This is a genomic window from bacterium (assembly GCA_024224155.1).
Taxonomy (GTDB): Bacteria; Acidobacteriota; Thermoanaerobaculia; order Multivoradales; family JAHEKO01; genus CALZIK01.
Genome location: JAAENP010000095.1, coordinates 1 through 57,671, shown reverse-complemented (window position 1 = coordinate 57,671; position 57,671 = coordinate 1). Strand labels below are relative to the sequence as shown.

At 63.9% G+C, this 57,671-nt stretch carries 45 protein-coding genes (1 of these 45 running past the window's edge); 29 read left to right on the top strand and 16 right to left on the bottom strand.

What is annotated here, in order from left to right; all coding sequences use genetic code 11:
• Together GY769_05280 and GY769_05275 are read left to right on the top strand one after the other, a co-directional pair.
• Positions 1 to 871 carry the final stretch of a VWA domain-containing protein gene (locus GY769_05280; GenBank protein MCP4201331.1) on the top strand. The gene continues 890 nt to the left of window position 1, outside the view, so 871 of the gene's 1,761 nt are visible here — the last part of the coding sequence; its start codon lies off the left edge, out of view; the stop codon is at positions 869 to 871.
• Between the two features lie 86 nt (positions 872 to 957).
• Entirely contained in the window at positions 958 to 2,631 is a 1,674-nt protein-coding gene (locus GY769_05275) for a VWA domain-containing protein (GenBank protein ID MCP4201330.1), read from the top strand.
• 36 nt (positions 2,632 to 2,667) lie between these two features.
• Here the strand turns inward: GY769_05275 and GY769_05270 are convergent, their stop codons facing one another.
• A complete protein-coding gene (locus GY769_05270) occupies positions 2,668 to 5,589 on the bottom strand; it encodes an insulinase family protein (protein ID MCP4201329.1) in 2,922 nt (973 codons plus the stop codon).
• Positions 5,590 to 5,821: 232 nt separating this feature from the next.
• Here GY769_05270 and GY769_05265 point away from each other — a divergent pair, with 232 nt between their 5' ends.
• Complete coding sequence (locus GY769_05265; protein ID MCP4201328.1) at positions 5,822 to 6,517, top strand: tetratricopeptide repeat protein; 696 nt, start codon at positions 5,822 to 5,824, stop codon at positions 6,515 to 6,517.
• 73 nt (positions 6,518 to 6,590) lie between these two features.
• On the opposite strand, the gene GY769_05260 is transcribed toward GY769_05265, so the two are convergent.
• The 3 genes from GY769_05260 to GY769_05250 all read right to left on the bottom strand — a co-directional run bounded on the left by GY769_05260 (position 6,591) and on the right by GY769_05250 (position 9,849).
• On the bottom strand, positions 6,591 to 7,895 hold the full coding sequence (locus GY769_05260; GenBank protein ID MCP4201327.1) for an erythromycin esterase family protein: 1,305 nt from the start codon (positions 7,893 to 7,895) through the stop codon (positions 6,591 to 6,593).
• Between the two features lie 22 nt (positions 7,896 to 7,917).
• Positions 7,918 to 9,294 (bottom strand): DUF4038 domain-containing protein, encoded by a 1,377-nt coding sequence (locus GY769_05255; protein ID MCP4201326.1) that lies wholly within the window; start codon positions 9,292 to 9,294, stop codon positions 7,918 to 7,920.
• 129 nt (positions 9,295 to 9,423) lie between these two features.
• Positions 9,424 to 9,849 carry a hypothetical protein gene (locus tag GY769_05250; protein MCP4201325.1) on the bottom strand — a complete coding sequence of 142 codons (426 nt, stop codon included), beginning with the start codon at positions 9,847 to 9,849 and terminating at the stop codon, positions 9,424 to 9,426.
• Between the two features lie 96 nt (positions 9,850 to 9,945).
• Between GY769_05250 and GY769_05245 the strand changes: the two genes are divergently transcribed.
• On the top strand, positions 9,946 to 11,088 hold the full coding sequence (locus GY769_05245; protein ID MCP4201324.1) for a pyruvate flavodoxin/ferredoxin oxidoreductase: 1,143 nt from the start codon (positions 9,946 to 9,948) through the stop codon (positions 11,086 to 11,088).
• On the top strand, positions 11,085 to 12,425 hold the full coding sequence (locus GY769_05240; GenBank protein MCP4201323.1) for a 2-oxoglutarate synthase: 1,341 nt from the start codon (positions 11,085 to 11,087) through the stop codon (positions 12,423 to 12,425). Before GY769_05245 ends, GY769_05240 begins: the two co-directional genes overlap by 4 nt.
• Here the strand turns inward: GY769_05240 and apaG are convergent.
• Complete coding sequence (apaG, locus tag GY769_05235) at positions 12,419 to 12,832, bottom strand: Co2+/Mg2+ efflux protein ApaG (GenBank protein ID MCP4201322.1); 414 nt, start codon at positions 12,830 to 12,832, stop codon at positions 12,419 to 12,421. The two genes, GY769_05240 and apaG, sit on opposite strands and share 7 nt — an antisense overlap.
• Positions 12,833 to 12,897: 65 nt before the next feature.
• On the opposite strand from apaG, the gene GY769_05230 reads away from it, so the two are divergent.
• Positions 12,898 to 13,080 (top strand): hypothetical protein, encoded by a 183-nt coding sequence (locus tag GY769_05230; GenBank protein ID MCP4201321.1) that lies wholly within the window; start codon positions 12,898 to 12,900, stop codon positions 13,078 to 13,080.
• A gap of 135 nt (positions 13,081 to 13,215) precedes the next feature.
• Here the strand turns inward: GY769_05230 and GY769_05225 are convergent, their stop codons facing one another.
• Positions 13,216 to 13,920, bottom strand: a complete 705-nt coding sequence (locus tag GY769_05225) for a CPBP family intramembrane metalloprotease (protein MCP4201320.1) — start codon at positions 13,918 to 13,920, stop codon at positions 13,216 to 13,218.
• Positions 13,921 to 14,012: 92 nt separating this feature from the next.
• On the opposite strand from GY769_05225, the gene GY769_05220 reads away from it, so the two are divergent.
• Positions 14,013 to 15,119, top strand: a complete 1,107-nt coding sequence (locus GY769_05220) for a carboxylate-amine ligase (GenBank protein MCP4201319.1) — start codon at positions 14,013 to 14,015, stop codon at positions 15,117 to 15,119.
• A 127-nt stretch (positions 15,120 to 15,246) separates the two neighbouring features.
• Entirely contained in the window at positions 15,247 to 15,720 is a 474-nt protein-coding gene (locus tag GY769_05215) for a cytochrome c (protein ID MCP4201318.1), read from the top strand.
• Positions 15,721 to 15,727: 7 nt separating this feature from the next.
• Here the strand turns inward: GY769_05215 and GY769_05210 are convergent, their stop codons facing one another.
• Entirely contained in the window at positions 15,728 to 16,330 is a 603-nt protein-coding gene (locus GY769_05210) for an isochorismatase family protein (protein MCP4201317.1), read from the bottom strand.
• A gap of 42 nt (positions 16,331 to 16,372) precedes the next feature.
• Between GY769_05210 and GY769_05205 the strand changes: the two genes are divergently transcribed.
• Positions 16,373 to 17,920 carry a nicotinate phosphoribosyltransferase gene (locus tag GY769_05205; protein MCP4201316.1) on the top strand — a complete coding sequence of 516 codons (1,548 nt, stop codon included), beginning with the start codon at positions 16,373 to 16,375 and terminating at the stop codon, positions 17,918 to 17,920.
• A 52-nt stretch (positions 17,921 to 17,972) separates the two neighbouring features.
• Here GY769_05205 and GY769_05200 read toward each other — a convergent pair whose 3' ends face one another.
• On the bottom strand, positions 17,973 to 19,382 hold the full coding sequence (locus tag GY769_05200; GenBank protein MCP4201315.1) for a YfcC family protein: 1,410 nt from the start codon (positions 19,380 to 19,382) through the stop codon (positions 17,973 to 17,975).
• A 266-nt stretch (positions 19,383 to 19,648) separates the two neighbouring features.
• On the opposite strand from GY769_05200, the gene GY769_05195 reads away from it, so the two are divergent.
• The gene (locus GY769_05195) at positions 19,649 to 20,443 is read left to right on the top strand and encodes a cyclic nucleotide-binding domain-containing protein (GenBank protein MCP4201314.1); all 795 of its coding nucleotides are present in this window, start codon (positions 19,649 to 19,651) and stop codon (positions 20,441 to 20,443) included.
• Here the strand turns inward: GY769_05195 and GY769_05190 are convergent.
• Positions 20,378 to 21,610, bottom strand: a complete 1,233-nt coding sequence (locus GY769_05190) for a PQQ-binding-like beta-propeller repeat protein (GenBank protein ID MCP4201313.1) — start codon at positions 21,608 to 21,610, stop codon at positions 20,378 to 20,380. The genes GY769_05195 and GY769_05190 overlap by 66 nt on opposite strands.
• 194 nt (positions 21,611 to 21,804) lie before the next feature.
• Between GY769_05190 and GY769_05185 the strand changes: the two genes are divergently transcribed.
• The 3 genes from GY769_05185 (at position 21,805) to GY769_05175 (ending at position 26,540) form a co-directional block, all read left to right on the top strand.
• Positions 21,805 to 22,230, top strand: a complete 426-nt coding sequence (locus GY769_05185) for a CBS domain-containing protein (protein ID MCP4201312.1) — start codon at positions 21,805 to 21,807, stop codon at positions 22,228 to 22,230.
• 102 nt (positions 22,231 to 22,332) lie between these two features.
• Complete coding sequence (locus tag GY769_05180) at positions 22,333 to 24,264, top strand: malate synthase (GenBank protein MCP4201311.1); 1,932 nt, start codon at positions 22,333 to 22,335, stop codon at positions 24,262 to 24,264.
• Positions 24,264 to 26,540: an isocitrate lyase family protein gene (locus tag GY769_05175; protein ID MCP4201310.1), complete on the top strand. Its 2,277-nt coding sequence runs from the start codon at positions 24,264 to 24,266 to the stop codon at positions 26,538 to 26,540. Before GY769_05180 ends, GY769_05175 begins: the two co-directional genes overlap by 1 nt.
• A gap of 32 nt (positions 26,541 to 26,572) precedes the next feature.
• Here GY769_05175 and aceK read toward each other — a convergent pair whose 3' ends face one another.
• Positions 26,573 to 28,315, bottom strand: a complete 1,743-nt coding sequence (gene aceK / locus GY769_05170) for a bifunctional isocitrate dehydrogenase kinase/phosphatase (GenBank protein ID MCP4201309.1) — start codon at positions 28,313 to 28,315, stop codon at positions 26,573 to 26,575.
• A 150-nt stretch (positions 28,316 to 28,465) separates the two neighbouring features.
• Here aceK and GY769_05165 point away from each other — a divergent pair, with 150 nt between their 5' ends.
• Positions 28,466 to 29,050, top strand: coding sequence for a hypothetical protein (locus GY769_05165; GenBank protein ID MCP4201308.1), 585 nt, complete (start codon positions 28,466 to 28,468; stop codon positions 29,048 to 29,050).
• A 13-nt stretch (positions 29,051 to 29,063) separates the two neighbouring features.
• Here GY769_05165 and GY769_05160 read toward each other — a convergent pair whose 3' ends face one another.
• The 3 genes from GY769_05160 to GY769_05150 are packed head-to-tail and all read right to left on the bottom strand — an operon-like array spanning position 29,064 to position 33,086.
• Entirely contained in the window at positions 29,064 to 30,539 is a 1,476-nt protein-coding gene (locus GY769_05160; GenBank protein ID MCP4201307.1) for a hypothetical protein, read from the bottom strand.
• Positions 30,536 to 31,543: a DUF1566 domain-containing protein gene (locus GY769_05155; protein MCP4201306.1), complete on the bottom strand. Its 1,008-nt coding sequence runs from the start codon at positions 31,541 to 31,543 to the stop codon at positions 30,536 to 30,538. Before GY769_05155 ends, GY769_05160 begins: the two co-directional genes overlap by 4 nt.
• The gene (locus tag GY769_05150; protein MCP4201305.1) at positions 31,515 to 33,086 is read right to left on the bottom strand and encodes a VWA domain-containing protein; all 1,572 of its coding nucleotides are present in this window, start codon (positions 33,084 to 33,086) and stop codon (positions 31,515 to 31,517) included. Before GY769_05150 ends, GY769_05155 begins: the two co-directional genes overlap by 29 nt.
• Positions 33,087 to 33,264: 178 nt before the next feature.
• On the opposite strand from GY769_05150, the gene mgtE reads away from it, so the two are divergent.
• From mgtE to rnc, 9 genes are read left to right on the top strand one after another with little or no spacing between them, the layout of a single operon-like run.
• Positions 33,265 to 34,683, top strand: coding sequence for a magnesium transporter (gene mgtE / locus GY769_05145; GenBank protein ID MCP4201304.1), 1,419 nt, complete (start codon positions 33,265 to 33,267; stop codon positions 34,681 to 34,683).
• Between the two features lie 26 nt (positions 34,684 to 34,709).
• Positions 34,710 to 35,504, top strand: coding sequence for a DNA repair protein RecO (recO, locus tag GY769_05140; protein ID MCP4201303.1), 795 nt, complete (start codon positions 34,710 to 34,712; stop codon positions 35,502 to 35,504).
• 11 nt (positions 35,505 to 35,515) lie between these two features.
• The gene (locus tag GY769_05135) at positions 35,516 to 36,457 is read left to right on the top strand and encodes a glycine--tRNA ligase subunit alpha (protein MCP4201302.1); all 942 of its coding nucleotides are present in this window, start codon (positions 35,516 to 35,518) and stop codon (positions 36,455 to 36,457) included.
• Positions 36,458 to 38,566 carry a glycine--tRNA ligase subunit beta gene (locus GY769_05130; protein MCP4201301.1) on the top strand — a complete coding sequence of 703 codons (2,109 nt, stop codon included), beginning with the start codon at positions 36,458 to 36,460 and terminating at the stop codon, positions 38,564 to 38,566. It abuts the gene before it with no gap.
• A complete protein-coding gene (locus GY769_05125) occupies positions 38,559 to 41,276 on the top strand; it encodes a pyruvate, phosphate dikinase (protein ID MCP4201300.1) in 2,718 nt (905 codons plus the stop codon). The genes GY769_05130 and GY769_05125 overlap by 8 nt, the downstream gene beginning before the upstream one ends.
• 10 nt (positions 41,277 to 41,286) lie before the next feature.
• Positions 41,287 to 41,907 (top strand): pyridoxamine 5'-phosphate oxidase, encoded by a 621-nt coding sequence (gene pdxH, locus GY769_05120; GenBank protein MCP4201299.1) that lies wholly within the window; start codon positions 41,287 to 41,289, stop codon positions 41,905 to 41,907.
• A 19-nt stretch (positions 41,908 to 41,926) separates the two neighbouring features.
• Positions 41,927 to 42,970, top strand: coding sequence for a 23S rRNA (adenine(2503)-C(2))-methyltransferase RlmN (rlmN, locus tag GY769_05115; GenBank protein MCP4201298.1), 1,044 nt, complete (start codon positions 41,927 to 41,929; stop codon positions 42,968 to 42,970).
• A 48-nt stretch (positions 42,971 to 43,018) separates the two neighbouring features.
• Entirely contained in the window at positions 43,019 to 44,812 is a 1,794-nt protein-coding gene (mutL, locus tag GY769_05110) for a DNA mismatch repair endonuclease MutL (protein MCP4201297.1), read from the top strand.
• An 11-nt stretch (positions 44,813 to 44,823) separates the two neighbouring features.
• Entirely contained in the window at positions 44,824 to 45,522 is a 699-nt protein-coding gene (rnc, locus tag GY769_05105) for a ribonuclease III (GenBank protein MCP4201296.1), read from the top strand.
• A 10-nt stretch (positions 45,523 to 45,532) separates the two neighbouring features.
• Here the strand turns inward: rnc and GY769_05100 are convergent, their stop codons facing one another.
• The gene (locus tag GY769_05100) at positions 45,533 to 46,978 is read right to left on the bottom strand and encodes a hypothetical protein (GenBank protein ID MCP4201295.1); all 1,446 of its coding nucleotides are present in this window, start codon (positions 46,976 to 46,978) and stop codon (positions 45,533 to 45,535) included.
• Positions 46,979 to 47,212: 234 nt separating this feature from the next.
• Positions 47,213 to 48,109: a hypothetical protein gene (locus GY769_05095; GenBank protein MCP4201294.1), complete on the bottom strand. Its 897-nt coding sequence runs from the start codon at positions 48,107 to 48,109 to the stop codon at positions 47,213 to 47,215.
• A 421-nt stretch (positions 48,110 to 48,530) separates the two neighbouring features.
• On the opposite strand from GY769_05095, the gene GY769_05090 reads away from it, so the two are divergent.
• The 3 genes from GY769_05090 to asnS all read left to right on the top strand — a co-directional run bounded on the left by GY769_05090 (position 48,531) and on the right by asnS (position 51,863).
• On the top strand, positions 48,531 to 49,850 hold the full coding sequence (locus GY769_05090; protein ID MCP4201293.1) for a DUF4407 domain-containing protein: 1,320 nt from the start codon (positions 48,531 to 48,533) through the stop codon (positions 49,848 to 49,850).
• Between the two features lie 112 nt (positions 49,851 to 49,962).
• Positions 49,963 to 50,265: a hypothetical protein gene (locus GY769_05085; protein ID MCP4201292.1), complete on the top strand. Its 303-nt coding sequence runs from the start codon at positions 49,963 to 49,965 to the stop codon at positions 50,263 to 50,265.
• A gap of 311 nt (positions 50,266 to 50,576) precedes the next feature.
• Positions 50,577 to 51,863, top strand: coding sequence for an asparagine--tRNA ligase (gene asnS, locus GY769_05080; GenBank protein ID MCP4201291.1), 1,287 nt, complete (start codon positions 50,577 to 50,579; stop codon positions 51,861 to 51,863).
• A gap of 197 nt (positions 51,864 to 52,060) precedes the next feature.
• On the opposite strand, the gene GY769_05075 is transcribed toward asnS, so the two are convergent.
• Entirely contained in the window at positions 52,061 to 52,738 is a 678-nt protein-coding gene (locus tag GY769_05075) for a hypothetical protein (protein ID MCP4201290.1), read from the bottom strand.
• A 1,655-nt stretch (positions 52,739 to 54,393) separates the two neighbouring features.
• Here GY769_05075 and GY769_05070 point away from each other — a divergent pair.
• The 3 genes from GY769_05070 to GY769_05060 all read left to right on the top strand — a co-directional run.
• Positions 54,394 to 55,371, top strand: a complete 978-nt coding sequence (locus GY769_05070; protein ID MCP4201289.1) for a hypothetical protein — start codon at positions 54,394 to 54,396, stop codon at positions 55,369 to 55,371.
• 46 nt (positions 55,372 to 55,417) lie between these two features.
• Positions 55,418 to 56,965, top strand: coding sequence for a hypothetical protein (locus GY769_05065; protein ID MCP4201288.1), 1,548 nt, complete (start codon positions 55,418 to 55,420; stop codon positions 56,963 to 56,965).
• Positions 56,966 to 56,968: 3 nt separating this feature from the next.
• Positions 56,969 to 57,671, top strand: a 703-nt coding sequence (locus GY769_05060; GenBank protein ID MCP4201287.1) for a sigma-54-dependent Fis family transcriptional regulator, incomplete at its 3' end; no start/stop codon positions are given.

Sequence of the window (57,671 nt, the reverse complement as noted above, 5' to 3'; positions counted from 1 at the left end):
GACACAGCCGTTGCTCGAGACCGGAGAGTGTGGGGCTGCGTCCGAGCGGATCGTAAAGCCCATGTACGACATCGCCAACCTGCTGGGCTACACGCTCTATCCGATCGATCTCCCAGACGAGTCTCGACTGAGCGTACATGCCGACGAAGCCGACGACTTGGCTCTGGCGGCGACAGGGCCGGGGATTACCGGCAGCTCACTCTCCCGAATTCCGACTGCGGCCTTTCGGGAATCCGAGATCCACGCAACGCTGGCGGAGCTGGCCGTCGAGACCGGCGGACGTGCGATGTTGGATGGCGCCCGCTTGAGCGCGTTCGAGACCGTCGTTGACAACACCCGCTCGTACTACTGGTTGGGCTTCGTTCCCGCTTGGCGCGGCGACGACCGCGATCACGACATCAAGCTGGACGTCCGAGAGCCCGGATTGCGGGTACGCTATCGGGAGGGCTTTCAGGATCTGTCCCGATCCAAGGAGCTCGGGTTCATGGTCGAGAGCGCCCTGTTCTTCGGAGAACTGCCGGGCTCGAAGCCTCTGCAGGTTCGGCTTGGTGCCGTGCCCAGGAAAGGCCGCAGGGTTGAGGTGCCGCTCGAGCTCAGGATTCCGATGGACGAGCTCACTATGTTGCTTGATCGAGGCCGCTACGTGGCGAGGCTCGAGCTACGCATTGGCTCACTGAACGAGAATGGCGAGCGAAACGAGATCTCGGTGGTGCCGGTGGCGTTGAGTGACGACGAGCCGCCGCCGCCCGGGGCATACGCCGCCTACGAGCTCGAGATCAAGGTCAAGCGCCAGGCGCAGGATCTCGTCTTCGTTCTTCACGATCCGCTCGGCGATACGATTCTAGCCGCGGCGACCAAGCTCGCGCTCTAGGGGCGGAGCGCCGACTTCGGCCGTTCGTGGGCAAGTCAAGCGCGAAACTCGTAAATCTAGGTTAGCCTCGGGGAAGGAGGGAGCCGATGAATCGCAAGATAGCCATGGCGTGTTTCGGAATGTGGGCGCCTTGTCTCCTCGCCTCCGGAGCGATCGCTCAGGAACGGCCGGCGGGCGTTTTCGGAGAGCGCCTCGAGGTGCGTGTGGTCAACGTCGAGGTGGTTGTGGAAGATAAGCAGGGCAACCGGGTCTCGGACCTCGCCGAGGATGACTTCCGGCTTCGGGTGGACGGCAAGGAGGTGCCTATCGGCTTCTTCTCCGAGATCTCGGAGGGTCGGCTGCTCGAGAAGAAAGTGCTGGCATCCAAGGAGAAGATGCCAGCCGCCCCGAATGTAGGTGTCGAGGCCGGGCAGCGCGTCGGCACCAGCTACTTGGTATTCATCGACGACTATTTCACCAAGATCGCGCGAGACCGCAACCAGGTGATCCAGGGCATCGTCGAAAGTCTCGATCGACTGGGTCCGGAGGATCGAATGGCTATCGTCGCCTTCGACGGCAAGCGGATCGAGATGCTGACCTCCTGGACCCAGTCCGAGCTGCGCTTGAGGTCGACCCTCGAGCAGGCGATACGGCGTAGGGCGCGCGGCTTTACCTCAGCGTCCCTTGTGAATGCGACCGACGCGACAGGGAGCTTCGAGGTGACGGAAGCGGGCTCGGTCCAGGACACCAGGGACGATCCGCCAGCTCCCACCTTTGAGGGCATTCGTGCAGCGAGTCGTGAGGCCGACGCCTGCGCGACGATCAACTTCCTGGAGCGGCAGCTGAAGCGAGTGACCTCCGGGGTCACCGCGACCCTGCGCAGTTTCGGGTCGCCGCCGGGACGCAAGGTGATGTTGCTTCTCTCCGGCGGCTGGCCAAGCTCCGCATACGAATACGTTATGGGCGCCACTCCGGCGATTCACCGCACCGGTGAGTGCGGCCACCAGGGGCCGAAGCTCCTCCGCCCCATGTACGAAGTGGCCAACCTGCTCGGCTATACGCTCTATCCGGTAGACGTTCCGGGCAATACGGGGCTGGATGACAGTGTCGGTGTGACCATCTTCAGGGCTCCTTTTCGGGAGTCCGAAGTACAGGCCACACTCGCGGTCCTTGCGGTCGAGACCGGTGGGCAGGCGATGCTTGGTGAGTCGCGCCTGAAGGCCTTCGATACCGTGATCGAAGACACCCGTTCCTACTACTGGCTCGGTTTCACGCCCGATTGGCAGGGCGACGACAAGAATCACAAGATCAGGCTCGAGGTGACGCGCCCCGGGCTCAAGGTCCGCTACCGCGAGGGGTTCCAGGATCTGTCACGGTCGAAGGAGCTCGGCTTCATGGTCGAGAGCGCGCTCTATTTCGGCGACTTACCAGGAGCCAATCCGCTCGAGGTGCGGCTAGGGCCGGTGCCCAAGAAGGGGCGCAGGGTCGAGGTGCCGGTCGAGATCCGAATTCCGATGGACGAGGTCACTATGCTGCCCTATGAGGGTCGTTTCGTCGCCGAGCTCGAGCTGAGAATCGGCGCGCTCAACGATGCCGGGGAGCGCAACGAGATCTCGGTGGTGCCGGTGGTCTTGAGTGGCGACGAGCCGCCCCCGGCCGGGGCCTATGCCACCTACGAGCTCGAGATCAAGGTCAAGCGTGAGCCTCAGGACCTGGTGTTCGCCCTGCACGATCCGCTGGGCGACACGATTCTGGCGACCTCGACCAAGCTGGGGATCTAGCGGCCCCTCGTTACGAACGCTGGTGAGAAGGGCAGGCTAGTCCGTAGCGGCCTCTTCCGAATTGAGTACGCCCAGGATATAGCTCGTGCTGTCGAAGTAGCGCCGAGCTGCTTCACGAACCGAGTCGCGGGTTACGGCCTCGATCTTCCGGTCGTATTCGAGGATCTCGGTAAGCGGCAGGTCGTTGATCTGCTGGAGGTGGAGAGCCCCGAGCCAGAAGCCGTTGCGCTCGAGCGCAGTCTCGCGCGACCGCCGCTGGATCTCTCGCACCTTATCGACGGTCGCCTGCGTCGGTCCCTCGGTCCTCAGGCTGTCGAGCTCGGCAAACGCCGCCGACAGGAGCTCTTCGGTTCGATCGGGATCGCAGGTAAAGCTGATGCCCGAGTTGTATCGACCTTTTGGATAGCGGCGGAGGCTGGAGTAGACGCGCACTCCGTAGACGCCGCCCAGATCTTCCCGCATGACTTCACGCAGCCGGATGCGAAGCGCATCGGCCATGGAAGACGCGATGTGAGCCTGGAGCGGGCTCCAGTCGGCGAAGCCGTGGAAGACAATTCGCACGTTGCTTTTGGGCTCGATGCCTTTGCGCACCTCGAACTCGCTGACGCCAGGCTCGGCGTAGGCCTCGACGTCGCGAAATGTCTCATTGCGGTGGATTGCGGGCAGGGAAGCCAGCCAGGTCTCGACCAGCGGGCGGACCACGTCCAGCTCGAAGCTCCCGACCATCGTAAAGACGAAATCGGAGGCGTCGGCAAAGCGATCGTTGTAGATCTCGAGGGCGCGATCGAGATTGACCTCGTCGTAGGTTTCGATCGTGAACAGCCGGCGCCGGGGATGCCCCTTGAAGGTCACCTCGTTCCACTTCTTGTTGAACCAGAAGCTCGGCGACGCCTCCTGGTTCTCGAGATTGCCGCGGGCGGTGCTGAGGTAGGACTTGAAGGCCCGCTCGTCTCGCCGAGCTCCGGTGAACTTCAGGTAGATGAGTTGAAACAGCGTCTCGAGATCGCGTGGCGAAGCGCGGCCGCTGATTCCCTCGCTGATCTCACCGACGAACGCGTTGACGCCGGCGACCTTGCCGGTCAGAGCCTTGCCGAGCTCAATGGAGTCGAAGTTGCCGAGCCCCATCTCTGCCGCCACGGCGGTGGCCTGGATGGCCGAAATGTAATCCTGTTCGGGGACCAGAGAATGGCCGCCGGGGCTGTACCCTCGAATCAGAACCTCGTCGTTCTTGAAGTCGGTCGGTTTGAGCAAGAGCTGCGCACCGTTCGAGAGCTGCCATAGAGTGGCTCCGATCTCGGCGATGGCCTCTTCCGACACGATGCTGCCGGGCTCGGGCTGCCTTTCGACCAGCGGCTCGTCGCGGGTCCTATCCACCCAGGGGGTGACGTCCAGCTTCTCGGCGGCGGCGAACAAGCCCAGCAGCTCGGCCTCTCGAGGGATTCCGGCTTCGTCGGTGTCGGGGCCGCTCAGGAGGATGATCCGGTTGGTGTCGGTGATCCACTGACCGGCCCGCGCGTTGACCTCGGCCAGCTCGATACCCGGCATCAGCCGAGTGTAGAGGTCGCGAACGAAGTCGATGCTCGGGATCGGTGCCTGATCCAGGAAATGGCGAGAGTAGCCGCCGACGTAACGGGCGGACTCCTGCTTGTCGCGCTCTTCCCAAAGGCGCTCGATGCCGCGCAGCATGTTGGTCTTTGCTCGCTCCAGCTCGCTTGCCGAAAAGCCGTGCTCCGCGACGCGCTTGGCCTCGGTGAGAAGCGTCGTCAGGCCTCGGTCGACGCCTCCGTCACGAACACCCGCCGAGATGCTGTACATCGCCTTGGTTCTGCCCAGGGGCCCCGAGCCGGCGAAGCCATACTGGTAGGGGGGGTCGGCTTCCTTGGCGAGCTCGCTCAGGCGTGCGTTCATCATGGCGTCGTAGAGATTGTCGATGAGGTCTCTGCGCGCATCGCCGACGGATCGGGTCTTCTGCAAGGGTCGCTTGTAGCCCACAGTGACTCTCACGGCGGTGGCCTCCTCATCGGTGACGATCGAGGTCAGCGTTTCGTCGTGGCCGGGGACCGGGGACTCGGTGCGTGGACGGGGTTCCTCCGGCATCGGAATGCGACCGAAGTGCTCTTCGATGCGCCCGATGGTGTCGGTCTCATCGAAGTCACCCACGGCTACGACGGCCATGAGATCTGGGCGGTACCAGTCGCGGTAGAAGCTCCGGAAGGAGTCATGGGGAGCTTTCTCGAGGATCTCTCGCTCACCAATCGGCAGGCGCTCGGCGTAGAGAGAGCCGTGGAAGATCACCGGAAACTGCCGGTCGCGAATCCGGCTGTTGGCGCCCCGTCCGAGGCGCCACTCCTCGACCACCACGCCCCGCTCCTTGTCGATCTCCTCGCCGTCGAAGCTGACCCGATGCGCCCAATCCTCCAGGATTTGAAACGCGGTCGCGAAGATCTCGTCATCGTCCGTGGGCACCTCGAGCATGTACACGGTCTCGTCGAAGCTGGTGAAGGCATTGACGTCGGCGCCGAAGCGCATCCCGATCTTCTCCAGGTAGTCCACCAGTTCCTGCTTGGCAAAGTTGTGCGTGCCGTTAAAGGCCATGTGCTCGACGAAATGAGCCAGACCGCGCTGGTCCTCGTCTTCGACGATGGATCCGGCGTTGACCACCAAGCGGAGGGAGGCTCGGTTTTCGGGCTTGCCGTTGGCGCGGACGTAGTAGGTGAGGCCGTTGTCGAGTTTGCCGATGGTGACGTCCGGGTCGACGGGGATCACCGCGTCTGAAGCGAACCGGTCGACATCGGTGGCAGCCGCGGCCTCGCCTCCGGCGGTGGCAGAGGGTGGCGGAAGTGTCGGCGAATCGGGGGCTGGAGCCTGGGGATCCGGCAGCGCCGCGCTGCAGCCGAGGAGGACGCCGAGTGCAAGGAGAGCTAACGCGGCCGGGACCGCCAGGGCTGGGTGCTTCATGGTTGTGTACCTTTTTTCATCGGTGCTGGAGAACGGTCGTTTCGAGGGTTCGCCGATCAGCTTCGGCCGGCGGTGGGGGGAATACTAGCCCGGCCGGTCCGGAAAGACGGAATCAGCCCAGGGACACAAGCCCACGAATAAGGGGTCTGAAAAATCGCGGTTGCGGCAACGGCGAAGAGGCCTGATAGGTTCTCTCCAGAGATTATCTATGGGCGAGACGAGGGGGACCGGCATGAAAGAGAGATTGACGTTCTTGTTCCTCCTCTTGGCCATGATGGCGCCGGACAGGGCTCTGGCTCAGGGGGTCCGCTTCAAGGGAGTCGTCACCGACGAGGACGGCAATCCCGTAGTGGGAGCGTTGGTCAAGGCGGAGGCGATCGCGCTGAATACCTCGATATCCGGCTCCGGCACGAGCAAGAAGGATGGGCGCTATGGATTGTTCGTGATGCATCCGGCCCGTCGGTACCGGATCACGGTGACCAAGGACGGGTACAAGGTATTCGCCGAGCTGTTCGATGCTGGGAGCACGTGGACCAAAGAACACTTGCGGATCGAGCGAGACTTCACGCTCGAAAAGGGCTCGGGCGGTGGTGGGGTTCAGATTCCAGAAGACGTTCGCGGCATTTACAACAAGGGGATCACCGCCTACAACGAGCGCGACTGGGATACCGCTCGCGCCAAGTTCGAGAGGGTACTGAAGATCCGGCCGAGGCTGGCCGCGGCCCACCATGTGCTCGCGCAAACCTGCGTGTTTCAGGGCGACAACGACCAGGCCCTGGCCTCGGCGAAGAAGGCGGTCGAGCTCGAGCCCGAGAATCGCCAGGCGCTCGAGCTTCTGATGAAGATTCATCGGGGACTCGGCAACGACACCGAGGCCGCGGAGATGGAGCGAGCGCTCGAGGCGCTCTCCGCCGAGTCCGAGGATTAGGCGGAGCCTGCGAGCGGAGTCACTCTGAACGCGCCGCGTCCGGTATGGCCGAACGGCAGGTTTCCTGCCGCCGCTACTCGGAGCAGGGCTCCCAGGCCAGCGGGATCATCTTCTCGGCGGTCTCCAGGTAGATGAGCGCTCGGAATTCCTCGCGCGGCACCATGAAGTTTCCGTTCAAGCTGTAGAACTGGTTGGGCACGAGAAATGGATCTTCGGCATCCGGAAAGTCGAGGTCGATGAAGAGAAAGAGCTCGTCGAATTGCCGCAGGCTCGCTTCGACCGATGGGAACCGTGAGACGCCGGTCGAGCCGCAGCCGACTCCGGGCCAATCGATCTTGCTCTCGTAGGCAACGAGTCCGAGCGCTTCGTACTTGTCGCCCAGGCTCTCCTTGAGGAAGACGCCCATCGTGTCGGGGCCGGTCAGGAATTTCCCGCCCGCAGCTATGTGGCCGTTGTGGGCCCAAAGGGCGGTCTTGGCTGCCGGGAACCGGAGCTCGCGGATCATTCGGGCAATGTAGGCCATGCCCAGATCGCGCGCCTCGTAGGACCGGCTGAAGCTGGTGTCGCGATGGAAGGTCTGCTCCTGCCACGACCGGAGGCCGACGATGTGAATCCTGGCCCACTCGATGTCTTCGGCGGTCGCTCGTCCCTTCCTGATCAGTCTGCGGGCGCGGCGGTCGAGGAATTCCCAATCGCGGTCCAGAGCGTCGAGGCAGCGCTCGTGCCGCAGCTCCGGGATTGGAGTCTGTCGGTTGGCGAAGTAGTCGCCCGCCGAGGTGGAGCTACCGCCTTCGCAGTTGTCCAGCCATCTGATCTTCCGGCTGTTCGCGTCGACGCCGAACTGTCTGAGAAGGCTCCTGAGACGCGGGGCGTCGTCCCAACCTTGCTGATGGTCGAAGCCGTAGAAGTAGACCGGGTCGCCGGCGTGCTTGCGGTTGTATTCGCACATCCACTGGACGAGATCGCGCACGCTCTCGTTCTGCCAGACCCCGAAGAGACCCTGCAGGGCCGACTCCGGGGAGCCCTGACAGTCCTCCACGTACCGCGCCACTAGCTCCGCCTCCACCCACGGGCTCTCGAATCCGAACGCGCGGAAGCCGCGTTTCTCGACCAGGTACTTGAACAGCCGGAACTTGGCCCGGGAGAATCCGCGCGTCGTGTGCACGTCCTCACCGAGTCCGAGCACGTCGATGTCGCGGACTATCTTCTTGAGCGGCTTGAGGTCGCCGATGGGAAGGGTCTCCTCGATGCCATTGAGCCGGTGAATACCGGGCTGAATCTCTTGGCCGGCCGCCGGGGCCGGCATCGAGGCCCGGGCGACCAGACTGATCAAGCCGAGCCAGAGCGGCGCCGAGCAGAGGAATCTTGTCGAGGGCATCAGGCGTTGGCTGTCCGCTCGTCTACTTGAGCTTGAGCTCGAGAATGCCGCCTGCCGGGGAACCGGCAAAGGACTCGCAGTGGCGTGAGGAGGTACGGCGGTCGGTCCAGAACACCCTGCCGTCGTCGAGACGGCGCCAGGTGACACCATAGGTCCGGCCGTTGCGAAGTCCGCAGACGTTGACCGGTTTGCGGCCACCCATGGCGGCGGGTTGATAGACCAGGAACCGGCGGCCGTCGGGGAGGCTGGAGGTGCCGGGATCCGCGGTCGTGAAGAGGGAGTAACCCGCCGATGAAACGGAGCCCGGATGCCCCGGCTGGGTGTTTGCCTGCGGAATGCTGCCTGCGAGGTCCACCCTTCGAGCGACGCGAGCGATGATCTTGAGAGTCCGCACGAGTTTCTCCGCCCGCTCACGGCCGCGATCGAGATCGCAACGGCCTCGCCACCAGGGCAGGCTATCCTCGCCTCGGGGGGCGGTCAGAGCGATTGGGTGCAGGCCTCTGAAGAAGCTCTTCCAGGCCCAGTCGGGGTTGGCGGCAAGCGGCGCCAAGTGGTCGGAGTCGGCGATGACGACTCGAGAACCTTCGGCCGCCGGAGGTTGGGCGTTGCGCACCGGGTTGAAGCAGTGCCCGGCTGTCTCGACTCCGTAGCGGTCGGTATTGCAGGGCGAAACCAGATCGGCGCCGAAGGCGGGCCTCGGCATCGAGCGACCGCCGATGCAGCTGGCCCAGATCAAGTGCCGCCGGTTCCGGTCCTCGGGATCCAATGCCACCTTTTGCGTCTCGAGCTCTCGCAGACGGTCGATGACCAGGCGCGTCCAGGGGCCCGAGCCGCCTCCGAGCTCGTTGCCGACCTCCCAGACGAAGTTGTCGAGGTCGTAGAGAGCCTCGACCATCCGACGCAGGTACTCGTCGTGAATGGGCGCCAGCCTGGAGCCCGAGTGGTTTCTGACCTGGGTTCGTTGAACGTTGTTGCCTCTTCTCAGTGGGTGGTTGAGCCATGGGTCCGGGCGGCGGGTGCCGTCCCGATCGTCCACGCTCCAGCTTTGAAACAGCATGACGCTGGTGTAGAGGCCGTGTTTCCGGGCGGCCTCGAGGCGCGAACGGAGCCGCTCGAAGTAGCGTTCGTTCCACCTGGTCAGGTCGTAGACCCTTCGACCCTGAACGATGACCTTCTCGAATGGCAGGGGAGAGTAATAGCCGTCCGACCAGCTCCAGCCTCGGAAGAAGTTGAAACCGGCAGCTTCGAGCTCATCAAGCCAGGCCGCATAGTCGAAATCCGTGTGCCGCTGACCGTCGTCGTAGTCTTGAAAAGCGTGCCAGGTGTGCGGACCGACCAGGAGAATCGCCTCGCCCGAGTCATTGGTCAGATAGCGAGGGTTGACCGGATGGACCTTCAACAGCCCATCGACGCTGGCAGAGACAGCGGAGGGCAGGAATACAAGCAGAAGTAAGAGCCCACAGCTGGTCAATGTGCTCGATGGGGGTCGCATTGCGATTCCTAGGTGCAAGAGCTTGACCATGTGAACCTATTCTGTCGGAGTGAACGCCAGGCGACCGATCGAGGCCCCCTCCCCACAGTACCGCCCTCGACAGGAGTCGTCGATGTCCTCGATGTGGACCTCCTCGCCCAGCTTGCTGATCTGGAGCGTGCAGCCGCCGCCCTGGGCCCGATCTCGATACTCAAAGGCGTCCCCTCTGGCCCGCGCGATGCCCGACATGGCACACCGCTGTCGAGCGTCGGCGGTAATCTCAAACATGAAGCCAAGGTCACCTTCTTCGAGCGCGCGCAGGGTCAGGCGATCCTCGGCCTCGGTTTCGATGGGCTCGTTGCCGTGGAAGACAAATACGCGATGCCGCCGGCTGTAGTCGCCGGCCAGGGCCCGGGAGTCAGGGCCGGAACAGGCCGCTGACGTCAAGGCGATTGCCGACAGCAAGGTGATCCACGGCCTCACGGCTGCACTCTAACGCCGAGCCGCCCTTGGAGGTGGGGGCCGGCCCTCTGGGAGGGTGTTTGAGAGCGTCGTCCGGCCTGCCAAAATTGACCGGTAGTGCGCGAGTTCACCGACGGCTCGACCGCGATCGTGCGCGGCGCGCTGGACGCCGGTTGTGATTTCTTCGCCGGTTATCCGATCACTCCGGCATCACCGATCCTCATGATGATGATGCGCGAGCTGCCTCCGAGGGGAGGCATCGCGATCCAGGGCGAAGACGAGATCGCCTCGATCGGGATGTGCATCGGCGCCGTGATGGGGGGCGCTCGCGCCATGACCGCGACCAGTGGCCCGGGGATCAGCCTCTACAGCGAGAACATCGGGCTGGCGATCATGGGCGAGGTGCCGCTGGTGATCGTCGACGTGCAGCGGCTGGGTCCCGCGACCGGTGGCGCTACCACAGTCGGCCAGGGAGATGTCCAGTTCGTGCGCTGGGCGACGGGAGGTGGCTACCCGATCATCGCGCTGGCGCCGTCGTCCGTCCCGGAGTGCTACCAGCTGACCCTGGAGGCGTTCCGACTGGCCGAGCGATTCCGATGCCCCGTTTTTCTGATGACCGATAAAGAGCTCAACATGACCGCGACCACGGTCGATCTCGAAGACTACGAGAGGGCCCGCCTCGGAGCCGGCGTCGGCCGGGAAAAAGAGCCCGAGCGGAGCGCCGAAGAGCCCTTTGAGCCCTACCGGTATGATCCGCCCGAAGCCGTCCCGCCTCTGGTTCCCTACGGCGACGAGCACATCGTTCGTTTCACCGGCTCGACTCACGACCAGAGGGCGTTCATCACCAAGGATCCGGAAACCGTGGGTCGCCTCAACCGTCATCTGAGGGCCAAGATCGACGACAACCTGGAAGAGATCGAGAGCGTTACGGCCGATCTGGAGCCCGGGGCCGAGACGCTCTGGTTGAGCTTCGGGTCGACCGCCGGTGCGATGCGCGAGGCGGTGGGGGAGGCTCGCGCCAAGGGTCGGAAGGTCTCGGCGCTAACGGTGCAGAGTCTGTGGCCGGTGCCCGAGAACTCGATCCGGGCGGCGCTGGAAACGGTGAGCCGAATCGTGGTCGCCGAGCTCAACCACGGCCAGTACCGGCGCGAGATCGAGCGCCTGGTGGCGAGCCGTGAATGGGGATGCACAGTGGAAGGCTTGCACCGGGTGGATGGCGAGCTGATTGCGCCCGAGCAGTTTCTGGAGCGACTGTCGTGAGCGGTAGCGCCACCATCACTCCGCTTGCGACTTTCCGCAACGACAGTCCCTATCCGTTTTGTCCGGGCTGCGGACACGGGGTGATCCTCAACCGCCTGAACGAGGCGCTTGTCCAACTGGACCTGGATCCTCACGAGGTCGTGCTGGTCAGTGACATCGGCTGCTCGGGGCTTTCGGACCAGTATTTTGCGACCAACGCGTTCCACGGCCTCCACGGGCGCAGCGTGACCTACGCCTGCGGCATCAAGCTGGCCCGTCCGGAGCTGACCGTGGTCGTGATCATGGGGGACGGAGGCACCGGTATCGGCGGCACCCATCTCCTCAACGCGGCCCGTCGCAACATCGGGGTGACCGTGCTCGTGTTCAATAACTTCAACTTCGGCATGACCGGCGGACAGCACTCGACGACGACTCCGCTGGCCGCGGTGACCTCGACGACCTTGGCCGGCAACCTCGAGCGCCCGCTCGACATCTGCGGCACCCTGGCGGTGAACGGCGCCGGCTTCGCCTACCGTGGGACCAGTTTCGACAAGCACCTCTCCGAACGGATAGCCGAGGGGATTCGGAGCCCCGGCTTTGCGATTCTGGACATCTGGGAGCTCTGCACGGCGTACTACGCGCCCAGCAATCAGCTCACCGGCAAGGCACTCTTCGGAATGCTCGAGGAACTCGGGCTGCCCGTCGGCGTGGTGGGACGCAACGACGTCGAAGACTACGGTGACGCGTTTCGGCGGGCACATCCGGTCGTTGGGAAGAGGGCCGTTCCGGGTCTCGAGCCCCTGGAACCGGGGTTCGAGGCGTCACTCGACAAGCGCTTCGAGCTCGCGGTGGCCGGATCGGCCGGCGAGAAGGTGCGCTCGGCGGTGCGGCTGGCCGCCCGGGCTGGGATTCTCTCCGGCCTCCGGGCGACCCAGCGCGACGACTATCCAATCACCGTTCAGAGCGGACACAGTCTGTCCGAGCTCATTCTGTCGCCCGTGCCCTTTGCCTACAGCGGGATGCGCAAGCCCGACGCTCTGCTGGTGCTGTCCGAGGATGGCCTCAAGAAGGCTCAGGGGTATCTCGACGCGATGGGAGCGGAGGATCGTGTGTTTGCCATACCGGGACTGAGGCCCCAGACTCGGGCCTCGCTGACGATCGTGGATCCTCGGCAGGCGGCAGTCCGCGTCACGCGCCACAATCGATCGTTGGTCGCTCTTGCCGCGATGCTGTCCGAGCTCGATCTGTTTCAGTTCGCGGCCTTGGAAGCGGCCGCCGGTCTCCTTGCGCCCGCCTACCGGGCCGCCTGCCTCGAAGCGATCCTGGCGGGGCGGGCGCTGGGCGCGATCGATCAGTGAACCGTGCCGGCCTCGCAGAGCGTGAACGCCGCGATAGCCGCATCGAAGACCTCGCCCCCGGCAGTCACCATCTGGTAGCTGCCCTCCATCTTGCCTACGTCGGTGGTGAGCGGACACCCCGAGGTGTACTCGAATGACTCACCGGGCGCGAGTACCGGCTGCTCGCCGACGACGCCCGGTCCGCGCACTTCCTCGACGCGTCCCTCGCCATCCGTGATGATCCAATGGCGGGTCAGCAGTTGAACGGTCTCCGAGCCCCGATTCTGGATCGTGACCGTGTAGAGGAAAAACCACTGCGACAGCTCGGGCTGGGAGCGATGTGGGTCGAATCTGGGCTCCACGTGGACGCTGATCCCCCGGGTTACGGCGTCCGATGCGAAGCCGGCCGTTGTTCTCGAAGACGGCATCGGGTCATCTTCTATCACGTTCAGCCGGGGTGTCGAGCAGTTGCCGGTAGTCTTGGAGGATGAGCATGAGAGGATTCGTTCTGGCCGCCGGTGTCGTCGGCCTGCTGCCGGTTGCCGGGCACTGCGAGCCCCATCTGATGCCCGTGCCTGAAGGCAAGGCGCCGAGGATCTATCTGTTGATCGGGGGGGGGATCCCTCGGCCGCCAGCTTCCGCCAGGCCGAGTCGAGCTTTCGGGAAGGCGGTCTAGAGGTGGAGCTGCGAGTCGTGCCGGGCCTGGGCCACGCGTTCCCGAGACGCTCCACGGCCGAGCTGCGCAAGGCATTGCAGTTTCTGCTGACGACGCCCCGGGTCGAGGCGCCGGAGCCATCCTGAAGCTCCCTTCCTAGACCCTGTCCCCCGTCTTGGTGGCCTCGTAGGTGGTTCGGCCACTGTTGAGGTCGATGGCGGCGTGCAGGATCATCGGAGCCCAGAGCGCCCCGGTGAGCACGAACAGACCGGCCATCACCAGCCCCACGAGAGAGACGCTCGCGAGCGACCTCGGTCCCTGGTAGAGGTGCCCGAGGGAGAAGAGAACCGTGGAGCCGATCAGGGCCCACCAGATGCCGCCGAAAGCCGCGACCGCCCAGATCGCGTAGCCTCGATAGACGATCTCCTCGCAGATCCCCGCGGTGACGGACAGCACCCGGAAGGTCTTCAGCTCCCGTTCGGTATGGGGGACCAGCTGCTCGAGGTGCCCCATTCTTCGCCGCACGGATTCGAGCGATTCGGGGTTGCTGGTGACGGTTGCAGCCTGGATGAACAGTAAGATCGTGGCCACCAGAGCCAGGCCCGTTCCTAGCCAGAAGCGCCAGCCATTGTCGAAGCCGAAGCCCAGCTCCGGGAGCCCGCGTCCGGCCCCAAGCCATACTGCCAACAAAATCACCACCGTGACCCACTCGAGCACGATGGTCTGGCTGTAGGTGCGCAGTCGGACGGCTTCGTCTCCCGCCGCCAGCCTGCGAACCATTCTCCGATAGCCGACAACCGCAATCAAAGGCAGCAGGATGGCGAGGTAGGACAAGACGGCGATATCAAACCAGCGGAGCACGCAGCGAAGCCTCCCTTGGGTTCCGGGTAAGTCTGACACACGACCTCCTGCTAGACTCGCGCGAGTTCTGGTTCAATCAAGAGAGGGTTCGGATGAGCTTGCCTGAATTCACGATCGGTATCGAGGAGGAGTACCAGATCGTTGATCCGGAGACGCGCGAGCTGACCTCGTTCGTTCAGGAGTTCTTGGAGCAAGGCAAGCATGTCCTCAAGGACCAGATCAAACCCGAGTTCCTGCAATCGCAGGTCGAAGTAGGAAGCAAGATCTGCCGCACGATAGCCGAGGCGCGAGAGGAGTTGGTGCGGCTGCGCTCGGCGGTGGTGGGGGTCGCGGAGAGGAACAACCTCCAGGTGCTCGCGGCGAGCACGCATCCTTTTTCTAGCTGGGCGGACCAGGAGATCACGCCCAAGGAGCGCTACTACAAGCATCGTGAGCACTTGGCTTACATCGCGCAGCGTCTTCTCATCTTCGGCATGCACATCCACATCGGAATCGAGGATCCCGACCTGCGCATCGACCTGATGGATCAAGCTCGCTATTTCTTACCGCACCTGCTGGCTCTCTCGGCCAGCTCGCCCTTCTGGCTCGGGCGCGATACGGGCCTGAAGTCCTACCGATCGATAGTCTTCGAGAACCTACCGCGGACGGGGCCGCCACCGGCCTTCCAATCCTGGTCCGAGTACCAGCGCTTCATCGACACCCTCATCAAGACCAATTGCATCGAGGACGCGACTCGCATCTGGTGGGACATCCGGCCGCATCCCAGCTTCCCGACGCTCGAGTTTCGTGTCACCGACATCTGCACCAAGGTCGACGAAGCGATCTGTATCGCCGCCTTGACCGTGGCGATCGTGGCCAAGCTCTACCAACTGCGCCAGAAGAACCAATCCTGGCGTCGCTATCGGCACCACCTCATCGCGGAGAACAAATGGCGGGCGGTACGCTGGGGCACCGACGGCAAGCTTCTGGACTTCGGAAAGGGCGAAGAAGTGCCGTTCGAAGTTCTCGCCCGTGAGGTCGTGGACCTGGTCGAAGATGTCGCGGACGAGCTCGGGATCTCGGAGGAGATTGCCTACGTCGAGACCATTCTCGCCGAGGGTACGAGCGCCGACCGCCAGCGCAAGGTGTATGCCGAGACCGGTGACTTCAAGGCAGTCGTCGACCAGCTGGTCGCGGAAACCCGCGCAGGCTGCCGGTAGGGACGGGGCCGTGCCCTGAGGTTGCCTGGCGGGCCGATACCACCCAGTTGGGTGTGGCGCCTGGTTTCGGTGAGCCGTAGCCTGGATTCGCGCCGATCGGACGGCGCCCAGGACTGAGGAGGACGAAATGAAACATGCGGTATCCGGATACCAGATCTGGCTCTTGATCCTCGCCGTCGTCGGGCTGTTTTGCGCAACCGCCACGCAGGCCTCCGCTCAAGAGGAAGATGTAGCGAAACTGATCGAGCGAGGTCGGAAGAGCTACCTGACGCATTGCGGCTCCTGCCATGGCATGGAAGCGAAGGGGGACGGCGTCATCGCGCCCTACATGAAATCGATGCCATCGGACCTCACCCAGATCAACGAGCACAATCAGGGAGAGTTTCCCTTTGATGCCATCTACGACATTGTCGACGGTCGGGACGTGCCGGGACACGGCACCCGTGTCATGCCGGTTTGGGGGCCAGCCTTCATGGGCATGGACGAGACCGCGAGCAAGAAGGTGGTAAAGGAGAAGGTCATCGAGCTGGTCTATTACCTGAAGTCGATTCAGCCTCCGATTTCCGGCCTGTCTCCGATGATGGGAGGCGACCCGAACTAGGTCGGCTTCAACTCCGAGCCGGGGAACCTGAAACCCGGATTCCCGCGGCCAGCAGCTCTTCCACCGCCCGCTTGCCGTCACCCGGATTGAGATCGACCGAGCGCGTGGCCTCGAGTATCACGGTCGTCGACAGACCCGCGTCAGCGGCGTCCAGAGCCGTGGCTTTGACGCAGTAGTCGAGAGCCAGACCGAGCACGACCGCGCGTTCGATCGAGTGGCTCTCGAGCAGTCCCGCCAGTCCGGTTTCCGATCTTTTGCCGGTCTGGGGATCGCGGGTGGAGAAACCGGAGTACCCATCTTCGCCGCCGGTGCCCTTTCGGATCGACGGTCCGTCGACGTCAAGCTCCGGGTGAATCTCCGCGCCCCATTCGCCACCGACGCAGTGGACCGGCCAGATACCGCCGTCCTTCTCGAAATGGGGCGTCGATCGGGGATGCCAATCCTGGGTGTAGACGACCAGGGCACCCGCTCTTCTGGCACGGGCGATCTCCTGGTTGATGGGTTGGATGACCTGCTCGCCGCCGGAGACGTAGAGGCTTCCCTCGGGATCGGCGAAGTCGTTTTGAACGTCGACGACGATGAGCGCGGTCCGCTGGTCGTAGTGAGGCACTTCCGGGGTCCCTTCGGTTCGAGTCTAGGATATCGTCAACTCGTGAAGCGAGCGGATCGCAGGGTCGCCGAGGGACTTCTTCTCACCGATCAGTATCACCTGACCTCGGCCCAGATCTACTATCGACTGGGGCTCACCGAGCAGCGGGTGCAGTTCGACTATTTCTTCCGGAGATATCCGAACTACGGTGACCACCAAGCTGGATTCTGCGTCTTTGCCGGCTTCGAATGGCTACTTGACTGGATGGAGGAGGCCCGAGCGGGCGAGCGCGAGCTGGAGTTCTTGCGCGGCCAAAAAACGAGCGCCGGCGAGAGGCTTTTCGAAGACGGTTTCCTGGATTGGCTGCGCAACGAGGGTGACTTTTCCTCGATATCCATCGAGGCCGTGCCCGAGGGCCGGGTGGTCCACGCCAACGTGCCGTTGGTCGTGGTGCGTGGGCCGATGGCGATGGCCCAGGTTCTCGAAACGCCGCTTCTGAACCATCTGAACTACCAGACGCTCATCGCCACCAAGGCGGCTCGCGTCCGGGCCGCCGGCCGGGGACGCCCGCTTCTGGAGTTCGGTCTGAGGCGCGCCCCCGAGCGCGGGGCGAGTGCCGGCACCCGCGCGGCCCTCATCGGAGGGGCCGACTTCTCCTCGAACGTGGGCGTCTCGCACCTGCTCGGTTTCCAACCCAAGGGTACGCACGCCCATGGTCTGGTGCAGCTGTTCATGGCTCTCGGTGAGGGCGAGCTCGGTGCGTTTCGCGCCTTCGCCGAGAGCTACCCGGACGATTGCCTGCTGCTGGTGGACACGGTCGATACGCTGGAGAGCGGCGTGCCGAACGCGATTCGGGTCTTCGAAGAACTGCGGCGCAAGGGGCACCGACCGGTCGGGATCCGGCTCGACTCGGGTGACTTGGCCTACCTCGCCATTCGCTCCGCGGTGATGCTCGACACCGCCGGCTTCGAGGACGCCGTAATCACGCTCTCGAGCGGGCTGGACGAGCTCGCTATCTGGCAGATCTTGACCCAGATCGAAGAGGAGGCGCCTCGCTACGGCGTCGACGCCGACGCGTTGATCAACCGCCTGGTCTACGGCGTCGGAACCCGGCTGGTCACCTCCGGCTCGGACAATATCGACGGTGTCTACAAGGCGGCAGCCGTCGAGCTCGATGGCTCCTGGCAGCCGCTGTTGAAAGTGTCGGAGAGCCCGGCGAAGACGGTCAACCCAGGAGACAAGCGCCTGTGGCGAGTGTACGATCGGCGCGACACCGCGACAGTCGACGTGCTCGCCCTGGCTTCGGAGAACGTGGTCGAGGCGGGGAGGCTCGAGCTTCACCATCCGATTCGCGAGGATCTGACGCGGACTCTAATGGCCTGTGAGATCTCGTCGGTCGAGCCGCTTCTTGCCGACGCCGTGCGTGACGGCGAGCCGGTTGGACCGCCTCCCTCGATCGAGGAGATGCGAGCGCGCCGGCAGCGGGACCTGTCGCGGCTCGACCCGGGCGTGCGCCGGTTGGTCAATCCTCACGTCTACCATGTCTCGTTGACCCGAGAGCTCTGGGAGCTGAAGCAGAATCTGGTCACCGAAGCGACACGAGGCGCCTAGCCCCGACCGGATACCGACGGTCCAGGCGCGCCCGGTCCGGTCGGTTGCCCGTCTACGCGCCGAGGCCAGCCGCTTCGCCGAGGTAGACGGCGAAAATCAGGATCGCGATGGCGACCAGCAGAAGCTTTCCCAGCAGCGGGGCGGCGAAACGAAGCCAGCGCCCGTATGGAATCCGGCCGAGGGCGAGCGTCCCCATCACCAGAGCGCTTGTCGGCACCAGCATGTTGCTGAAGCCGTCGCCGAACTGGTAGGCGAGCACGGCGACTTGCTGGGGAACTCCGGTGAGAGTCGCCAGAGGCGACATGATCGGCATGGTAACGAACGCCTGGCCGCTGCCGGATGGGATGAAGAAGTTGCAGACGCTTTGAACGGCGAGCATCCCCACGGCCGAGACGGCCGGGCCGGTCCCCTCGAGAAGCGACGCGATCGAGTGGATGACGGTGTCGATGATCTGGCCGTCATTCAATACCACCTCGATGGCGCGGGCGAAGCCGATAATCAGCGCGGCGGCGGTCATCTCGCCGGCGCCGTGGATGAAGGTCTGACTGGTCTTGACGGGAGAGAGCCTACCGATGGCAGCGGCCAGAACACCGATCGCGAGGAAGATCGTCAGGAGCTCGCGGATGTACCAGCCCGCGGTCGAAGCCCCGATGACGAAACCAACGATGCCGAGCACGAACACGAGTAGGATCGCCAGTCTCGTGCCGGTGAGCCGTATGTCGTCAGGGGCCTCGAAGCCGTCGCTGTAGTCGACATCCGCGACCAGGCTGGTCGAGGGGTCGCGGCGGACCTTGAGTGCGTAGGTGTAGACATGCTGAAACCCGACCGCGAGGAAGATCACCAGGAGCCCGAGGCGAAACGGCCAGCCCGAGGTGGGCGCGAGCCCGGCGATGTCCTGAGCAATCAACACGCCAAAAGGGTTGGTGCCGGCGCAGGCCCAGCCAATGCCGTAGGGCACCCAGATCATCCCCATGGCGACGATGGCGTCCATCTTCATCGCCAGGCTCATGGTGATGAGAATTGGGATCAGCGGTACATACTCCTCGCCCATTCCGATGGTCCACGAGCCCATGCCGAACAGCACCAGACAACCGCCGATCAATACCCAGGGGCTTCTGCCGAGCTTGGCCACCGCCGTGTGCAGGAAGGCGTCGATGGCTCCGGTGGCGCGCAGGACGGCGATGACTCCACCGACCAGAAAGACCAGGAAGACGATCTCCTGGGCCGCTTCGAGGCCCTTGGGAACCGCGGTCAGAAAATGCCACGGCTTGAGAGCTACCTCGTCTTGGGCGCCGACCGCAGCGTAGCTGCCGGGGACCACCATCTCGCGCGAGGGGTTCTTCGGATACGGCTCACGCTCGAACTTGCCCTGGGGCACGGCATAGGTCAGCAGCTGAGCGATGATGACGATCGAGAAGATCAGGACGAGAGAGTCGATAACCCAGCGCTTTTTCTTGGTCATGGGGTTCTCCTTGGCGGACAGCCTGCGCGACTGTCGGCGATGTGTCGCAGCTCGAGGTGCGTCTCGGTCGTGGCGTCGGCATTCTAGCCCGGATTGTTTCTGGGAATTGGAGCGTCGAGGCGAAAAGAGGCTCGGAGCCGGTTGGTGCAGGAGGCCGTTCGCTTCGGCATTGTCGAGCCCTCCATAGACAGAACGTCCAGCGATCTCCTAGTCTGACTCCGGCGAGTTCTCGCCGATGTCCGAGTCGCACTTTGGAGACCCACCTGATGAACAACGCCGACTTTCTTGCTGAGATCGATCTGTTCCAAGAACTGCCACTGGACCTGTGCCGGCTGGTCGCCGAGTTCTTCGAGACGATCGACTTCGAGGACGACGAAGTCGTGTTCCGGGTGGGGGATCCGTCCAGGCACATCTTCGTCGTGAAGACCGGTGCCGTGGTGCTGTTTTCCGACCGGAAGGGGGAGGTGGTCGGACTCAAGGCACGGGTCGAGCCGGGGGGCGTGTTCGGGGAAGTAGGTGTTCTGCAGGGCTCCGGTCGGACTCTATCGGCCAGGTCCTCGGGCTCAACGACGCTCTTGAGACTGAGTGGAGCGAGTCTGCTGGAGCTGGCTCATGGGTACGATTCCCTCGCTCTCAAACTGTCGAAAACAGCGCTCACCTATTCCTTCGAGAACCGGTCCTCCCAAGCCGAGCTGGCTCGGCGCAGAGAAGCGCGGGTTCGAATCGGCTGCCCTGCCGAGCTCCGGATGGAGAGTCATGAGCCACTACCGATACAGGTCGAGAACCTCTCGATGGGAGGCGTCTGCTTGAGTGGGTTGCCCGAAGGTTGGGATATCGAGAAGGGCGCTGCTCTGTCGATTGGGATCGATCCCGCAACCGCGCTCTTTAGCGCGCATGGCCGAGTCGCCTGGCGCAAGAACGACCGGCTCGGGATCGCGTTCACGGAAACTCCCCCCGATCACGAGCTGAGAATCGCCGGGGCCCTGCACCGGCTTCTAGGGCGACTTGACATCGTAGGCGAACAGACTGTCCTGCTCCCGCAGGTAGAGCCTCCCGCCTGAGATCACTGGATGAGACCAGCTCGGATGGCTCACACCCGGGATCTCGAAGCTGCCTCGCTCTCTGTAGCCCTCCGGACTCGCATCGACGAGAATCATCCGGCCGTTCTCATAGCGAAAGTAGATGCGCCCGTTGGCGTAGGTGACGGCCGCCGAGCGGTTGCCCTGATTGCGCTCAGGACCCCAGGCAACTTCGCCGTTTGCGAGCTTGACGGCGAGCGGGAAGCCGTTGTTGTGGCCGGTTCCCGTAAAGATGTAGCCGTCGTCGAGAATCATGCCGCCGTGGTGATTCTGGAAGGTGTTCGCCTCGAGGAAGTAGATCTCCTCGGCTTCGATGCCGCCCTCACCGTCGGGTTTCAGCCGAAGCAGGGCCGCGCCGGTGCCATAGCCGCTGGAGGCGAAGACGTGATCACCGTCCACGAGCGGAGTGGCGATATTGGCGATATCGTTGGCGACTCTGTTGTAGCCCCAGAGGAACTTGCCGGTTTCGGCCTCGATTCCGATCAGGCCGCGGCCGATGAACTGGACGTAGTGCTTGATGCCGGCGCCGTGCGAGATCACGGCCGAGGAGTAGCCCGCGCCGTAGGCTCCTTGCGAGCCCAGGCGGCCGATTCGCGCCCGCCAGATCTCCTCCCCGGTGGTCTTGTCGAGGGCGACCAGCGCGGCGCCGGTGACCCCAGGGGTCACGATGACACGATCGCCATCGACCAACGGTGATTCGGCGTATTTCCAGTCGGTAGTGCCCATTGCCTGCATCAAATGGCTGCCGAAATCCTCGGGCAGGCTTCGGCGCCAGACCTCGTCACCGGTCGCGGACTCGAGGCAGATCACATCGCCCTCGGTGTTGGTGACGTAGATATGCGCTCCGTCTACGGTCGGTGTCGAGCGCGGACCCAGATATCGATCGTTCCAGGTCGGACCGATCTTGCTGCTCCACAGCGGGCTGCCGTCTGCTTCCTTGAGGGCTTGCGCGTACTGTCCGTCTTCGTGGTCGCCGAGGGTGTAGATGCGGCCGTTGGAAACGGAGAGGCTGGAAAAGCCGGAGCCCAGGCCCGTGGCCTGCCATGCCAGGGGTGGACCGCCTTCGGGCCATTCCTGAAGAAGGCCCATCTCGGGCGAACGTCCATCTCGGGCGAGGCCCCGCCACTGGGGCCAATCGGCGGCGCCCAAGGCCGCCCCTTGGGCGATCGTTAGTGCTATCAGCAGGGCTGGGACGTGGGGTGGGCTCACGAGCGTATCCTTTAAGGTAATGGGTCAGGTAATGGCGGCGTTCTAGCTATTGTACGGAGACCGGGCGTGAGAGTTAACCCGAGCGCCTGTCGAATAGAGTTACAATCGCCCGAACTCCGGAAGGGGCGAGGCCAATGAAGATTCAGCAGATTCTTGCGGATAAGGGCAGCGACATCTGGTCGATTGGGCCCGAGGCGACGGTTTTCGAGGCCTTGGAGCTTCTGGCCGAGAAGAAGATCGGTGCGGTCGTGGTCGTGGAGGAGGGACGGCTGATCGGGATCCTGAGCGAGCGTGACTACGCTCGTAAGGTCGTACTGCTTGGCCGCGGCTCGCGCAAGACCCCGGTACGCGAGATCATGAGCCCGGATCCGTGCTGCGTTCGGCCGGATCAGACCATCGACGACGCCATGGCGCTGATGACGGCCAAACGAATCCGGCACCTGCCGGTGGTCGAGGGCGCCGAGTTGCTCGGAATCGTGACCATCGGAGATGTGGTCAAGGCCAAGATCGCGGACCAGGAGTTCGTGATCCAGCAGCTCGAGAACTACATCACCAGCTAACCCGTCGCGGCTCATGCTCGACGGCTCTCGGCCGATCACTACCCGAAAGGGTGTACCGGCAGCAGGCTCGGTTTGGTTAGCTAGCCACGAAGGAGGCAGGACATGGATGCCTTTGCTGTGAAGAAGAGCACCCTGGAGATTCGCGACAACCTCGCCAGCTCCTACGACGACATCTTCACGCCGCAAGCCCTGAAGGCCATGGCCTTTCTGGCGCCGTTCAACGAGGACCGGCGCACGGTGATGGCGGCCAGGATTGAACGGCGGGCCGAGCGCTTTCGAGACCGCAGGCGCATTGGTTTCCTGGATCCCAACGCGGTCATCCCGAGGACCCAGATCCGGGTCGAGGACGCCAGGGCCGGTCGGTTCGTCGGCAGCGAGATTCCCACCGACCTCGAGCGTCAGTGGATTCAGGGCACGGGGCCGGCGGCCAAGCCTCGTTCCCCGGTGGAGAGCAGCATTCGGAATGTCGCCTACGCTCTGCTCTCGGGGGCCGATGGTTGGATGTTCGATGGTGAGGACGCCCTCGGCCAGGTCGAGTCGATGTCACTCGACAACCAGCGCAACCTGATGTTGGCGATCGCGAGGGACGCCGTGTTCCTGCGTGCCGCGGAACAGGTGGCGGCCGAAATGAACCAATGGGCCGAAGGTTTCTTCGGCCGGCCGATCATCGACGACTGGCTCGAGCAACTCGACTTCACAACCAAGATCTTCAGGGCTCGGGGACTTCACCTGGACGATCGCCACGTTCGCAGCGCCGACGGCACCGGCTTCTCGGCTTCGATCGTCGACATGACGCTTTACGTCGTCAACAACTACCGGCTGCTGCAAGAGGCCGGCTCGTCGATCGTCCTCTATCTGCCCAAAATCCAGACCGCCGAAGAGGCCGCGCTCTGGAATCACATGCTCTCGGCTCTCGAGATGCATCTCGGCCTCGAAGAGGGCATGGTCAAGACCTACGTTCTGGTGGAACAGCTCGAAGCCAGCTTCCAACTCATGGAGATACGAGCCGTGCTCGGGAGCCGCTTCGTCGGTTACAACACCGGTCGCTGGGACTACATCAACAGCGTTTCGGACGCCATGGCGTGGGATCCGGACTTCGTCAACCCGAACATCGATGCCATCACCATGACCTACGGCTACATGCGCACCTACGAAGACCGCGTTCGCAGAGCCGTGAACACTCCCGATCTGAACGGTCGATGCGCCCTCTGGCAGGGGGGGATGGAGCCGAACATCCCCGTGGGGTCGAGCGGGGGTGTCGCGGCAGGCATGAAGCGCGCGGTCGCCGGCGGCCGTCGGGAAGAGGAGGCCGGCGCGAGCGGCAAGTGGGTGGCGCATTGGAAGATGGTCCACATCGTGCGCCCGATCTGGGAAGAGGTGGGGCAGGCAAACCAACTCGGCAGGGACTTCCCGGCGCTGACCTACACCGATGAGGACGCGGATGCCCTGGTGCGGCTCGAGCCGGCTCCGAGGTCGGTTCGCGGGGCCCGGGATCTGTTGAGCGTCGCCTTGCAGTACGGCAACGCCTTTTGCCAGGGTTTTCAGGCGGCTGCTCTCAAGCCAGCCGATTTCTTTGGTAACGACGACGTGCTCTACCTGATGGAAGACATGGCCACCGGCGAGATCCGGCTGAGCATTCTCTGGGAGTGGCTTCACAAGGCAGCGGCCATGACCGAGGCCGATCCGGAAGCCGGTGTCGCGGCCGGCGAGCGCTTCACCGCCGATCTCCTGGCGAGGCTTCTCGTCGAGGAGTACGAGAAGCTTCTTGCGGCGGACAACCGGGACGTGCACGACAATTCCAAGAAGACGACGCTGCCGATCGCCCGCGAGATCGTCCGGACCTACGTCACCGACGAGGTCAAGGCGCCCTGGTACATCGACCTTCTCAACCTCAACCTGGGCATTGACGACCTCGCCACCGCGGCGCAGCGGATCGAGAGCTACATGGACGCCTTTCGCCGCGACGGCACCCGGACGACCGAGAACCTGGACTTTGTCCGCAATCAGGCGGACGCCAACAACCAGGAGACGTGATGAGCTCATTGACGAACAGGATCGACCGAATCGAGAAGTGGTTCTCGAGCCCCCGCTTTGATGGGGTCTTGCGCTTGTACTCTCCGCGCGAAGTGGCCGAGCAGCAGGGCACCATCGGCAACGATTACCCGATCGCGCGCCAGGCCGCGGAAGCCTTCTTCGAGCGTTTGCGGGAGCTGTTCGGAGAGCGCAAGCAGATCACCACGTTCGGACCCTATTCTCCGGGGCAGGCCGTGACCATGAAGCGGCAGGGTATCGAGGGCATCTACCTGGGGGGTTGGGCCACTTCGGCCAAGGGGTCGGTTTGGGAAGACCCGGGTGCCGATCTGGCGAGCTATCCGCTGAGTGGAGTTCCAGAGGAGGCGGCGCCGATCGTTCGGGCCCTTTTGACGGCGGACAAGAACGACCACTTCGCCCGCGCTCGGATGAGTGAAGAGGAGCGGAAAGCAGCGCCCAGGGTCGACTATCGGCCGTTCATCATCGCCGACGCCGACACCGGCCACGGCGGCGACGCCCACGTCCGGAACCTGGTCCGGAGGTTCGTGGAGGTCGGGGTGCCGGGGTACCACATCGAAGACCAGAAGCCCGGCGTCAAGAAATGCGGCCATCAGGGCGGCAAGGTTCTGGTTGCCGTCGACGAGCAGATCAAGAGGCTCAACGCGGCTCGTCTTCAGCTCGACATCATGGGAGTTCCGGGCCTGATCGTTGCACGCACCGACGCGGAATCGGCCACCTTCCTGGAGAGTCGCTCCGACGAGCGCGATCATCCCTTCATCCTGGGGGCGACCAACGTCGAGCTGCCCAGCTACAAGGCCGGCTTCATCGCGATCTCGAAGAAGTTCTTCGACCATGGAGTCGAGGAGATAAGAGGTCATCTTCTGTTTGCCATGTCCGAGGCCGAGTGCGCGGCCGCGGATGCCTGGCTGGATCGAACCGGCTTGTCGGCAATGATCACGGAGAGCGCGGAGTCGTTCCTGAGCACCCGGGAAGGGAGCGTGAACGCGCTGCTCGACGGCATCGTCACCAGTTACCTCGAGCGCTGGCAGGCCGAAGCGGGGTTGAAGACCTACCGCCAGGCGGTTGCCGACGTGGTCGAGTTTCGCACCGGCGAGGGAGAGCAGCTCGACATGAGTGTCGAGCAGTGGCTGGAGTTTGCCGATACCGCCTCTTTTTACGCGGCCCGGGAGCGGGCGAGCGCGCTCGGCATCAACATCATCTGGGACTGCGAGCTCTCCAAGACTCCTGAGGGCTACTACCAGATTCTGGGAGGCATCGACTACGCGATCGCCAAGTCACTGGCAGTGGCGCCGTTCGCGGATCTCCTGTGGATGGAGACCAAGACCGCCGATCTGGACGACGCCGAGAAGTTCGCGACCGCCATCCACGCGAGGTTTCCCGAGAAAATGCTCGCCTACAACCTATCGCCTTCCTTCAACTGGGATACGACCGGTATGAGCGAAGACGAGATGAGGAGCTTCCCCGAGGAGCTGGGCAAGCTCGGCTTCGTGTTCAATTTCATCACCTACGGCGGGCACCAGATCGACGGGTTGGCAGGTGAAGAGTTCGCGACCGCGCTGCGGGAGGATGGCATGCTCGCTCTGGCCCGTCTCCAGCGCAAGTTCAGATTGGTGCAGTCGCCCTACAAGACACCCCAGAGCCTGGTCGGCGGCCCGAGGCTCGACGGCGCACTCATGGCCTCCTCGGGGCGGAGCGCGACCACGAAAGCCATGGGTAAGGGCTCGACCCAATTCCAGCATCTGGTTCAGACCGAGGTGCCGCGAGCTCTGCTCGAGGAGTGGATCGACATGTGGACCGCGTACTACGAGCTGGGGCGGCTGCGGGTGGAGATGCGACCTCACACCGCGGGGTCCGAGCTTCTGGAGCTCAGCGTGTTGGACGAGCCGGGAGAGAAGGTGGCCAACGTCGTGTTTGCGGTGATCAAGGACCGGCGGGGCCGGAACATCCTCTCGGTGCGAGACCAGAACACCTTCGACACGGCATTGCGCAAGAAGCGCCTGATGACCCTGGTTCACCTGTTCTTGATCCATCGCTACAGGATCGACTCGGTGCACTACGTGAGTCCGACCGAGGACAACAAGTACCAGACCGAGAAGATGAAGACCCACGGTCTGTTCGCGGATGTTCACAGCGAGGTCGGACACATCATCGTGGCCGATGTGGATTTCCAAGGTGTGGAGGAGCTGCTCAATCCCGATCGCGTCGAGCTGACCCGGCTGATCGACAAGACACGGGCGCCGGTGCCGGTGTCGGTGTAGATCGGGGACACCAAAGAATGGTGTCCCCGGTACTAGGCCGGCACTTCGGCCGGCTCGGTGCGCACCAGGCGGTGGCACTCCCGGTAGGGGTGGAACTCGATCACCTCGCCGGCTCGGATCCGCTCTTGCACGGCCTTCCAGAACCCGACTCCGGCGAGGTCGCCATGGCTTCGCTCGAAGGCTTGCCGTAGCGCGCCCGAGAAACCCAGGAAGGAGTTGAGCTCCTCGGGGAAAACGTCCTCCTCGGCGACCGAGAACCAGGGCTCGGAGGCCATCTCCTCGAACTCGTTGCGAGGTTTCGGGAGGCGGCGAAAGTTCCGTGTGCTCACGTGGCTGACCTCGTCGTAGTCGTAGAAGACGACTCGTCCGTGCCGCGTCAGGCCGAAGTTCTTGAGCAGTATGTCGCCCGTGAAAATGTCGGCCGCTGCGAGGTCCTTGAGGGTCTGTCCCCAATCGAGAACCGCGGCCTCGGCCTCCTCCGGGCTGGCGGACAGGAGGAACACATCGAGCGGCGTCACGCGGCGGCCGACGTACATGTGCTGGATCACGACCTCGTCGCCGTCGAGCACCACGGTTCTGCCGGCTACCTCCAGCAGTTCGTCTAGAAGCTCCTTGCTGAAGCGCCTCTTCGAGAACTTGACATGCTCGAAGACCTGGTAATCGACGAGTCGTCCAACGCGGTCATGGAGCAGGACCTGGCGGTACTTGCCGCGGATCTCGTCTCGGGTCGTCGACTTCGAGGACGGGAAGACATCCTTGATCACCTTGAAGACGAACTCGAACGATGGCAGGGTAAAGACCGACATCACCAGGCCGGGCTGACCCGGTGCCACCACGAACTGCTCGTCCAGGCTCTCGATGTTCGAGACGAGGTCGGCGAAGAACTCGCTCTTGCCATGCTTGTTGTAGCCCAGCGAGATGTATAGCTCAGAGACTCGTTTGCGAGGCAGGATCGAGTGGAGAAAGCCGATGACCTCGCGCGGGCTGGCTAGATCCGCGTGGAGGTACCAGCGGGCGAAACTGAACAGAATGCTGGTGTCCTCCTCGGACAGCAGCACGGCGTCGACTTCGAGCCCCTGGTCATGGTTGAGGATGGCGAGCACCAGCGGCAACACGGTATCGCCTCGGCGCATTCTGCCAACCACGTAGGCCGCCTTGTTGCGAATGAAGATCGGCTCGAGCACGTCAACCGCCTCGATCTCGTGATGCCCGAAGGTCTCGGTGACGGTCTGCTCGACCCGATTCGCGACCAGCCGGGCGTCGCCCGTGAGATCCTTGAACGGGACTCGGAAGTCGGCGTCCTCGAGTATCTTCCTTATCAGCATCTCGTCGATGCGCCGGACGCCGTACATGCGGGCACTCGCCATCTCCCATCCCCTAAAGGGCAGCGGAAAGTCACGCGAAACATAGTCGATCCGTGGGTCTACACCGACATGCGGAAAGACCTTGCGGGTCAACGAGTTGAAGTAGGTCTCGGCAAGCTCGAAATCGTTCCTGCCCAAGATGGCGTGCGTATACGCTTGTTTGATCGGAGCCCACGCGTCGCGGTTCTCGAAGCTCTCTTGCAGCTGTTCTCGGAGAGCCTCGATCGTCTCCTCGATGCACTGATCGTAGAGCTCGAGCCGTTTGACCGTGTCCCACCGGATGCCGTCCCAGTCGCGCCGCTCGAAGCGCTTTCTGGCACGGCGAGTCATGGCGCGGAAGCGATCGTGGTGGTCGTCGAACCCTCGGAGGATCGTGTCGGCGGCGCGCTCTGGTGGGACAATAAAGGTCATGGCATCGCTACCGTGAGCCGGCTCGGGTCCGTTGACGACTATACGGGGCTTCGGCCTCGGTCTGTCAAGGTTCTAAACCTCGACCGCGCCGGTGCCGTATGTAAGGGGGGTATCCCCGCCGGCAACCGTGGACTGACTCTGGAGACGAACATGCCGATAGCTCGATCCCTTACCGCACTCCTGGCCGTCGTGCCCCTGGTGTCCGCCGCAGCCTATGGCGAGGCCGTCCCGGCCAGGAGTGACTTCGGAAGCCTGAACTCCGCGGCGCCGCCCGAGACCGCCCAGTTCTCGTTCGCGATCGGCGAGTGGGAATGCAAAACACGCGGAATGCAGGCGGATGGCTCGATCCAGCCGACTGCGCCGGCCACCTGGACCTTTTACTACATTCTCGACGGGTGGGCCATCCAGGACGATTGGGTTTCAAAGCAGCCCGACGGTGCGCGGTTCTACGGTACGAATATCCGCTCGTTCAATCCCCAGACCCGGACGTGGGACAACCGCTGGCTGTCCGCGGGCAGCCTGCAATGGAAATACTTCGAATCCGAACAAGTCGGGACGACGATGGTGATGACCGGTGGTGAGGGTCGAGACCGACAGGACCGACCGTTCATCGATCGCAATACCTTTCACGACATCACCGAAAACTCCTGGAAATGGCGCAAGGACCGCTCGTTCGACGGCGGCGAGACCTGGGTGGAAGGGGTGTTCTTTATCGACGCTCGGAGAGTCCGATAGTAGATCGGCGAGCCTAAGGCGCCGTGCAGACGTCGGTATTGGCGTCGAACCCGAAGCCCGCGCCTACGTCCTTGGCGCAGACCAGGCTGCCGAAGCAGTCGCTGTCGTTACGGCAGTTCCCCTGGCCTTCGCCGCAGGGACCGCACTTGCTGCAGAAGCTCTTGGCCCCGGGGACCCTTTTTTCGCAGGCCGCCGCCCAGAAATCCTCGTCGTAGAGCTGGCGTGCGGCCAGAACGTCATCGTCGTGGAGCTCGGCACCGAAAATCCAGTCGAGGCTGGCGACCATGAGCGCGTCGGCAAGGAATTCGCTCTTGGAGCACTTGGGGCTGGACGAATCGCCGCAAGAATGGCCCAGCCCGAGCGTGTGTCCGAGCTCGTGCGCGTAGATCTGGGCTACGGCCTTCTTGTCTCCCTCCAGGAAGCAGTCGATTGCGTCGTTCATGACGATCTCGGCTTCTCTCGCGGCCACCGTCGCCAGGCCTTTCCAGATCACCGGTATCAGGTCGGTGGCGGAAAGCCCGCCGATGGCGAGCACTCCTCCCTCCTCGCAATCGAAGTCTTCGCCGATCGAGTCGTTGAAGTCTCTGTGGAGCAGAGTGTTGCGGGCGTCCGAGACCGTGAAGCCGGTTGTCGAGGAGGTCGCGCCGCGGTTCGAGAGCTTGATCGGCACACCGGAGTGCCTTTTCTTCCAGGCGTTGCGGGCTTTCTTGAACTCCTTGGATCCGCCTTTCGAGAACCCCTCCTGTCCATCCTGGTGACGATGCCAGCCGACCTTGTCGCCGTCGTCGAAATCGAACCAGCGAATCAACAGATCATCGCCGATCAGGTAGGTGAACTCCGACACTAGCGGCTGCAATCGTGACTCCGAAGCGGGCAACTCGGGCATCAGATAGTCGCCCGCGCGATGGGCACCGGCAAGGCGATCCGCGATCCAGCGCTCGAAGAGAGCGCCATCGCGCGGCACTCGTTCCGCCGGTCGGATTCGAAGCGGCGCTCTCTCGGTGCGACTTCGAGTCAGCGGGGCGACTCGCTCGACCGCGAAGGCTTCGACGCCGGGTCGCTCGAAGACGCGTCGCCCGGCGGCGATGCGCTCGAGAAAAGCACCCTGAAACACGTGCAGAACCCGGTAGCCGTGATCCGGACGAGCCGCGAGAAAGAGCAGAGCCGTCTGTCCGGTCGAGAACTCCGGTGTCCCGAAGACCTTCACCGCGAGGCCGTCGTCGAGGTCGATTCCGCCGGGCACATGAACGGTCAGCTCCGCGCCCGGATCCGGCCCCTTGAAGGACTCGAGAACCGCGAAGCGGTAGGCCGTCGTCACTCCGCCGGTCTCGTCGGTGACCCGAACGGAGGCGACCTCGGCCCGAACGATCACGTCCGAGCGGTCCACGAGGTCGCCATCGGAGACCGGTACATAAGTCAGCGCCCGCGCTTCGACCGCTGCTACGAGCAAGCACGTGAAACAGATGAAGGCTAGGCTTCGATGACTCATGGCTCTTTCTCCGGTTCTTCGGTCGGGGCTTGTCGTTGGGCTTTCGCCTCTTCGCGGCGTTTTTTTTCGTCCTGGCGGCGGCGCTTTTCCTTCAGGCGGCGTTTCTGTTCCTTTGGATCCGCAGCCAGTCGGGCCTCCGCGAGCTCTTCGGCGGTCATGTCTCTCCGGCAGAGCGCCCTGAGCCCGAAAGACAGACTGCGGTTGAGCTCGAACTCTCGACGGAACCGAAAGTCCAGGCTCCAGACCGAATTGTCGGTACCTTCGGTCGAGCTCCAGAGGCAACAGGCCGACAGCAGAATCTGGTCGGCCACCTTGAGAGGCCTGATCGACCACATCGCCTCGAGGGTTTCGAGCTCTTCGATCGAAGGCAGGCGCCAGTTCTCGAAACCGCCCAGCTCGAGAGCTTCACAGTACGCTGCGGCGCCGGTCCAGGCGACATCCCTGGCGTTGTCGCGCCGCGTCCACATCAGGCCACTATCGATGTTGCGGAACACCAATTCGCGGCGCTCCTTCTTCCTCTGCTCTTCGATCGCCTCCAGCATCGGAATCGCGACCTCTCGGGTTTCGTCCAGCTCGAGCTCGAGGTCCTCGTCCCAGCGCGCGAAGGCGACCTCGGAGGAGAGCGCCGAGACCCGGAGCTCCAGGAACTCGACTTCGACTTCCAACGGTTCATCCGGTTCGACCGATCCCTTCGAAACGCCGCCGACGATCAGGCTGCATGGCGCATCGGTCGTGAACACCAGCGTAGCCACCTTGACCGGCTCTTCGCCGACGGTCGTTTCGGTGTCTGTAGAATCGCCGGGAGATTCCTCACCGGCCTCGGCTTCGATGGGCCCATCGGGCTTCTGGACCGGGGCGGCCGGCTTCCACGGCTCTTGCGAAGTAGCATAGATCGGCGGCGCGGGTAGTGCCGAAGCCAGGAGTACGCCCAGCAACCACGCGGCGATTCGCGCCGCGATCAGGCGCGGGTGCCTGTCAGACTCGGGCCGTCGCACGCCCTTCACCGAAAATCACTCGCACGATGAAATCGCGCGTGCCCACGAGCGCTTCGCTTTGAATCCTGTGCTGGCTTTCGGTCGGCAAGCCATCGACTAGCGTGGGGTTGTCCTTCGAGAGGTTTCGCAGGAAGACGTGTCCGTCCATTTGATAGAGCTCGAACTGCTCGGGCGAGACACCGGGCTCGTCGAACAATACGCAGTCACAGGTCGACCGGGCTCCCACGACGGCCTTCTCCAGGAGAGTCACGCTGTACTGCTTGCCCGGGTTCTTCCCACGGACGACGATCAGCCGAACGACTCGAAGCTTGATCGGACGAGGCGGTCTGCTGGTCACGAGGCCGTTGTCCGTGGTGTAGCTCGGGGTTTCCACAGGCGCCACCGGGGGCAGGCTGTCGAGATCGGCCTCGGGCGTGATCGCGCCAGGAGTTCGGCGATTCCAAACCAACCAGCCGGCTGCCAGAGCCGCGAGAACCGGCAGTGCCAGCCAGAGCCAGCTCCATCCGGATGCCCCGCTCGGGCTCGGTGCCCTGGCGAGCGACTCGCTCTCCGCTTCCGGCTCGGCTTTCGGCTCGAGGGGCTGGGCCTCGGCGCCCTCCGCCTCCACCGGGCTGGCGGGCGGCAGGAGCCGAATCGCCTGGCCATCGGACAGGACGCGTTCGCCGTCCGAGAGGTTGGCCTGCAGCCTGTAGCTCTCGCCATCACGCTTGCAGCCGGCACAGGAAAAATCAAGCACCCAGACGTTGTGAATGGCTTCCCGGATCGCGCCGTAGGAGTCGTTCAAGGTCTCGGTGCTCCCTTCGAAGAAGGCGCCGCCCGAGTTGGTTGCCAGTCGTCTCAAGAGCTGCAGGTAACTGCTCCTCTCGGCCTGGTCTCGGATTCGGCTGAGACCGATCGCGTAGATCGGCGCTGGATCCTGGCGAAGAATCGAGAGCGTGTCGTCGAGGGACCAACCGCTGCCCTCGTCGCGACCGTCGGTCAGCACGATGAGGACGCGCCGGCCAGGCAGATCGGTATCGCGTCGGCGAGCCAACTCGAAACCGTCGTGGAGGGCCTCGAACAGAACCGTGGAGCCGTCGGTCGGGCCCAACGCGTTGACGCTCTCTCTTAGCCGAGCGGCTTCATTGGTGAAATCCACGACCAGCCGACTCTCGTCGCCGAACGCCAAGATGGCGGCCCGGTCTTGCGGCCGCAGGCCGATCATCCAGTTCTCGAGCGATCTCTGAATCAGAGCGAACTCGCGATCGCTGAGTGACCGGGAAATGTCCACCAGGAAGATGTAAGCAACACCCTCGCCACTCTGGTGAAAGGACTCGACGCCGCGCAGGTCCAGCTCTCGGTCACCGAGAGAGGCGGTGATCGTGGTGCCTTCGAGATGGAAGATGGGCTCGTTGCGTTCGTCCAGGACCCTGGCGTAGGAGCGAATCGCGGTAGGGCTCGCCTCGAGGAGCGCCGTTTGGCTGAGCTCGAAGGAGCGTACGGCCGCCCCGGCGGGTGCGTTGCCCAAGCCGGGAATGGCGCCGAGCGGTCCCGACAGGAGTGAGACGAGCATCAAGCTCAGGGTCCGCGTCCGCGCAGCCACCGCCGATGCCCGCGCCGCTCTCGAAGCGCTCGTCCGGCCGGCCGCGAACACCGACCGGCAGCTCTGCGATAAGTGGCGATGGTTCAAGGGTTTTCCCACCTCTAGAAGCGTCTCAACGAGAGCCGCCTATGCTACCATTCCCGGCCTTATGGAACCGATCGTTTCGCCCCGAAAAGCGGAGCTGCTGGGCTCTACCTTTCGCCGCCTCGTGCGGCGCGGGGCGCGAGCTCATGTCTCGAAGTTGCTGGCCAAGACTCGGCCCGAGGATGTCGCCCTGCAACTGCGGGGCTTGATGCCTTCAGAGCAAGCCGGCGTCTTTCGCATTCTGCTCGCGGACTACCGCGACAGCGCCGGCGATGTCCTGACCGAGCTCGAACCCTCGCTGCGCACCCGGGTATTCGAGGAGCTCGAGCCGGAAGAGATCGCGGACCTGCTGGGGGAGATGCCGGTCGACGACGCGGTTGCGGTGGTCGAAGACCTTCCGGACGATCTGAGGGCCTCGGTGATGGAGCTGACCGAGCAGCCCGATCTGGAAGAGGTCCAGGAGCACCTGACCTACGAGGACGATTCCGCCGGTCGGATCATGGACTCGCACTTTCTCGCCCTGCCCGAGAAGACCACGGTCGGCGAAGCAATCGGTGCCATTCAGGAAGGCGAGGATGTAGACAACATCTTCTACCTCTACGTCGTCGACGCGGAGGGGCACCTGGTTGGAGTTACCTCGCTGAGGCAGCTGTTGCTCAATCCGCCGGGCACGCCCCTGGCGAGCCTGATGTCGCGCTCGATCATCCGGGCCAACATCGACACGGACCAGGAGGAGGTGGCGAGCCTGGCGAGCCGGTACGACCTGCTGGCGATTCCGGTTACCGACCTCGACAACAAACTCGTTGGGATCGTCACGGTAGACGACATCATCGATGTGGTTCGAGAGGAGGCCACCGAGGACTTCTTCAAGATGGTGGGTACCTCGGACGACGAGATCGTCTATCAGGATCATTCGTTCAAGGTCTTCAGGATCCGTTTTCCCTGGCTGGTGGTGAATCTGGTCGGCCTGGCCGTGGCCGGTCTCCTGATTCATTGGTTCGAGATCCAACTGAGTCAGGCCCTGTTTCTGTTGCCGTTCGTGCCCGTGGTGATGGGCATGGGCGGCAACATCGGCAGCCAGACGTCGACGATCGCGGTTCGCGGTCTCGCGACCGGAAGGATCACTCTCCAGCGGGGGACCTCGCGCCAGTTCCTCTGGCAGCAGTTCAAGGTCGGAGCGCTCATCGGCCTTGCGTGTGCGGCGCTGGCAGCGGTCGGAGCTTACGTCATGCCCAATCTCCCCCTGCTCGATCTGGAAGGCGATGTCGCGTTGCTGCCCTATGCGGCCGTGGTAGGTGTCTCCCTGTTTCTCGCGATAGTGGTGGCATCGGTCAACGGTGCTTTCATTCCCTTGGTATTCGAGAGGCTGGGCATCGACCCGGCGGTCGCGGCGGGCCCCCTGGTGACCACTTCGAACGACATCACCGGGATCATCATCTACTTCGGCCTGGCCTCGCTCTTGATCAGTTACCTGGTCCCGTAGCAAGGCGGTCGGCAAACGAGCTGCCCATGGGACTTCAATCCGGAGAGGCCATCGTGCTCGACGTCCTGGACCTCCAGGAGTACGACCGGATCGTGGTCTTCCTGACCCGGGACAGAGGCAAGAAGCGGGGCGTTGCCAACGGCGCACGGCGCAAGTACAGTCGCTTCGCCGGGCAGCTCCAGCCCCTGGCCAAAGTGGAGGCCACATGGTTCGAAAAGGAGGGGCGGGATCTGGTGAGGGTCTCGAGCCTCGAGCTCATCCGCTCCCCGGAGAAGCTGCATGGCACGCTGGAGGGGATTCTCCTCGGAGCCTACCTGGCCGATCAGATGAACGCATTTGCTCAAGACAACGACGACAGCGACCTCATGTACCGGCTTCTGGACTCGACGGTGGAGTCGCTGGTCGGAGGTGGCGACCAAGATCTCGCGGCTCGCTACTACGAAGCCTGGCTCCTGAGGCTGAGCGGAGTTCTGGGCGTGTCGGAGGAATGTCCCGCTTGTGGCCGCGTGTTTAGCGAGCGATCGGAGAGCGGTAAGGCCCTGGGCGCCGCCTTGCCCCCGACCGACGAGACGCTCCTATGCGGGGAATGCGCGGGGCCGGGCGGCCGCGCGGTGTCGTCGCAAGCGCTGGCATTCCTGCGCGACATCAGTGGTAGCAGCCTCGAAAAAATGGGCCGCCGTCTGCCGCCGCCCGAGACCCTGCGTGAGATGGAGGAGATCAGCGCTAGGATTCGCCGGACCTTTCTCCAGCACGAGTTGAACAGCTATCGCATTATGCGGGAAACTCTGTCCGGCCTTTCCCGCGACCGGCCTCCCGCCTAGCCACCGATCCCATGAATAGTTTCCAAGACCTGATTCTGAAGCTGTCTCGATACTGGGCGGCGCAGGGCTGTGTGCTCCAGCAACCGTACGACCTCGAGGTCGGCGCCGGGACCATGCACCCCGAGACTTTTCTACGTGTGTTGGGGCCGGAGCCGTGGAACGTCGTCTACGTTCAGCCCTCACGGCGGCCGGCGGATGCTCGCTACGGCGAGAACCCATTCCGGCTCGGCAAGCACTACCAGTTGCAGGTCATTCTCAAACCGTCGCCGGCCGATGTCCAGGCGCTCTACGTCAAGAGTCTGGGAGCAATGGGGATCGACCTGTCTCTGCATGATCTGCGCTTCGAGGAAGACAACTGGGAGGCGCCCACTCTGGGAGCCTGGGGGGTCGGATGGCAGGTCATGCTCGACGGCATGGAGATTACCCAGTTCACCTATTTCCAGCAGGCCGGCGGTCTGGAGCTCGATCCGGTCAGCGCCGAGATCACCTACGGCCTAGAGAGAATCACGATGTTTCTCGGCCGCAAGCGAAGTCTCTATGACATCGATTGGGTGCCGGGAGGAGTCACCTATGGTCAGGTGCGCCATCAGGACGAGGTCGAGTTCTCTCGCTATTACTTCGAGCTTGCGGACGTCGATTTTCTGCGCGGCCAGTTCGACGGCAACGAGCGCGAGGCGAGCCGTTGCCTGGAGGCTGAGCTGGTGCTGCCGGCCTACGAATGCGCGCTCAAGTGCTCGCACTTGTTCAACGTGCTCGACGCGCGCGGCGCGGTATCGGTCACCGAGCGGGTCGGCCTGATCAAGCGAGTGCGCCGGCTGGCGGTGGCCTGTGCCAAGGCCTATGCTGTGCGCCGAGAGGAGCTTGGCTATCCGCTGCTCACACCTCGGCCCGCCGAGCTCTCCGAGCCAGGCGAGCCAGGCGAGCCAGGCGAGCCTTCCGAGGAGGACGCGTAAGTGCCCAAGGGCGAGTTTCTGCTCGAGGTGCGGTGCGAGGAGATTCCCGCGCGGATGGTGCGCAGGGCGACCCAGAATCTGGGCAGCCGGATCTTCCAGGAGCTGCTGAATCGCAAGCTCACGCCGCGCGCGATCGAGACCGGCTTCACGCCGCGCCGCCTCACGGTGGCGCTCATGGGTGTTCCGGCTCGGGAACAGGACCGAACGGAGAAGGTCACGGGTCCGCCGGCAAGCGTTGCTTTTGACGAGAGCGGCCAACCGACCCAGGCCGCCGAGGGCTTCGCTCGCCGATGCGGCATCGAGCCCGGAGATCTGACGCGCGTCGAGACGCCCAAGGGCGAGTACGCGGCCGCCGTGGTGACGACCGAAGGCCGGCCGACTGCCGAGGTCCTCAGCGAGATCGCGCCCAAGGCCATCGCCGAGCTCAATTGGGCGAAGATCATGCTCTGGGGCAACCGGGTCGGACCCTGGGCTCGACCCGTCCACGGGATTCTGGCTCTGTTCGAAGGAGAGGTCGTGCCATTCGATCTCTTCGGGGTCGAGTCCGGCAAGACAACGTGTGGTCACCCGGTGTTGTCACCGAAGCAGTTTTCGGTCGTGGGCTTTGCCAGCTACCGGAAGAAGCTCTCCAAGCTGGGCATCGAGGTGAACTTCAAAGAGCGTCTGGCGAAGCTCGAAACCGGCCTGGCGGAAGCAGCCGCGGAGCTAGGTGGTGGGGTAGTCGAAGACCGAGCTCTCCTCGAGCGCCTGACGGCGATGTGCGGCACGCCCGGGGTGGTCGCCGGAAGAATCGACGACAAGCACCTGGAGCTGCCGCGTGAAGTGCTGATCGCGAGTCTTCGGGATCATCAGAGCGCGTTCACCGTCGAGACGGGAGGTCGGTTGTTGCCCGCCTTTCTGACGCTGATGGATCGAGCGGACGATCCCGAGGGTTTCGTCCGGCGTGGGAACGAATGGGTCGTCGAAGCGCGGCTCGAGGACGCGGCGTTCTTCTATGAGGAAGACCGCAAGAAGCCCCTGGCCGAGCACGCGGCCGGTCTCGATCGGCTGAGCTTCCACGAGAAGCTGGGCAGCTATGCGGACAAGAGCGAGCGAATCGCCGAGCTGTGCAAGTTCATCGGCCGGCTGCTCGACTGGGAAGACGAGGCGCGTGCGGCGGTCGAGGTCGCCCGCCTGATGAAAGCCGATCTGGTAAGCGAGATGGTGGGGGAGTTCAGCTCGCTGCAGGGAATCATGGGCGGCGTCTACGCTCGCGCGGAGGGCCTCGACGAGGAAGTCTGGCGACCGATCTACGAACAGTACATACCCCAGGGGTCGAGCGATCCGATCACCTCGACGAGGGTTGGACGCGTGGTCGGGCTGGCCGATCGAATCGACTCGATCGTGGGCATTCTGGGAATCGGCCTGACTCCCTCGGGGAGCAAGGACCCCTTCGGCCTGCGCCGTGCGGCGCAGGGCGTGGTCCGAATCGCGCTCGAAGGCGAGATGGAGCTGGATCTGGATCTGGTGGCCGCTCGAGCCTACAAAGAGTACGGCGACCGCTTGGAAGAAAGCGCCGAGGAAGTGCTGGGCATCTGGCGGCCTTTCCTGTTCGACCGGATTCGACATATCTTGGGTCTCGACGACTTCTCCTACGACGAGATTGAAGCGGCGCTCGAGGTGGGAGCTACGAACCTGCCCGATCTGCGCGCCCGGGTGGCCGCGATCCACACGGTTCGCGACGAGCCGGGCTTTCGCTCGGTGGTGCTCGCGGCGAAGCGGATCGCCAACATTCTCCGCGGCGTGCCCGAGCAGGAGCTGGACGCCGACTTGCTGTCCGAGACCGCCGAGAAACTGCTCTATCAGGCGTATCAGAACCTCAAAGACGAAATCAAGAAGGCCGAGCAGGAGAAGCGCTATGAGGAGTGCTTGCGCACCATGACCTCGTTCGCGGATGTCCTGGACCACTTCTTCGTCGAAGTACTGGTGATGGATGAGAATCCCGATGTGCGCAACAACCGTGTAGCGCTTCTGCAGGCTATTCAAAGATCACTGTCCCGCACTGCCGGCCTCACCGCCGTGGTAGTGGAGAGGGCTGAGGAAATGGAAGGAAAACAAGGCAATGGCTAAGTATGTGTATTCGTTTGGCGGGGGAACCGCCGAGGGTCGTGGCGATCAGAAAGAGCTCTTGGGAGGCAAGGGTGCCGGCCTAGCCGAAATGAGCGGTCTGGGGCTGCCCGTGCCGCCCGGTTTCACGATCACCACCGAAGTGTGCATGGAGTATCACAGGGGCGGCGGCCGCTATCCGGACGGCGTCGAAGAGCAGATCGATGCCGCTCTCGAGCGTCTCGAGCAGTTGCAGGGTCGCAAGTTCGGCGAGCCGTCCGATCCCCTGCTGCTTTCGGTTCGTTCCGGCGGGCCGGTTTCGATGCCGGGAATGATGGATACGGTGCTCAACCTGGGCCTCAACCACGACAACGTCGAGAGCATGATCGCGCACGGCTTCGACGAGCGCTTCGTTCGGGACTGCTACCGGCGACTGGTGTCGATGTATGGCGATGTCGTCCTTGGAGTTCCCCATGCCGGCTTCGAGCGCTTGCTGGCCGAGGAGCGCGCGCGCGAAGGCGTCAAGGTCGATTCCGAGATTTCCGCGGCCGGGTTGGCCGACCTGGCGGAGCGCTACCTGGACTACATCCGGCAGGAGGGCAAGGAGTTTCCACAGGACTCGCGGGCCCAGCTTGCCGGATCGGTGCTCGCCGTGGTCGAGAGTTGGAACAACCGCCGCGCGATCGAGTACCGGCGTATTCACGGCCTCCCCGAAGACTCGGGGACCGGCGTCAACGTTCAGACCATGGTGTTCGGCAACCGGGGCCTGGACTGCGCCACGGGCGTTGCCTTCAGCCGCGACCCCGCCACCGGTGAGCGCAGGCTGTACGGCGAATACCTGGTGAATGCGCAGGGCGAAGACGTGGTCGCGGGGATCCGCACCCCGATTTCGATTCTCGCTCCAGACGGTGAGTCGAACCTGGGTCGCGATTTTCCCGAGGCCTTCGCCGAGTTGGAGCGGATCTGCGACGTTCTCGAGGACCATCGGAAGGAGATGCAAGACGTCGAGTTCACGATCGAGGGCAGAAAGCTCTACATGCTGCAGACGCGGCACGGCAAGCGTACCGGCGTGTCGGCGGTCCGGATTGCTCACGAGATGGTCAAGGAGGGGCGGATCGACGAGCGCGAGGCTCTGCGACGGGTCGAGGGCGAGCAGCTGGTCCAGATGATGGCGCCCTCGTTCGACCCCAAGGAGAAACAGGCGGTCATCGACGGAGGTGGCCTGCTCGCGAAGGGCCTCGCGGCCGGCCCCGGCGCGGCGTCCGGCAGAATCGCACTGACCGCCGACGTTGCCGCGGAGATGGCCTCGGCCGGCCCCGTGATTCTGGTTAGGGAAGAGACCTCACCGGAGGACATCGTGGGCATGCATGCGTCCTCCGGCATTCTGACCTCTCGCGGCGGTATGACCTCGCACGCCGCGGTCGTCGCCCGCGGCCTGGGTAAGCCCTGCATTGTCGGAGCGGGTGAACTGGATGTCCACGACGGCGAGCTTCGAGTCGACGGCCGGGTCTTCAGGGAAGGCGACTACATTTCCATGGACGGCACCTTCGGCGAGGTCATCGCGGGGCAGCTTCACCCCCGAGAGTCGGAAGTGATCCAGGCGTTGATCGACGGCGCCGGCGAGGCGCCTAGCGGGCAGTCTTCGGTGGCGGTCGGAGCATTCGTCGAGCTTCTGAGTTGGGCGGACGGCGAGCGCCGGATGAGAGTCCGTGCCAACGCGGACACGCCCGAGGACGCGAGAGTTGCTCGGGCCCTCGGAGCCGAGGGCATAGGACTCTGTCGTACCGAGCACATGTTTTTCGAAGAAGATCGCATCTCCTGGGTGCGCCGCCTGATTCTGTCCGGCAGCAAGGACGACGAGACCGAGGCTCTGGCTGCGTTGTTGCCCATGCAACAGGGGGACTTCGAAGGCATCTTCGAGGCCATGGACGGTTTGCCCGTGACGGTCCGGCTTCTGGATCCACCGCTCCACGAGTTCCTGCCCAACGACGACAAGAGCCGCAAACGACTGGCCGACCAGATGGGTGTCACCGCCGAAGACGTGGAACGAACGGCCGAGTCGCTGGCCGAGTTCAACCCCATGCTCGGCAATCGAGGTTGCAGGCTCGGGCTGACCAGCCCGGCCATCTACGACATGCAGGTCGAGGCGATCACCCTGGCCGCGGCCAAGTTGGTGAAGGCCGGCAGGGACCCGCGGCCCGAGATCATGGTGCCCCTGGTCGGGAGTCGCGGTGAGATGGAACGGCTTCAAGAGCGCGCGGTGGCGGTGGTCGCGCGCGTGCTCGCGCAAGCGGGAACGGCGCTCGAGATTCCGATCGGGACCATGATCGAGATCCCCAGGGCCGCACTGATCGCCGATGACATCGCCCGGCACGCCGACTTCTTCAGTTTCGGCACCAACGACCTCACCCAGATGACCTACGGCTACTCCCGCGACGATTCGTCCAGATTCCTGCCGCACTACGTGGAGCAGGGGGTTCTGCCATTCGATCCGTTCGAGAAGCTCGACCAGGAGGGCGTCGGTCAGCTGGTGGCGTTGGCGTGTAAGAAAGGACGAGGCGAGAAGCCGGGGATGAAGATCGGCGTGTGCGGTGAGCACGGCGGCGAACCGAGCTCTATCGAGTTCTTCGACAAGTGCGGATTGGACTACGTCTCCTGCTCGCCCTACCGGGTGCCGGTCGCCCGTCTGTCCTCGGCTCGAGCCGGCATCGAGGGCGGGGCGCCGGTCGACTGAGGCGTCGTTCATGAGCGAAAGCGGAACGACGCGGGCGCTGCGCAAGGCCGACGTCGATCCCGATCCGATCGTCGAGTTCGGTCGCTGGTTCGAGCGGGCGCGGTCTTCCGGCTTGATCGAGCCCACGGCGGTAGCGTTGTCGACGGCGGATGCCGAGGGCCGGCCCTCCGGGCGAATGGTGCTTTTGAAGGGAGTCGACCGGCGCGGTTTCGTGTTCTACACCAACTTCCGGAGTCGCAAGGGAGCCGAGCTCGAGGCCAATCCGTGGGCGTCGCTCAATCTGTGGTGGGACCGTCTCCAGCAGCAGGTGCAGATCGAGGGCTCGGTGACAAAGATCGAGCAGAGTGAGTCGGACGTGTATTTCGCCGGCCGGCCGCGCGGCAGCCAGTTGGGGGCCTGGGCCTCCGAGCAGAGCCGGACGCTTCCTGGCCGTGAGGCTCTCGAGGAGAGCCTCGGCGAGGTCGAGCGTCGCTTTGCCGGTGAAAGAGTGACCAGGCCGCCGAACTGGGGTGGGTTCCTAATCGAGCCCCAGGTGATCGAGTTCTGGCAGGGACAACCGGACCGCCTCCACGATCGAATCCGCTACCGCCGCGACGGCGGCGGCTGGGTGATCGAACGACTGGCGCCCTAGGATCAGTTCAGAATAGACCATGGGAAACGCTCGCTCGGTTCTGGAACTGACCCCCGAGGAGCTTGCCTTGCAGCTCGGTGAGCTGGGCGAGCCGGCCTACCGTGCCGACCAGATTCTCCATTGGGTCTACAAGGAAGGAGTCTTGGATTTCGCGGAGATGACCAATCTCTCGAAAGAGCTCCGCGCGCGGCTGGCCGCGGAGTACTCGATCGACAGCGGCCGCGAGATCTCCCGCTCGGGGTCGGCCGGCGGCACGCTCAAACTGCTGCTGGCGTGGGCGGACGGTGTCACCACGGAGTGCGTAATGATTCCGGCCGGCCGCCGCAGAACCGCCTGTGTCAGCACTCAGGTCGGTTGTGACGTCGGCTGCCGTTTCTGCGCGAGCGGTCTCGAGGGGGCTCTGCGAAATCTGACCGTGGGCGAGGTTCTGGCGCAGGTCCTGGCCGTCAAGAACCTGCTCGCCCCAAGCGGCGAAAGGGTTTCGAATGTGGTCTTCATGGGCATGGGGGAACCGCTCGCCAACTACGCCGTCACGGTCGAGGCGACGCGGCGGCTCAACGCCGAATGGGGCTTCGGGATCGGGCGGCGGAAAATCACGATCTCGACAGTAGGCCTGCCCAAGCAGATCCGGCGTCTGGCACGCGAAGGGTTGCAGGCCACTCTGGCTTTGAGCCTTCATGCCGCCAGCGAGGAGCTGCGTGCGGACCTGATCCCATGGGCGAGACGTCTGCCAATGGGCGAGCTGCTCGGGGCCTGCCGGTTCTATCTCGAGAAGACCGGGCGCGAAATCACTCTCGAGTATTGCCTGCTCTCGGGGGTCAACGATCGCAAGCGCGATGCCGCCGACCTGGCGCGGATCGCTCGGGATCTGCGCGCCCACGTCAACCTGATGATGTACAACCCGGTCGCGAAGCTGCCCTTTGCGCGGCCGTCGCGCGCTCACGCGGAGGACTTTCTCAGGGATCTGCGGAGCCGGGGAGTCAACGTCCACTTGCGCGAGAGCCGCGGACTCGAGGCAGACGCCGCCTGTGGCCAGCTGCGGAGACGGGGGGAGAAGGCGTAGCAGTCGACCTCCGCCTGCCCTCGAGCGAAGCGAAGGGTGTCGACCCCGATGCCCTACAATCACGCAATGCTCACGATCCGGCGCCTGCCCGACAAGCTGATCGACCAGATCGCTGCGGGTGAGGTGGTCGAGAGGCCGGCATCGATCGTCAAAGAGCTGATCGAAAACTCCATCGACGCCGGAGCCGCCTCGGTCGCGATTCGGTTGGACGACGGCGGTAAGGCCAGGATCCGGGTCGAGGACGACGGCTCCGGGATGAGTGCCGAGGACGCGCGTCTGGCTTTCGATCGCCACGCGACCAGCAAGATCGCCGAGTTCGAAGACCTGCTCGAGGTCGGCACGCTCGGCTTTCGCGGTGAGGCGTTGGCGTCGATAGCCTCGGTGGCACGGGTCGAGCTCGTGACGGCCGCAGACCAGGGAGAGGGCTTCAAGGTCAGGGTGGAGGCGAGCGAAGAGGTCCTCGCCGAGCCCTCGGCACGCTCCAGGGGAACGACGGTCGAGGTCTCGTCGCTCTTCTACAATGTGCCGGCGCGCAGGAAGTTCCTGAAGGCGGCCTCGACCGAGACCCGGCGGGTCGTCGAGGTCGTTCAGGGCTACGCTCTGGCTCGACCCGAGGTGCGCTTCCAGCTCGAGACGGCCCGGCGGAAGCTGCTCGAGGCTCTACCGGCAGGTGAGGGTCCGGCGGGGCTGGAGCGCCGGATCGGTCAGGTCTTCGGCAAGCAGGTCGGAGGTGACCTCTCGCCGATCGACTTCCAAAGCTCCCGCTGCGCGATTTCGGGGTTCGTGGGCGGTTCGGAGACCACGCGCGGCCGGCGCTACTTCTCCTACGTCAACGGGCGCCTACTGCGGGACAAATCGATCCTGTCTTCCTTCTATCGAGCCGTCAGGGATGTCTGGAAGGCGGATCAGTTTCCGGCCCTGTTCCTGTTTCTGGATCTGCCCGCACGGGCGGTGGATGTGAACGTTCATCCGCAGAAAGCCGAAGTCCGGTTCCGAGACGGTGAAGTTGTCGGAGATGTGTATCGCGCGGTGCGGCGCGCCCTTGAAGGGGGGCTCGGCGAGCTCGGAGCACCGGCACAGGCTCTGGGCGCGCCGGCCTCGGGACAGCTTGCCTGGCAGGGACTCGGCGGGCGCTCGCTGGCAAGGCCCGGCGGGCCGCTCGATGGCGACGAGGTGCGCGAGCCACGGGACTCTTCGGCGGGCCTGGCACACGCGGTCTACACGCCGATCGAGCCAGCAACCGTGCCTTTGAGTGGCCGCAGCGGAGAACGGCGGCCGTTTCGTATTCTCGGACAGTACAAGGCCACGCTCTTGCTGCTCGAGGGCCCGGATGGGCTCTACCTGATCGACCAGCATGTGGCCCACGAGAGGATTCTCTATGAGCGGCTGCGAGCCGAGTTGGCGCGCGAGGCCCCCAAGAGCCAGCCTCTTCTCGAGCCTGTGCTGCTCGATGGCTCGCCCGCCGAAGCCGCTCGGATCGAGGAGCTGGCACCGGAGCTCGAGGAAGCAGGCTTCGCCATGTCGTTCCTATCGGGCGGTACGGCGGCGATCTCGGCCGTGCCGGTGGTGCTCTCGGGAAAACAGGCGGAGAGGCTACTGCACGCGCTGGCGGCCGCCGATGGAGCGGGAACCAGCGTTCGTGAGCGCTTGCTCGACTCCTTGGCGGCCTCCATGGCGTGCAGACGGGCGGTCAAGATGCACGAGCCGCTGTCGCCGGACGAGATGGAGGCCATGGTGGCCGAGCTCTTCGCGACCGCGAATCCCTATGCTTGTCCACACGGTCGGCCGACCATTCTCAAGATGAGCGACGCCGATCTGGAGAGTCGGTTCGGAAGACGGTAGGGGACTGTCAGATGTTTTCGAGGTCAAAGAACCCGTTGCGCGAGCTCGAGCGGCGCATCGGCCGCCGTTTCCGTCGGCGGCAGCTCCTGGACCGGGCACTCACGCACCGCTCCTACGCTAACGAGAAGGAGCTGGAGTCCAACTACGAAAGGCTCGAGTTTCTGGGGGACACCGTCTTGGCGCTGGCAACGGCGGAATGGCTGTTCTCCGAGCATCCGGAGGTGTCAGAAGGGAAGCTGTCGGCCTACAAGAGCCGGTTGGTGTCGGAGCCGATCTTGGCGGAGTTCGCCCGCGAGCTGGGCCTGGGTGAATTCGTTCGGCTCGGCGTCGGAGAGGAGCGCTCGGGGGGGCGCAACAAGAACTCGATCCTCTCCGACGTGGTCGAATCCGTGATCGGCGCCGTGTTCCTGGATGGCGGTTGGAAGCCGGCTCGACGACTGGTGCGGCAGATGCTCGATGGCTCGGCCGGAGAGTCGAATGAGACCGAGCTCAAGGACCCCAAGGGAAGGCTTCAGGAATTCCTTCAAGCTCGGGGACAGGGACTGCCCAACTACAGGCTGGTGCACGAGCACGGCCCGGACCACGCCAAGGTTTTCGTGATCGACTGTCTGGTGGGCGGCGAGGTTCTCGGATCCGCGAAAGGGCGCTCCAAGAAGCGCGCCGAGCAGCTCGCGGCGGCCGCGGCCCTGGAACAGCTTCACCGGAAGTGACCCCGGGCTTCTACTGGCAGGTCTTGTAGCCCAGCGCCGAGTCGTTGCGGCATTTCAGGTCACCGAAACACTGGCTGTTCTTGGTGCACTTGCCCTGTCCCTCCCCGCACGGTCCGCATTTCTTGCAGAATCTCTTGTGGCCGGGAGGGAGGTGGCAGCCGGCGGCGAAGTAGTCGGGATCGTAGAGTTGCCAGAAGCCTGAAAGATCGTCCTCGCGCAGCTGGGCACCACGTCCGTCGGCGTGGGTAATGGCTCTCATCGTGGCGTCGTCGAGCACTTCGCTCGAGGAGCACTTTGGACTGTTGTCGTCGCCACAGGCGTGCCGGAGTCCCAGGGCATGCAAGACCTCGTGGATCGCCACCTCCGCGAACTTGTTGCGGGCTGTGTCCCGGTCGAACGGAGAACCGCCACGGTAAAAACAGGCCGTGTTCGCGTTGAAGTTGACGAAACCGGAAACCGCGCCGAAGACGTCGCTGCCCTTCCATTGGCTGGTCGGGTTGACGAATCGGCAGGAGCCGCCGGTTGCCAGGACGCCGCCGATCTCATCGCCGGGGCCCCCGGAGCAGACGAAGTCATCCCTGATGGCCAGAGCGTCGTTGAAAACGAAGATGTTGTCCTCGACGCACTGATTGGCGCGGTCCGGGACCTTGCTGGTGGAAAACGTGCCCTTGAGCTTCAGGTTGACCAGGCCGTTGCGGGAGTTCGTGCTGTTCGGGGTGTTGTTGAGCACCTTGAACACCTTCTTGAGCTCTTTCTTGCCCTTGCCGGGTACTCCCGCCTGGCCGCTTCTGTGACGGCTCCAAGTCACCCTTTCATTCCTGTGGAACTCGTCCCACAGAATGTACGCGGGCTCCCTGACCGTGAAGGGTGCGCCTGTATGGGCTCTGGACTCATCGGCCAGCGCGACGAAGTAGTCGGCTTCCGCCCTATCTCCCGCTACTGTGGATCGAATCCAGCCCATGAAACGGTCGGCGTCGCGTCCGACGCGAAACGAGGGAGTCACCGAGTCCAAGGGCTCGGGGAGACTGCGGACGAAAACCGGCGCCCCTTCGCTCTTTGACTCTCGAAACACGCCGAGCGCGAAGTGAAGCACGTGAAACGACCCATCGTCATTCGGTCTCAGGAACAGAAGAGCCCGGCTTCCGGGCACGAACTCGGGGGCTCCGAAGAACTCGAGCTCGACTCCAAGCTCTTCGGAGTAGCCGCCCGGCACCTTTACCGTGAGGTAGGAGCCGTCGATGGTGCCCTTGGCAAGGTCCCGAATCAGCATCGTGTACTCGGTGGAGATCAGCTTGCCGCGGGTCACGACGCCGGACCCCACCACTTCGACGCGAGCGATCACCTCGGCCTGCTTCGTCAAGCCGAAGTCGCTCACGTGCACGTAGGTGAGCGCCTGCAGGTTACCCACGGTGGCGGTTGCCGCGAGTGTCAGAAGAAGGCAGGTACGAGCTGTCATTGGTCGCCTCCCGGGCGGGTGGTTCGATCTCGAACTCTCAACCGATAGGCTGATGCTACCGCGTCACGACCTTTTCGCGAGGTGCGGTCTTGGAGTTCTTGCCCATGCATGAGCCACGCCCGGTGGCTGCGGCCTGGAACGGCTTTGAGCGCCCAAACCGGATTCCGCGAGAAAGGAAAACCGGCGAGGCCGAAGGCCCCACCGGTGGAGATCGGTCGATTCGGATCGACGGAACTAGTTGTTGGGCCACTGCGCCCAGTTGGAGCAGTGACTCGCCACGTCGCGACCCAGAAGGTCACGCAACGTGCCGCCGTAGATGGCGTTCATGACCGCACGAGGCTTGGCGAAAAGAAAGCCGTCCTTGATTCCAATGCTGCCGAAATGGGCAGCACTGAAACCATGGCCAACCTCGTGAATGGCCACCGTTGGCAGATCGAAAATCCGAGGCCCACTGGGCTGGGGCCCCTCGAGCCCGTTGTCGGCCCACTCGAAGTCATCGTTGTAGTAGATCTCGCGAAACGCGACGTCGAACTTGCCGTTGCCGTCGATGTCGGTCAGGTTGCCGTCGGCGTCGGCCCAGAAGAGCGTGAAGGTAACGCCCAACACGTTTGGATTGGCTGCGAAGTACGGAAAGGCAGCGCCGTCGTAGAAACCCACCTGAGTCAGGTCTGCCTCCCAGATCTCGAAGATGTTACCGGTCTGGAAGAAGAGCTCGACCACGCCCGGAAGCTCCGGTGTCGTCGCGTTCTGGCTGAGCATCGGATCGGCGCATTGCTCGTCGTCCCAGGTGGCTATCGATTCGTACATCCAGAAGTTCTGATCCGTGAGATTGACGTCGGCCGAGAGGTTGTCGCCAACGGCGCCCTTGACTCCGAACGTCACATCGGACGCTCCGCCATTGAAATCGGCTCTACGCGGATCTCCATAGACGAAATCGTGCGAGAGCTGGCCGTTGCCGAGGTCCTGTCGGAACCATTCGACGCGGCCTGGCTCGCCGCTGAGCGGATCGGTGATCGTCTCGGCCATCCCGAGAACCGCGGTGTGATCGCTGTAGTCCTGGGCAACGGCCGGGACGGTCAGCAGGGCGAGGACGGCGGCCAGGGCCAGGCCCGTCAGGTTTCTGAGATTCATGCTTCTTCCTCCTCATTAGTGCGCGGCTTCAGCGCGCGTTTTTGTTAGGTCCGCCAGGTCTGAGCGTCCCCCCGCTCAAGCCTCGGTCGGACGAAAGCCTCTGACTGTCAACGTCCGTAAACGAAAGAGAGTCGGCGCAATCTATTGAAGCAGATCCGCCGATGCAAATGCAGAGGTTTGCATACATTGTGCCGTTCGAAAAAACGGCCAGTCTGGCGCGGATTCTGCGGCCAACGCGGCGAAACCGGCGCAGGCACCCCCCTCATTTCCGGAACTACGACGAGAATCTCCGGAACAATTTGCCTAGAGACCACGTCCTACTTGCGAGGAGTGCTTGAAATCCCTGCATTCATCGTGCTTTGCGTCGATCGCCGCCCCAACCGAGGCAGTTGTGCCTCACACCAGCTCAAGGAGGATGAAGATGCCCCGACCTCGCCCCCGCAACACGCCCCAAAATCGGATTACCCGGTTCTTTCTGTGGTGCTCCGGCTCCGACATGCGCCTCCTCGAGGAAGTTCCGAGGTCCGAGACCGTCAAGCAGGTCGGCTACGGCACGCTCGTGGTTGTACCCGCGGTGCTGGCTCTGTTCGCGATGTCGTATGCCCTGTCGACGCTTACCGACAACTGGGCGGTCTATCTCGGGGGCGGCTTCGTGTGGTCGGTGATTGTCTTCTGCTTCGACCGCTTCATTGTCTCGACGTTTCGGAAGTCGCGGTCGATAGTCAGCGACATCACCTCGACGGTCTTCCTGAGCCGGCTGGTGTTCGCGGCGTTCGTTGGCGTGCTGGTCGCCCATCCGCTGGTGATGCTGTACTTCAGTGACTCGATCGAAGAGCTGCTGGCGGCCGACGGACGGAGCAAGGTGGCCCAGATCGAGTCCGGTTACGCGGTCCAGCAGAAGGAGTTGGAAAGCCGGGTGGCCCTCCTCAAGGCGGAGATACGGGAGCGGGAGCGCGAGCGGAACGAGTATCAGGCCAGGCTCGTCGACGAGATCGATGGCGTGATCAGCGGTCGGACCACCGGCATTCCCGGGCGGGGCGCGTCGGCTGAGGAGAAGAAGCTACAGCTTCAGGTGGCTCAGACCGAGCTGGACGCCGCTCGGGACCGCAACCTGGGCGAGATCTCGGCTCTGGAGACGAGGATCTGGGAGATCCGCGCCGAACGCGCCACCGATCGCGCCGGCTTCGTCCAACCCACGGACTATCTGGCCCGCGCCGGTGCTCTCGAGGCGCTGGCCTCGGGGTCACCCCACGTCAACACCGTGCGATGGTTCTTGATTTTGTTTTTCGTCTTTGTCGATACCTTGCCGATCTTGTTCAAGGGCTTCACACCTCGAGGCCCCTATGACGACCGGCTTCAACTGGCGGAGTTCAAATCCGAGCGCTCGGCCCAAGCCGAGCGCGACAGCCTGGAGCGGGTGCTCTATCCCCACATGGTGATCTCGCGCGAGAACCGGTTCATGTCCAACCAGAACTACAAGGGCGTGCGCGACTATGCCGAACGCTACCGTAGCTTTCTGGACGAGCTCGCGCGTCATCAGGAGGAATTCCTGAGCGAATGGCAGCGCCAGCAAGAGGTCTTGGCACGCCTCGACGACGAAGATCTGCGCCGGACCCAGTTGAGCTATATGGAGCAGCTCCGTTCGAGTAGCGCCGAGGTGGTCAACAAGGCGGTCGAGCAGTTCCGTCGGTCGCTCTCTTTCGACAGTCGGCGCAACGAGGGCGAGGCGGAAGCGACCTAGCCCGATCTCCTCAGCAAGTCCTCTTTGCAGGCTCTCCTCGGTTCTCGCGCGAACCCGGGGCAGGGTATAGCGTAATGAGTATTGGGCAACGGGGGGCGCCAGCCCGTGGGGTATGGCTGTGAAGCGAATCGGCAAGAGCGAAGCCAAGCCGGAGCGGGACTATTCGGCGGGTGTGAGATCGCGCGACCTGCCCGGCCTGTGGCGACGAGACTGGCACCGCGCCTATGCGATTCTCACCAGGGATCACGCCGAAGAAGAGGAACCAAGGGGCTGGTTCAGCCGCACCTGGTATCGAGGCAAGACGCTCTTCTTGGAGCTCTCCTACAAGCTCTCACCGCCGCGCCGGGCTCGACCCCGACTGGGTGCGTCACTGGTCTGCCATGTCATTCTGAGCGTCAGCGAAGAATCCCGGTAGGTAGGAGCGGACCGAGATGTCCGTACTGCCTCGCCGAAATCCTTCGCTTCGCTCAGGATGCCAAGCGGGTGGTTGCGGGTGCTGGGCGGCTCTGCGTCGCCTTCACTGATCCGCCACGTCATTCTGAGCGAGAGCGAAGAATCCCGCGAGTTGGGCCGACGGGGTCACTCGCGCTTCAGGTCGGGATTCCTCGCTCTGCTCGGAATGACCAAGGGCCGGAGGGCAAGAAGCTCCGAAAACCGGTCGGAGGGGACACGAAGGAATCGTGTCCCCGATTCCCGTAGAATCCGCCTTCGACCTCAGGGAGAACCATGACCGAGATCAGAAACCTCAGCCGGCACGTGGACCAGGAAGTCACCATTCGCGGCTGGCTGGCCAACAAGCGCTCAAGCGGCAAGATCGCTTTTGCCCAAGTCCGCGACGGCAGCGGCGTCGTACAAGTGGTGGCGAGTCGCTCGGATGTCGACGAGAGAAGCTGGGAAGCGATCCAGGAGGCCGTGCAGGAGTCCACCGTGCGTCTGGTGGGGAAGGTGAACGAGGACGCCCGTGCGCCCGGCGGGTACGAGATCCATGCAACCGAGTTCGAGCTCCTGGCCCTTTCCGAAGAGTTCCCGATCTCGCCGAAGGAGCACGGGGTCGCGTTCTTGATGGAGCATCGCCACCTCTGGCTCCGATCGAGCAAGCAGCGAGCGGCATTGAGGATCCGCAGCGAGGTCAGCCAGGCGATTCGGGACTACTTTTACGACGGCGGCTATACCCTCATCGACTCACCGATCCTGACGCCGGCGGCCTGCGAGGGGACTTCGACGCTGTTCGAGACCGACTATTTCGGAGATAAGGCCTATCTCAGTCAGTCCGGACAGCTCTACCTCGAGCCGGCGATCGCCGCCTTGGGCAAGGTCTATTGTTTCGGCCCGACTTTCCGGGCGGAGAAGTCGAAGACGCGACGCCACCTGATGGAGTTCTGGATGGTCGAGCCGGAAGTCGCGTTTATGGAATTCGATGGTGTTTGCCTGTTGGCGGAGGATTTCCTCTGCAGCCTGGTCGCCCGCGTGCTCGACCGTTGCGCCGAGGACCTCGAGGTGCTGGAGCGGGACACGGCCAGCCTGGAGGCGGTTCAGAAGCCCTTCCCGCATATCAGTTACGACGAGGCGATCGAGCGTCTGCAGAAGAAGGGCAACGAGATCGCCTGGGGAGATGACTTCGGTGGCGACGACGAGACCCAGATCACGGCCGATTTCGATCGGCCTCTGATGATCAGCCGGTTCCCGACCAAGATCAAGGCGTTCTACATGGAACCGGATCCGAACAACGCCGAGGTCGTTCTGGGGCTGGATATCATCGCGCCGGAGGGCTACGGCGAGATCATCGGTGGCAGCCAGAGGATCCACGACCTCGAACTGCTCGAGCGCCGGCTCGCCGAGCACGAGCTGCCCCGCGAGGCCTTCGAGTGGTACCTCGACGTCCGCAAATACGGCACCTGCCCGCACAGCGGCTTCGGTATGGGGATCGAGAGATTCGTGGCCTGGATGTCGGGCGTCAAGCACCTCCGCGAGACGATCCCGTACCCGCGCATGCTCAACAAGATCTACCCGTAGAGAAGTCTGAGCGGCTCGGCGTCGCCGAGGACACCTCGATCCAGACTACCGATTGAGGCCGCCGGTGTCGCCCCTCCGCGAGCGAAGAGAGGCTCGCTCCGAGGCGCACACGGCTGGCCTTCAGCAGCGGATCGCCGGAGTCGTTGTAGCGGCCAATCCCCGCTTACCCTACGAGCGAAGCGAACGGCGTCGGCCGACTACGCGCCCGCGCGCAGTGAGCCCAGCATCTCGTCGAAGGAAGAGCGGTTGGCTTCTACGGTGTCGCGCGGGCCGGTGAACTTGAAGAACCAGTTGGCGTCGGCTCCCTCGGCCACGGCACCCAGCAGCATGTAGCCGGGCAGGCTCTGCCCGGCCTGACCCATCATCGGACCGCCGCTCTGGTAGGTCCCGGAGACCTCGACCCGGAGAACTTCAATGGCACCGACGGTCACTTGTTCGGTTTTCATCCGCTCCGTCGAGGCCGATCCGTCCGGTTGGGTGAACTGATTGGCCCAGCGAACCGCGTTACCCATCGCGTCGCCACCCTGGCCAGGCCCGAAATAGAACACCACGCACTCGCCGTCGCCACCCGGGCCGGGTACCCGAAACTGGGCCCGCCGCATGGTGTTGGCGGGGGTCTCGGCGGCCCAGGACTCGGGAGCATCCCAGGTAAGCCCGCTGGCGCCGGTGCCTGCGCCGGGGTCCACCGGCGCGATCATCTGGTCCTGTCGTTGAGCCAACGGCGGATGCCCCTCGGGAAGCTCTGCGTCGGGGGCGATCGGACCCGCAGTTGTCACGTCGGCGGTGTTCGCGGTCTTCTCGCCCTTGTCGGCGCATCCTGATACCAGCAGCGCACTGAGAAGTGCGCCGAGTATGTAGGTCGATCTCTTGTTCATCTGATGCCCTCTCTGTCGGAACTAACTCGAGTTGACATCACCCGAGCGGGCAGAGTTTAACGTCAAAAAGGTACTTTCGCAGTAGGCTCCGGATCGAGTATGAAGTCCGATGACTCCCGAGGAGCCACTGCGGTTCTGCTGTCGATCTTCTTCCTCTCCGGTGTTGCCGCACTGGTCTACGAGGTTCTCTGGCTCAAGGAGCTAGGGCGGCTGTTCGGCGTGACCGCTTACGCCGCCGCCACCACTCTGGCGGTGTTCTTTCTCGGGCTGGCGGCTGGCGGATTCGTCTGGGGCCGCCGCGTCGCGAGCCTGCGCCGGCCGTTGCGCACCTACGCCCTGCTCGAGGTCGGCATCGCGGCGGCGGCGGTTCTCTACTTCTGGATCGCCGATCTTTACCACTGGCTTTATCCCGGGCTGTTCGCTCTACTGGGCGAGCAACCGCGGCTCTTTCTGGCGGCGAAGTTCTTGCTCGCGGTGGGTGTTCTCTTTCTGCCGGCCTTTTTCATGGGCGGCACGTTGCCGGTGATGGGACAGCATCTGATCCGGCGTGCCGACCAGTTGGGTCGCCGGGCCACGATTCTTTACGCCGTCAACACTCTGGGCGCCGCGGTGGGGGCCCTGGCGGCCGGCTTCTTTCTGCCACCGGCGCTGGGGTTCAGAAACTCGTACCTGCTGGCGATCGGCGCCAATCTGTTTGTCGCCGCGGTGGCCTGGTGGCGGAGCACTGAGGACTCGTATGCGGCAGCACCGCGAGCCCGGCAAGAAACCGTCGCCGGCGACGCCGTGACTGCCACCACTCAGTCCTGGCAGGTCTGGACGCTGGCGGCTGCCTCCGGCTTTTTGACATTGGCGCTCGAGGTGCTGTGGACGCGGATGTTCGCCCAGGTGCTGCAAAACTCGGTCTACACGTTCGCCGCCATTCTGAGCGTCTTCCTTCTGGCGCTGGCGCTGGGATCGGCGCTGGCCCACTGGCTCTGCCGGCGAGACTGGTCCCCGACGGCGGTCCTCGCCTCTCTGTTGACGATCTCCGGGCTTCTGGTCGCACTGACCCTGCTGCGCTTTCACCAACTGACCTCGGGCCTCGAGCTGGTGGGTGCCGGCCTCGGCTGGGGACGCTATCTGGTGGCGGTGTTCATCACCACGGTCTCGGTTCTGCTGCTGCCGGGGATCGCCATCGGCAGTGTCTTTCCCTACGTCATGAAGCTGGCGGAGGCGCGGATGGTGAGCGCCGGACGGACCCTGGGTCAGCTGGCCGCCATCAACACTCTGGCGGCGATCTGCGGCTCACTGGTGGCGGGTTTCTTCCTGCTCGACAGTCTTGGCCTGTGGAGGAGTCTCGAGTGGGTAGCGCTCGCCTATTGCGCTCTGGCGGTTGTCGTCGCCATCGGTCAGGGGGACGGCCGGGGGCGCCGAGTCGTGGTGGCGCGCCTCGCCGTGCCGCTTCTGTCAGCCCTTCTGGTGGCGGCCCTGGTCGACGTCGACGAGCTCACCCTCGTCAGTTTGGACGCGGCTCGCAACGAGGAGATCGTCGAGGTGCAGGAGGGGGCCCACGGGGTCGTCTCGGTGGTCAGGCGAGGCGACGACTTGAGGATCAAAGTCGACAACTCGTATCTGCTGGGCACCAGCCTCTCGACCCCGAATCTGAGATTGCAGTCGTGGATCCCGCTGGCGCTTCACCCGCGACCGAGAAACGTTTTCTATCTCGGTATGGGTACCGGAATCACCGCGGGCGGAGCGCTCTTCCTGCCGGTCGAGAGAGTGGTCGTCTCGGAGCTCAACCCGGATGTGGTGGAGCTGTCGCGCCGTCACTTCGCAGCCTTTCTGGGGGGCTGTTCGAAGATCCGCGAGCGGAGGTCGTGGAGGAGGACGGGAGAACCCTGCTTGCAGGCAGCCGCGAGCAGTTCGACGTAGTCATCGCCGACATCTTTCTGACCTATCGTGCCGGCGTCGGCAGTCTCTACACCCGGGAGCACTTTGAGGCCGTGCGCTCGCGACTTGCTCCCGGAGGCTTGTTCGCCCAGTGGCTACCGGCCTTCGAGCTCTCGCAGCGTGAGTTCGGGGTTATCGCTCGCGCCATGCTCGAGGTATTTCCACAAGTGACGCTCTGGAGACGCGGATTCTCGCCCCAGTTTCCGGTCTATGCGCTGATCGGCAGCGAAAGCACCGATGCCCTGGATCTCTCCGTTTTCAAGCGCAACCTCAGCAGGCTGGAGCGCCCAGACCTTCTGCCCTCCGAGGTGTGGATCCGGAACATCCCTTTGGCTGCCTACGCCGGCAACCTCGGCCCGATCCGCGACGCCTTCGCGGACTACCCGCTGTCGACCGACGATCGACCTCTGATCGAGTACCTCTCACCGAGGACTCACCGCGACAGCCGAGGGTCGCAAGGCTCGAGTGTCCTGGCCTGGCGCGAGCTGGCCGACTTCTGCGCTCGCCTTCTGGCTCTGCAACCGCCCCGGAGCGATCCGTTCCTGGCCACCGTCGGCAGAGGTGAGTTGGCTCAGGTCCCGGCGGGACTGGCTTTCTACCGTTACGAGACCTATCGCCGCCTGGGCCTGGAGAGAGAGTCCCAGCGGGCGATCATCGAGTATCGGCAATTGATCCACCGTAGCGCCGAATCAGGTTCCGACTAGTCGGTCGGCCAGAGACTCAGGTATCTGAGCCTGTAGTATTCGCGCCATGGGTTCACGCCCCTCCGCCGACGAGGCCCGACGACTCTGGAGGCGCCGGATCCTCCAGCTTCTTTCTCCCCGAACTCGAACCTGGGTTCTGACGGTACCGCTGCACCTCCTGGCTTTCGTGATTCTGTATTTCGCCACGGCGCGGATCATGGAAACGGAGATCCGTTCGCTCGCCGGCGATGCCGCCAGCGATCGTCTGGAGCGAGTCGAGCGAGAGCTGAACGAGATCGCGGTCGCCCATGTGGGAACCGCCGAGGGTGGGCACGTATTTCATGCCCTCCTGCTGTCGCAGCGCGATATCAATTTGCAACTGTTTCTGCCCGGCGGCTCGTTCGTCGGTTCCCAGGTGAAGCTTTCCGAGCAGAATCATCGCGAGATCATTGACTTCTTCCGTGGCGACGAGACCCGCCTCGTGTGGTTGAGTGATCGCGGCGGCGAACAGCGCCTGCGCGGCCTGCGGCGCATCGAGGCAGGTCCGTCATGCATCCCTTGCCACGAACGCGGAGAAACTCTCGCCGTCGCCACCATGAGTATGGATCTGACCCGGATCGTTGGCCGGCTGCGTTCGCACTCTCGTCGCAATCTAGGCATCCTGATCATCGCCTGGGGCACGCTTCTCGGAGCGATCAACATTCTGGTCAAGAAGTCCGTCGAGCGTTCGGCTGCACGGTTGGAGGCAAGCTTGGCAGCGGCCGAGGCGGGCGAGCCGGAGAGTGCCGACAGCAGCCAACTGGTTCTCGATCACGCCACCGACAGGTTGCATCGGGCTCTGAACCACTTTCTCGATCGCCAGCGCCGCCGCCAGGCCGAGGTGGCGGAGCGTCTCGAGCACAGCGATCAGCTCGCCTCTCTCGGCCAATTGGCGGCCGGACTCGCCCACGAGATCAAGAACCCGCTGGCCGGAATCCAGGGGGCGATCGAGATCCTGCGCGAGGACAACCACGAGCAGCGTACCGGGATGTTGTACGACGACATGTTGGGGGAGCTGAAGCGGGTCAATACCACTCTCCAGCTCCTGCTCGAGTCGGCGCGGCCGTCGCCGCCGCAACTGGCAATGACGGATCCGGAGGTCCTGATCAAGGAGACCGTCTATCTCTTGCGACCCGGGCTCAGCAGGCGCGGCGTAGCGCTGCGCTACGAGATCGCTCCCGACACCGGACAGGTGCGGGTCGACTCTGCCAAGATCCGCCAGGTGTTGATCAATCTGATCCAGAATGCCGCCGAAGCAATGGATGAAGGTGGCAGCATCGTCCTGCGCGCCGGCAAATTCCCGGAGGCCGAGGGCGGTCTGATTCTGGCGGTCGAGGATGACGGCCCCGGGATCTCGGAAGAGCAGCAGGAGAAAATCTTCGAGCCCTTCTTTACCACCAAGTTCTCCGGCACCGGCCTGGGCCTGGCGATAGCGCACCGGCTGGTCGAGCAGCACGGCGGCTCGCTGGAGCTGGACTCGGAGCCCGGCCGGGGCTCGACCTTCTATGTTCTACTGCCGGCTGCGGTCCCTGTGCCACCACCGGCGGACGCGAGCGAGCCTTCGAGTGGGGAGTAACCGATGGCGCTGATTCTCCTGGTTGAAGACGAGAAGCTCCTGCGCTGGGCGCTTTCCGAACAGCTCAAGCGCGCCGGCCACGGTGTCCATGACGCCGCCAACCTGGTCGAGGCCGCTAGCCATCTCGAGCAACATCAGCCGGACGTCATGCTGCTCGATCTGTCGCTGCCCGACGGCCACGGCCTCGACTTCTATGAGTCCCACCGCTCTCGCCTGAAGGACACCCCGACGATCGTCATGACGGCGGTGGGTGAGGTGGAAGACGCGGTGCGCGCGATGAAGCTGGGCGTGCTGGATTTCTTGAGCAAACCGGTGGATCAGGGCGACCTGCTCGCACTGATCGAACGCTCGGTCTCGGTGCGTAGCGATCGGCTCGAGGTGGAGGCCGCACGGCAGACCCGCGAGCGGAATCTCAAGGTCGAGCTGGTGGTCGAATCGGACGCCTTTCAGCAGATCCTGCAGATTATCGAGGAGGTGGCGCGCTCCGACATCGACACCATCCTTCTACAGGGCGAGAGCGGAACCGGCAAGAATGTTCTCGCCCGCCACATCCACGCGATCTCGGCGCGACGCGCGAAGCCGCTGCTCGAGGTGAGCTGCGCCGCGATTCCCGACACTCTGCTCGAGAGCGAGCTGTTGGGGCACGAGCGCGGCGCCTTCACCGATGCCAAGGGCACCCGCAAGGGTGCCTTCGAGTTGGCCGATG

Coding starts and splice junctions, on each gene's coding strand:
- GY769_05270 (MCP4201329.1), bottom strand. CDS start 5,589: ATGAAGCACCCAGCCCTGGCGGTCCCGGCCGCGTTAGCTCTCCTTGCA.
- GY769_05075 (MCP4201290.1), bottom strand. CDS start 52,738: ATGAACAAGAGATCGACCTACATACTCGGCGCACTTCTCAGTGCGCTG.
- recO (MCP4201303.1), top strand. CDS start 34,710: ATGGGACTTCAATCCGGAGAGGCCATCGTGCTCGACGTCCTGGACCTC.
- GY769_05230 (MCP4201321.1), top strand. CDS start 12,898: ATGAGAGGATTCGTTCTGGCCGCCGGTGTCGTCGGCCTGCTGCCGGTT.
- GY769_05275 (MCP4201330.1), top strand. CDS start 958: ATGAATCGCAAGATAGCCATGGCGTGTTTCGGAATGTGGGCGCCTTGT.
- GY769_05135 (MCP4201302.1), top strand. CDS start 35,516: ATGAATAGTTTCCAAGACCTGATTCTGAAGCTGTCTCGATACTGGGCG.
- GY769_05095 (MCP4201294.1), bottom strand. CDS start 48,109: ATGAATCTCAGAAACCTGACGGGCCTGGCCCTGGCCGCCGTCCTCGCC.
- mutL (MCP4201297.1), top strand. CDS start 43,019: ATGCCCTACAATCACGCAATGCTCACGATCCGGCGCCTGCCCGACAAG.
- GY769_05150 (MCP4201305.1), bottom strand. CDS start 33,086: ATGCTCGTCTCACTCCTGTCGGGACCGCTCGGCGCCATTCCCGGCTTG.
- GY769_05090 (MCP4201293.1), top strand. CDS start 48,531: ATGCCCCGACCTCGCCCCCGCAACACGCCCCAAAATCGGATTACCCGG.
- apaG (MCP4201322.1), bottom strand. CDS start 12,832: ATGCCGTCTTCGAGAACAACGGCCGGCTTCGCATCGGACGCCGTAACC.
- GY769_05160 (MCP4201307.1), bottom strand. CDS start 30,539: ATGAGTCATCGAAGCCTAGCCTTCATCTGTTTCACGTGCTTGCTCGTA.
- GY769_05215 (MCP4201318.1), top strand. CDS start 15,247: ATGAAACATGCGGTATCCGGATACCAGATCTGGCTCTTGATCCTCGCC.
- GY769_05100 (MCP4201295.1), bottom strand. CDS start 46,978: ATGACAGCTCGTACCTGCCTTCTTCTGACACTCGCGGCAACCGCCACC.
- rnc (MCP4201296.1), top strand. CDS start 44,824: ATGTTTTCGAGGTCAAAGAACCCGTTGCGCGAGCTCGAGCGGCGCATC.
- asnS (MCP4201291.1), top strand. CDS start 50,577: ATGACCGAGATCAGAAACCTCAGCCGGCACGTGGACCAGGAAGTCACC.
- mgtE (MCP4201304.1), top strand. CDS start 33,265: ATGGAACCGATCGTTTCGCCCCGAAAAGCGGAGCTGCTGGGCTCTACC.
- GY769_05220 (MCP4201319.1), top strand. CDS start 14,013: ATGAGCTTGCCTGAATTCACGATCGGTATCGAGGAGGAGTACCAGATC.
- GY769_05085 (MCP4201292.1), top strand. CDS start 49,963: ATGGCTGTGAAGCGAATCGGCAAGAGCGAAGCCAAGCCGGAGCGGGAC.
- GY769_05185 (MCP4201312.1), top strand. CDS start 21,805: ATGAAGATTCAGCAGATTCTTGCGGATAAGGGCAGCGACATCTGGTCG.
- GY769_05165 (MCP4201308.1), top strand. CDS start 28,466: ATGCCGATAGCTCGATCCCTTACCGCACTCCTGGCCGTCGTGCCCCTG.
- GY769_05200 (MCP4201315.1), bottom strand. CDS start 19,382: ATGACCAAGAAAAAGCGCTGGGTTATCGACTCTCTCGTCCTGATCTTC.
- pdxH (MCP4201299.1), top strand. CDS start 41,287: ATGAGCGAAAGCGGAACGACGCGGGCGCTGCGCAAGGCCGACGTCGAT.
- aceK (MCP4201309.1), bottom strand. CDS start 28,315: ATGACCTTTATTGTCCCACCAGAGCGCGCCGCCGACACGATCCTCCGA.
- GY769_05125 (MCP4201300.1), top strand. CDS start 38,559: ATGGCTAAGTATGTGTATTCGTTTGGCGGGGGAACCGCCGAGGGTCGT.
- rlmN (MCP4201298.1), top strand. CDS start 41,927: ATGGGAAACGCTCGCTCGGTTCTGGAACTGACCCCCGAGGAGCTTGCC.
- GY769_05195 (MCP4201314.1), top strand. CDS start 19,649: ATGAACAACGCCGACTTTCTTGCTGAGATCGATCTGTTCCAAGAACTG.
- GY769_05065 (MCP4201288.1), top strand. CDS start 55,418: ATGGGTTCACGCCCCTCCGCCGACGAGGCCCGACGACTCTGGAGGCGC.
- GY769_05175 (MCP4201310.1), top strand. CDS start 24,264: ATGAGCTCATTGACGAACAGGATCGACCGAATCGAGAAGTGGTTCTCG.
- GY769_05265 (MCP4201328.1), top strand. CDS start 5,822: ATGAAAGAGAGATTGACGTTCTTGTTCCTCCTCTTGGCCATGATGGCG.
- GY769_05260 (MCP4201327.1), bottom strand. CDS start 7,895: ATGCCCTCGACAAGATTCCTCTGCTCGGCGCCGCTCTGGCTCGGCTTG.
- GY769_05180 (MCP4201311.1), top strand. CDS start 22,333: ATGGATGCCTTTGCTGTGAAGAAGAGCACCCTGGAGATTCGCGACAAC.